Source organism: Granulicoccus phenolivorans DSM 17626 = NBRC 107789 = JCM 15570, assembly GCF_000423085.1.
GTDB classification, from domain to species: domain Bacteria; phylum Actinomycetota; class Actinomycetes; order Propionibacteriales; family Propionibacteriaceae; genus Granulicoccus; species Granulicoccus phenolivorans.
Genome location: NZ_AUHH01000016.1, coordinates 1 through 57,671 on the forward strand (window position 1 = coordinate 1; position 57,671 = coordinate 57,671).

The 57,671-nt window shown below is 69.2% G+C and carries 46 protein-coding genes (1 of these 46 running past the window's edge); 30 read left to right on the plus strand and 16 right to left on the minus strand.

The features are described 5' to 3' along the window. The first annotated feature begins 473 nt into the window (after positions 1-473). From rimO to G531_RS21300, 4 genes are all read left to right on the plus strand, one after another. Positions 474-1,904 carry a 30S ribosomal protein S12 methylthiotransferase RimO gene (gene rimO, locus G531_RS0107990; RefSeq protein ID WP_051215236.1) on the plus strand — a complete coding sequence of 477 codons (1,431 nt, stop codon included), beginning with the start codon at positions 474-476 and terminating at the stop codon, positions 1,902-1,904. Beyond that, positions 1,901-2,554 (plus strand): CDP-diacylglycerol--glycerol-3-phosphate 3-phosphatidyltransferase, encoded by a 654-nt coding sequence (gene pgsA, locus G531_RS0107995; RefSeq protein ID WP_026926848.1) that lies wholly within the window; start codon positions 1,901-1,903, stop codon positions 2,552-2,554. Before rimO ends, pgsA begins: the two co-directional genes overlap by 4 nt. Then, positions 2,551-3,060: a CinA family protein gene (locus tag G531_RS21295; protein ID WP_051215237.1), complete on the plus strand. Its 510-nt coding sequence runs from the start codon at positions 2,551-2,553 to the stop codon at positions 3,058-3,060. The genes pgsA and G531_RS21295 overlap by 4 nt, the downstream gene beginning before the upstream one ends. A 142-nt stretch (positions 3,061-3,202) precedes the next feature. Continuing rightward, entirely contained in the window at positions 3,203-3,499 is a 297-nt protein-coding gene (locus tag G531_RS21300; protein WP_081683957.1) for a helix-turn-helix domain-containing protein, read from the plus strand. A gap of 28 nt (positions 3,500-3,527) precedes the next feature. Here the strand turns inward: G531_RS21300 and G531_RS0108010 are convergent, their stop codons facing one another. Further along, entirely contained in the window at positions 3,528-7,895 is a 4,368-nt protein-coding gene (locus G531_RS0108010) for a DEAD/DEAH box helicase (RefSeq protein WP_026926849.1), read from the minus strand. Between the two features lie 79 nt (positions 7,896-7,974). Between G531_RS0108010 and G531_RS0108015 the strand changes: the two genes are divergently transcribed. The 4 genes from G531_RS0108015 (at position 7,975) to rny (ending at position 12,141) form a co-directional block, all read left to right on the plus strand. Further along, positions 7,975-8,169, plus strand: coding sequence for a DUF3046 domain-containing protein (locus G531_RS0108015; RefSeq protein WP_026926850.1), 195 nt, complete (start codon positions 7,975-7,977; stop codon positions 8,167-8,169). A gap of 264 nt (positions 8,170-8,433) precedes the next feature. After that, the gene (gene recA, locus G531_RS0108020) at positions 8,434-9,489 is read left to right on the plus strand and encodes a recombinase RecA (RefSeq protein ID WP_026926851.1); all 1,056 of its coding nucleotides are present in this window, start codon (positions 8,434-8,436) and stop codon (positions 9,487-9,489) included. Then, on the plus strand, positions 9,486-10,085 hold the full coding sequence (locus G531_RS21305; protein WP_035758323.1) for a regulatory protein RecX: 600 nt from the start codon (positions 9,486-9,488) through the stop codon (positions 10,083-10,085). The genes recA and G531_RS21305 overlap by 4 nt, the downstream gene beginning before the upstream one ends. 148 nt (positions 10,086-10,233) lie before the next feature. Next, positions 10,234-12,141 carry a ribonuclease Y gene (rny, locus tag G531_RS0108030; RefSeq protein WP_026926852.1) on the plus strand — a complete coding sequence of 636 codons (1,908 nt, stop codon included), beginning with the start codon at positions 10,234-10,236 and terminating at the stop codon, positions 12,139-12,141. Positions 12,142-12,178: 37 nt separating this feature from the next. On the opposite strand, the gene G531_RS21310 is transcribed toward rny, so the two are convergent. The 4 genes from G531_RS21310 to G531_RS0108050 all read right to left on the minus strand — a co-directional run bounded on the left by G531_RS21310 (position 12,179) and on the right by G531_RS0108050 (position 15,521). Further along, positions 12,179-13,036: an amino acid ABC transporter permease gene (locus tag G531_RS21310; protein WP_035758325.1), complete on the minus strand. Its 858-nt coding sequence runs from the start codon at positions 13,034-13,036 to the stop codon at positions 12,179-12,181. Continuing rightward, on the minus strand, positions 13,033-13,722 hold the full coding sequence (locus G531_RS0108040) for an amino acid ABC transporter permease (RefSeq protein WP_145978652.1): 690 nt from the start codon (positions 13,720-13,722) through the stop codon (positions 13,033-13,035). The genes G531_RS21310 and G531_RS0108040 overlap by 4 nt, the downstream gene beginning before the upstream one ends. 75 nt (positions 13,723-13,797) lie before the next feature. Then, positions 13,798-14,640: a glutamate ABC transporter substrate-binding protein gene (locus tag G531_RS0108045; protein ID WP_026926854.1), complete on the minus strand. Its 843-nt coding sequence runs from the start codon at positions 14,638-14,640 to the stop codon at positions 13,798-13,800. Between the two features lie 104 nt (positions 14,641-14,744). Then, entirely contained in the window at positions 14,745-15,521 is a 777-nt protein-coding gene (locus G531_RS0108050; protein WP_026926855.1) for an amino acid ABC transporter ATP-binding protein, read from the minus strand. A 98-nt stretch (positions 15,522-15,619) separates the two neighbouring features. Here G531_RS0108050 and miaB point away from each other — a divergent pair, with 98 nt between their 5' ends. Continuing rightward, positions 15,620-17,089, plus strand: coding sequence for a tRNA (N6-isopentenyl adenosine(37)-C2)-methylthiotransferase MiaB (gene miaB / locus G531_RS0108055; protein WP_026926856.1), 1,470 nt, complete (start codon positions 15,620-15,622; stop codon positions 17,087-17,089). 76 nt (positions 17,090-17,165) lie between these two features. Here miaB and G531_RS27090 read toward each other — a convergent pair whose 3' ends face one another. Next, positions 17,166-17,567: an antitoxin gene (locus G531_RS27090; protein ID WP_035758326.1), complete on the minus strand. Its 402-nt coding sequence runs from the start codon at positions 17,565-17,567 to the stop codon at positions 17,166-17,168. 71 nt (positions 17,568-17,638) lie between these two features. Here G531_RS27090 and miaA point away from each other — a divergent pair, with 71 nt between their 5' ends. The 6 genes from miaA to G531_RS0108095 all read left to right on the plus strand — a co-directional run bounded on the left by miaA (position 17,639) and on the right by G531_RS0108095 (position 25,272). After that, positions 17,639-18,556, plus strand: coding sequence for a tRNA (adenosine(37)-N6)-dimethylallyltransferase MiaA (miaA, locus tag G531_RS0108070; protein WP_035758342.1), 918 nt, complete (start codon positions 17,639-17,641; stop codon positions 18,554-18,556). A 4-nt stretch (positions 18,557-18,560) separates the two neighbouring features. After that, positions 18,561-19,361, plus strand: coding sequence for a diaminopimelate epimerase (gene dapF / locus G531_RS0108075; protein ID WP_026926858.1), 801 nt, complete (start codon positions 18,561-18,563; stop codon positions 19,359-19,361). Positions 19,362-19,415: 54 nt separating this feature from the next. Then, the gene (gene hflX, locus G531_RS21320) at positions 19,416-20,906 is read left to right on the plus strand and encodes a GTPase HflX (RefSeq protein WP_081683948.1); all 1,491 of its coding nucleotides are present in this window, start codon (positions 19,416-19,418) and stop codon (positions 20,904-20,906) included. Positions 20,907-21,017: 111 nt separating this feature from the next. Then, complete coding sequence (locus G531_RS24480; RefSeq protein ID WP_051215239.1) at positions 21,018-21,530, plus strand: MarR family winged helix-turn-helix transcriptional regulator; 513 nt, start codon at positions 21,018-21,020, stop codon at positions 21,528-21,530. Between the two features lie 29 nt (positions 21,531-21,559). Then, positions 21,560-23,224, plus strand: coding sequence for an MDR family MFS transporter (locus G531_RS21330; RefSeq protein WP_051215240.1), 1,665 nt, complete (start codon positions 21,560-21,562; stop codon positions 23,222-23,224). A gap of 101 nt (positions 23,225-23,325) precedes the next feature. Then, positions 23,326-25,272 carry an ATP-dependent DNA helicase gene (locus G531_RS0108095; RefSeq protein ID WP_081683959.1) on the plus strand — a complete coding sequence of 649 codons (1,947 nt, stop codon included), beginning with the start codon at positions 23,326-23,328 and terminating at the stop codon, positions 25,270-25,272. A gap of 57 nt (positions 25,273-25,329) precedes the next feature. Here G531_RS0108095 and lexA read toward each other — a convergent pair whose 3' ends face one another. After that, positions 25,330-26,184, minus strand: coding sequence for a transcriptional repressor LexA (gene lexA, locus G531_RS0108100; protein WP_081683949.1), 855 nt, complete (start codon positions 26,182-26,184; stop codon positions 25,330-25,332). 258 nt (positions 26,185-26,442) lie between these two features. On the opposite strand from lexA, the gene G531_RS0108105 reads away from it, so the two are divergent. The 4 genes from G531_RS0108105 (at position 26,443) to G531_RS0108120 (ending at position 31,217) form a co-directional block, all read left to right on the plus strand. Beyond that, positions 26,443-26,886, plus strand: a complete 444-nt coding sequence (locus tag G531_RS0108105; protein ID WP_026926861.1) for a hypothetical protein — start codon at positions 26,443-26,445, stop codon at positions 26,884-26,886. Further along, entirely contained in the window at positions 26,883-27,311 is a 429-nt protein-coding gene (locus tag G531_RS21335; protein ID WP_051215241.1) for a DUF2752 domain-containing protein, read from the plus strand. Before G531_RS0108105 ends, G531_RS21335 begins: the two co-directional genes overlap by 4 nt. A 392-nt stretch (positions 27,312-27,703) precedes the next feature. Continuing rightward, the gene (gene nrdR, locus G531_RS21340) at positions 27,704-28,249 is read left to right on the plus strand and encodes a transcriptional regulator NrdR (RefSeq protein ID WP_051215242.1); all 546 of its coding nucleotides are present in this window, start codon (positions 27,704-27,706) and stop codon (positions 28,247-28,249) included. Between the two features lie 58 nt (positions 28,250-28,307). Then, positions 28,308-31,217 carry a vitamin B12-dependent ribonucleotide reductase gene (locus tag G531_RS0108120; protein WP_026926862.1) on the plus strand — a complete coding sequence of 970 codons (2,910 nt, stop codon included), beginning with the start codon at positions 28,308-28,310 and terminating at the stop codon, positions 31,215-31,217. An 80-nt stretch (positions 31,218-31,297) separates the two neighbouring features. On the opposite strand, the gene G531_RS0108125 is transcribed toward G531_RS0108120, so the two are convergent. Next, positions 31,298-32,323: a hypothetical protein gene (locus G531_RS0108125; protein ID WP_026926863.1), complete on the minus strand. Its 1,026-nt coding sequence runs from the start codon at positions 32,321-32,323 to the stop codon at positions 31,298-31,300. Between the two features lie 487 nt (positions 32,324-32,810). Here G531_RS0108125 and G531_RS0108130 point away from each other — a divergent pair, with 487 nt between their 5' ends. The 6 genes from G531_RS0108130 (at position 32,811) to G531_RS0108155 (ending at position 41,195) form a co-directional block, all read left to right on the plus strand. Beyond that, on the plus strand, positions 32,811-33,731 hold the full coding sequence (locus tag G531_RS0108130; RefSeq protein WP_026926864.1) for a T3SS (YopN, CesT) and YbjN peptide-binding chaperone 1: 921 nt from the start codon (positions 32,811-32,813) through the stop codon (positions 33,729-33,731). A gap of 163 nt (positions 33,732-33,894) precedes the next feature. Next, positions 33,895-34,374, plus strand: coding sequence for a pyridoxamine 5'-phosphate oxidase family protein (locus G531_RS21345; RefSeq protein ID WP_051215243.1), 480 nt, complete (start codon positions 33,895-33,897; stop codon positions 34,372-34,374). 63 nt (positions 34,375-34,437) lie between these two features. Next, a complete protein-coding gene (locus G531_RS0108140) occupies positions 34,438-35,325 on the plus strand; it encodes a universal stress protein (protein WP_026926865.1) in 888 nt (295 codons plus the stop codon). Continuing rightward, entirely contained in the window at positions 35,322-39,182 is a 3,861-nt protein-coding gene (hrpA, locus tag G531_RS0108145; RefSeq protein ID WP_026926866.1) for an ATP-dependent RNA helicase HrpA, read from the plus strand. Before G531_RS0108140 ends, hrpA begins: the two co-directional genes overlap by 4 nt. A 66-nt stretch (positions 39,183-39,248) precedes the next feature. After that, positions 39,249-40,277 (plus strand): PAC2 family protein, encoded by a 1,029-nt coding sequence (locus G531_RS21350; protein ID WP_081683950.1) that lies wholly within the window; start codon positions 39,249-39,251, stop codon positions 40,275-40,277. 33 nt (positions 40,278-40,310) lie between these two features. Beyond that, a complete protein-coding gene (locus G531_RS0108155) occupies positions 40,311-41,195 on the plus strand; it encodes an acyl-CoA thioesterase (protein WP_026926867.1) in 885 nt (294 codons plus the stop codon). A gap of 53 nt (positions 41,196-41,248) precedes the next feature. Here the strand turns inward: G531_RS0108155 and G531_RS0108160 are convergent, their stop codons facing one another. Beyond that, on the minus strand, positions 41,249-42,217 hold the full coding sequence (locus G531_RS0108160; protein ID WP_026926868.1) for a sigma-70 family RNA polymerase sigma factor: 969 nt from the start codon (positions 42,215-42,217) through the stop codon (positions 41,249-41,251). A 178-nt stretch (positions 42,218-42,395) separates the two neighbouring features. Next, complete coding sequence (locus tag G531_RS0108165; protein ID WP_026926869.1) at positions 42,396-44,561, minus strand: S9 family peptidase; 2,166 nt, start codon at positions 44,559-44,561, stop codon at positions 42,396-42,398. Between the two features lie 140 nt (positions 44,562-44,701). On the opposite strand from G531_RS0108165, the gene G531_RS0108170 reads away from it, so the two are divergent. From G531_RS0108170 to G531_RS0108180, 3 genes are all read left to right on the plus strand, one after another. Continuing rightward, positions 44,702-45,067, plus strand: a complete 366-nt coding sequence (locus G531_RS0108170) for a universal stress protein (RefSeq protein WP_026926870.1) — start codon at positions 44,702-44,704, stop codon at positions 45,065-45,067. Positions 45,068-45,216: 149 nt separating this feature from the next. Beyond that, positions 45,217-46,617, plus strand: coding sequence for an RNA polymerase sigma factor (locus tag G531_RS21355; RefSeq protein WP_373277304.1), 1,401 nt, complete (start codon positions 45,217-45,219; stop codon positions 46,615-46,617). 7 nt (positions 46,618-46,624) lie between these two features. Next, positions 46,625-47,665: a glycoside hydrolase family 183 protein gene (locus tag G531_RS0108180; protein ID WP_035758329.1), complete on the plus strand. Its 1,041-nt coding sequence runs from the start codon at positions 46,625-46,627 to the stop codon at positions 47,663-47,665. A 67-nt stretch (positions 47,666-47,732) separates the two neighbouring features. Here the strand turns inward: G531_RS0108180 and G531_RS0108185 are convergent, their stop codons facing one another. Further along, a complete protein-coding gene (locus G531_RS0108185; protein WP_026926872.1) occupies positions 47,733-47,927 on the minus strand; it encodes a DUF7455 domain-containing protein in 195 nt (64 codons plus the stop codon). Between the two features lie 253 nt (positions 47,928-48,180). Here G531_RS0108185 and G531_RS0108190 point away from each other — a divergent pair, with 253 nt between their 5' ends. After that, a complete protein-coding gene (locus G531_RS0108190; RefSeq protein WP_026926873.1) occupies positions 48,181-50,271 on the plus strand; it encodes a DNA gyrase/topoisomerase IV subunit B in 2,091 nt (696 codons plus the stop codon). 27 nt (positions 50,272-50,298) lie between these two features. Here the strand turns inward: G531_RS0108190 and G531_RS0108195 are convergent, their stop codons facing one another. Next, positions 50,299-51,978: a PRC-barrel domain-containing protein gene (locus G531_RS0108195; RefSeq protein ID WP_026926874.1), complete on the minus strand. Its 1,680-nt coding sequence runs from the start codon at positions 51,976-51,978 to the stop codon at positions 50,299-50,301. A 109-nt stretch (positions 51,979-52,087) separates the two neighbouring features. Then, complete coding sequence (locus tag G531_RS0108200; RefSeq protein WP_026926875.1) at positions 52,088-52,915, minus strand: PhzF family phenazine biosynthesis protein; 828 nt, start codon at positions 52,913-52,915, stop codon at positions 52,088-52,090. A gap of 168 nt (positions 52,916-53,083) precedes the next feature. On the opposite strand from G531_RS0108200, the gene G531_RS21360 reads away from it, so the two are divergent. Beyond that, complete coding sequence (locus G531_RS21360; protein ID WP_145978651.1) at positions 53,084-54,382, plus strand: MFS transporter; 1,299 nt, start codon at positions 53,084-53,086, stop codon at positions 54,380-54,382. 25 nt (positions 54,383-54,407) lie between these two features. Here the strand turns inward: G531_RS21360 and G531_RS0108210 are convergent, their stop codons facing one another. The 3 genes from G531_RS0108210 to G531_RS0108220 all read right to left on the minus strand — a co-directional run. Beyond that, positions 54,408-54,899, minus strand: a complete 492-nt coding sequence (locus G531_RS0108210) for a beta-class carbonic anhydrase (protein ID WP_026926876.1) — start codon at positions 54,897-54,899, stop codon at positions 54,408-54,410. A gap of 52 nt (positions 54,900-54,951) precedes the next feature. After that, positions 54,952-57,372 (minus strand): DNA gyrase/topoisomerase IV subunit A, encoded by a 2,421-nt coding sequence (locus G531_RS0108215; protein ID WP_026926877.1) that lies wholly within the window; start codon positions 57,370-57,372, stop codon positions 54,952-54,954. Positions 57,373-57,483: 111 nt separating this feature from the next. Then, positions 57,484-57,671: the 3' portion of an App1 family protein phosphatidate phosphatase gene (locus G531_RS0108220; protein ID WP_035758354.1), read on the minus strand. It continues 817 nt past the right edge of the window; the window shows 188 of its 1,005 coding nt (coding positions 818-1,005); its start codon lies beyond the right edge, outside the window; its stop codon occupies positions 57,484-57,486.

The following is a 57,671-nucleotide window of genomic DNA, read 5'->3' on the forward strand; positions in this document are numbered from 1 at the left end:
CGCATGAACCGTCGCTCTACGGCCGAGAACCGGTGTTGTTCGGGACGCGTCCCTCGCCCGGCGGCACACCACCCTGATCCGGTAGGTCCCGGTCGGGGAGGAGCGAGGGTTCGTGGTGGGGAGCGAGCACTGGTGACCTCGCTCCCGGGGCTGAATCTTCGCTGTTTGGTGGGTCCTTCGCCGGGCAGCCACTGGGCGGCGCCGGCATCGCATGAACCGTCGCTGCTCGATCGGCCCCCGGCTGCCGCCCTTGGTTCCGGCTCGCACCCGGTGGTACCCGCAACTCCCTCGCCGCGCGGTCAGCGTACGTCTGGTAATGCAGCGTACGTCTGGGTAATGCAGCGTCCGGGCGCACCGAAGCTGGGTACCACCGGCGGACGCTGCCTGACCGGCGTGACGCCGGACGAACCGGTCCGGCTCGACCGGAACGCCGGTAGGGCATTTTGGGGCCCGTCAGGCGATACTGGAACCCTATGACTCCACAACAGATCACCGATACCAAACCCGGCCCCGCGGCGGATTCGCTGACCGCGGTGCACCTGGTCACCCTCGGCTGCGCCCGCAACGAGGTCGACTCCGAGGAACTGGCCGGCCGGCTCGCCGACGGCGGTTTCCGCCTGGTCGAGCAGCCCGAGGACGCCGACGCGGTGGTGGTGAACACCTGTGGATTCATTGAGGCCGCCAAGGCGGACTCGATCAACACCCTGCTCTCGGCCGCGGATCTCAAGGAGACCGGCAAGGCCCGGGCCGTCGTCGCGGTGGGTTGCCTGGCCGAGCGGTACGGCAGCGAACTGGCCGAGTCGCTGACCGAGACCGACGCGGTCCTCGGTTTCGACTCCTATGTCGACATCGCGAGCAAACTGCAGGGCATCCTGCACGGGGAGCGCCCCGCGGCGCACACCCCCGGCGACCGGCGCAAGCTGCTCCCGCTCAGCCCGGTCCAGCGCCAGGGCAGTGGGCTGATCCTGCCCGGGCATGCCGACACGATCCGCAAGCGGCTGGACTCCGGCCCGTACGCCCCGCTGAAACTCGCCTCCGGCTGCGATCGACGCTGCGCCTTCTGCGCCATTCCGACTTTCCGTGGCTCCTACCTGTCCCGGCGTCCGTCGGAGATCCTCGACGAGGCGCGATGGCTGGTCAGCCAGGGGGTCAAGGAGCTGTTCCTGGTCAGCGAGAACTCCTCCTCCTACGGCAAGGACCTCGGCGACATCCGGCTGCTGGAGACGCTGCTGACCGAGATGAACCAGATCGACGGCCTGGAGTGGATCCGGGTCTCCTACCTGCAGCCCGCGGAGATCCGCCCCGGCCTGATCGAGACCATGGTCGAGCTGGACAAGGTCGTGCCCTACTTCGATCTGTCCTTCCAGCACGCCTCCGGTTCGGTGCTGCGGCGGATGCGGCGCTTCGGGGATGCCGAACAGTTCCTGGGCCTGCTGGAGCAGATTCGAAACCTCAGCCCCCGGGCCGGCGTCCGGAGCAACTTCATCGTCGGCTTCCCCGGCGAGACCGACCAGGACCGGCAGATCCTGCGCGACTTCCTCACCGAGGCCCGGCTGGACGCCGTCGGCATCTTCGGCTACTCCGACGAGGAGGGCACCGAGGCCGTGCGGCTGCCCGATCACCTGACCGAGGAGGAGATCGAGGAACACCGCGCCGACCTCGCCGATCTGGTCGAGCAGTTGCTCAGCCAGCGCGCCGAGGAACGACTCGGCGAACAGGTCCGGGTGCTGATCGAGGAAATCGATGACGACGGCGTGATCACCGGACGCGCCGAACATCAGGGACCCGAAGTGGACGGCAGCTGTGAAGTGGTCGGCGGGGCCACGGTGCGCGAGGGCGACATCATCGATGCCGTCGTCACCGGCGCGTTCGGCGTCGACCTGGAAGTGGAGCAGGTGCGATGAGCGGAACCAACGAGGCCGGCGGGACGGAGGCCGCCCACCCGGACACTCAGCCGAAGCCGTCGAACTGGAACGTCCCGAACGTACTGACCGGGATCCGCATCCTGTTCGTCCCGCTGTACGGCTGGATGCTGCTGTCCCACCCCGACGACCCGACGTGGCGGATCTGGACCACCGTCGTGTTCATCATCGGGATTCTCACCGACACCGTCGACGGGTGGTGGGCGCGCCGGTACAACCTGGTCACCAGCTTCGGCAAGATCGCCGACCCGTTCGCGGACAAGGCGATCACCGGGATGGCGCTGGTCGGATTCAGCATCCTGGGCGAGCTTCCGTGGATCGTGACCATCCTGATCCTGATCCGCGAGTGGGGCATCACCCTGCTGCGCTTCCTGCTGTTGCGTCGCGGCATCGTGCTCGCCGCGAACAAGGGCGGCAAGGCGAAGACCCTGCTGCAGTCGGTGGCGATCGTGCTGTACACGCTGCCGCTGCCGGGCTATGTCTGGGGCGATCCGCTGTCCTGGTCGGTGATTCCGGAACTGTTCTCCTGGCTGGTGATGGCGGCGGCGTTCGTGATGACGATCGTCAGCGGAATCGACTACGTCGTCTCGACCGCGCGGATGAACCGGAAGCAGCCGGAAGCGCGGGCATGACCGCACCGGTGGAGGTGGGGACGCTCGGTGCGGACCTGATCGCCGCGGCGACCGCGCGCGGCCGCACCATCGCCACCGCCGAATCGCTGACCGGAGGACTGCTGGGCGCGACGATCACCGCGGTGCCGGGGGCCTCGCTGGTGTACCGCGGGGGACTGATCACCTACGCGACCGACCTCAAACACACCCTCGGCGGCGTCCCGGCAGCGACGCTGGACACGGCGGGGGCGGTCAGCGCGCCCACCGTGGAAGCCCTGGCCCGGCACACTGCCCAGGTCTGTGGGGCCACGATCGGCCTCAGTCTCTCCGGAGTCGCCGGACCGGATCCCCAGGAGGGCTATCCGGCCGGCACGGTCTGGCTCGGCTGGTCCGACGCCGCCGGGGCGGGCAGCGAATTGCTCACCCTGAGCGGGGACCGGGCCGCGATCCGGGCCGCAGCGGTCACGGCCGCGCTGCACCGGGCGTACGCCCTGGTGACGGCCCCGGGCCCGGGCGGGCGGGAATAGCGGAGCCTCCGCCGTGGTTGAGGCGGGCGGTGCGCCGGCAGCGTACGGTCCGATCAGGAAATTGCCTGTGACCACACTGTTATATGGGCTGTTTTGGACACCGCCTGTTGGGTAGAGTCAACCCATGATCGAGGGAGGGTCGGTGAAATCGGTGCTGATGCGTGAGGTGCTCGGTGAGACCCTGCGCGAGGAGCGCGCGGCCCAGGGGAAGACGTTGCGGCAAGTTTCGGCGTCGGCCCGGGTGTCGCTGGGCTACCTCTCCGAGGTCGAGCGTGGTCAGAAGGAAGCATCCAGCGAACTTCTTGCCGCCATTTGTGGCTCCCTGGACATGCCCCTGTCGGTGCTGCTCGGCACGGTCAGCACCAAGCTGGCCGAGCACGAAGAGGCCGTCGCTCCGGTGTCGCTGGCCGACGCCTTCGCCGTCACCGCCGCCGCCTGAGGCGACCCCGCGACGCAACGCACCCGGGTCACGCCCGCAGCCGATAACCCTGCGGCGTCATCGAGAATCCGGTCCCGGTCAGCAGTTCGCCGACCTCGGCTCCGGCCGGGCCGAGGATCGGTTCCCCGTTGCAGCGTTCGATGGTCAGGCCGGCCCCGAACCAGCCGCGCCGTACGCCGCCGGCCAGGGCTTCCAGCGCCCGGCGCAGCAGTGGTTGCTCGTCGGTGAAGGTCAACATGGTGTGCCCGCCGCGCTCCAGGTAGACCGCGAGGTCCCCGTCGGTCAGCACGACCAGGGCGCCGGGTTTACGGCCCGGACGGTGCCCCTCGCGGGGCGGCCAGCCCAGCGCCGCCCCGTAGGGATTGGCCGGATCGGTGGCGGCCAGCACGACGGTGCCGCCGCGCTCGACCGCGCGCAGTCGATCCACCGTGGCCGCGGTGGCGAACTGGGCTGCGCCCAGACCGTCGATGAAGTAGCCGCGCAGGCATTGACCCGCCTCCTCCAGCCGGCTCAAGGCTCGATAGGTGGCAGAAAAGGACTCATCGGGCCGTTCGCTCAGCACTGCGCCCCGGGTGAGCACCCCATGACGATCCAGTTGCACCAGGAGTCGCTCGGTGAAGGCCTGCTCCGGTGAGGTCGGCTCGATCAGTGACCAGCGCCCAGTGGTGGTGGCCGGAACTCGGTGCGGCACCCGGAGCATGCCACTGCGTCGCCTGGGTCGGGGGCGCCGCGGCGTACGCACGACCCCGGCGGTGACCCGGGACCGCACCGGAGCAAACGTGTCACTGCGGATCCGGCCGGCCCAGATCAACTCCCACAGCGCGGCCTCCCAGTCGGCGGTGCTGCGGGTGGTCTCGACCCGGGTGAGCAGATCACTGAGGAACCAGCCGCCCCCGGCGCCGAGCGCGGTGGCGAGTTCGGTCGCGGCGGGGGAGAGTTCCACCTCCGGATCCAGGTCGGGCACCAGGTCGCCGGGCCACAGCCGGACCCAGCCGTCGCCCTCGCCGAGGGCGCCGGCACCCGACCAGGTGACCTCCCCGGAGGCCAGCAGCTCATCGAGCAGCGTGGGAGCGTACGCGGCGACCCGACACGGCAGCACGATCGTTTCCAGCATGCTGGCCGGGATCGGATAGCCGGCGAGTTGCTCCACGGCGGTGAGCACCCCGTCGAACCCGACGAGTTCGGGTTCGGTGGCCGGGCCGGTTACCGACTGCCATTGGGTGAGGAAGGCGGCGTACTGGGCCTGATCGACCGGTTCCACCGCCCGGCGCAGCCGGGCCAAGGTGCGGCGTTTGATCAGGCTCAGCACGCGCGCGTCGACCTGGCGGGCGCCGGCACGCAGTTGGGTGAAGTCTCCGCGCACCAGGGTGCCGTCCTGGATCAGGTCGCCGAGGGTACGCTCCACCACCGCGACCCCGAGCCCGTAGCGCGCCGCCACATCGCGGGCCGCGAACGGGCCGTGACAGCGCCCCCAGCGCAGCACCAGATCGCGGATCGGTTCGGCGCTGCCGCTGGCCTCGGCCGCGAAGCCGGGCGGGACCGGTACGCCCAGGCCGTCCCGCAACCGGGCCAGATCCTCCACCACCGCGTAGCGCGGCGTACCGGCGATGCGGACCTCGGCGATCCGACGCTCGGCAATGAGCGCGGCAACGGTGGCGGCCGGATCGATCTCGGTGCACCGTTCGGCGACCTCCGCGGCACTCAGTGGTCCGATCGTCCGGATCAACTCGACCACCTGTTCCGGCGCCCGGGCCCGCCGATGCTCGGTGCGCGCCTGCAACTCCGCCTCGACCTCGGCGACCACGTCGGCATCCAGCAGTTGCGCGGCGCCATCGATGCCGAGCAGTTCGGCCAGCAGCCCGGAATCGAGGTTCAATCCCGCGGCACGCTGCTCGGCCAGGGGAGAGTCGGCGTTGTAGATGAACTCGCCGATGTAGCTGAACAGCAGCGACTTCGCGAACGGGGACGGGGTGGCCGTCTCCACCTCCACCAGTGCCGTCCGCCGCTGGGCCACCGCGTCCAGCACCCGGGTCAGCCCGGGCAGGTCGAACACATCATGGAGACATTCCCGGGTGGTCTCGAGCATGATCGGAAACTCCGGGAACCGGGCCGCGACCGCCAGCAGCTGCGCAGAGCGCATCCGTTGCTGCCACAGGGGCGCCCGGCGGCGCGGGTCCCGCTTGGGCAGCAGCAGCGCGCGGGCCGCACACTCGCGGAACCGGGCCGCGAACAGGGCCGAGCCGCCCAGTTCGGCCAGGATCTCGGTGGTGATCTCCTCGGCGGTGAACGAGATCAGTTCGACCCCCGGTGGCGCGGACTCGGTATCGGGGATCCGCAGAATGATGCCGTCGTTGGTGGCGGTGGCCTGGGCCTGGCTGCCGTACCGTTCCCGGGCGCGACGCTCGATCGCCAGTGCCCAGGCGGCGAGGACCGGGCTCCCGAGCGCGCTGTGCACGCAGACCCGCCAATCGCCCAACTCGTCGCGGAAGCGTTCCAGCACGATCGTGGTGTCGGTCGGCAGGACCCCGGTCGCCGCGCGCTGCTCGGCGAGGTAGGCGGTCAGGTTCGTCCGGGCCGAGGCGTCCAGCCCGGGCAACTCGGCGGCCGGATCGTAGGCGCGGACGAAGGCACCGAACGCCTCGCCGAGTTCGGCGGGTCGGCCCTGTTGGTCGCCGTGCCAGAACGGCAGCTTGGCCGGGACCCCGGGGGCCGGCGAGACCCGCACCTGGTCGTGGGTGATCTCCTCGATCCGCCAGGTGGAGGTGCCCAGGGCGAACACATCGCCGACCCGGGACTCATAGACCATCTCCTCATCGAGTTCACCGACCCGGCGGGCCGGCCCGTCTCCGGCCAGGAACACCCCGAACAGGCCGCGATCCGGAATGGTCCCCCCGGAGGTCACCGCGAGTCGGGCGGCACCCGGCCGCGCGCGGAGCACGCCGGTGGAGCGGTCCCAGACCAGCCGGGGGCGCAGCTCCCCGAAATCCTCGGCGGGATAGCGGCCGGCCAGCATGTCCACGACCGCCTCGAACAGGGCTCTGGTCAGCGTCGCGAACTGGGCGCTGCGCCGTACCAGGGCGTACGCCCGGTCGACCTCCCAGTCCTCCATGGCGACCATGGCGACCAGTTGTTGGGCCAGCACATCCAGCGGATTGTGCAACTCGGCGATCTCCTCGATCCGCCCGGCCCGCATCCGGTCGGCGACCACCACGGTCTCGATCAGGTCGCCGCGGTGCGTCGGCAGGAACACCCCCGTCGAGACCGCCCCGACCTGGTGCCCGGCCCGCCCGATCCGCTGCAGGCCACTGGCCACCGAGGGCGGACTGGCCACCTGGACCACCACATCGACCGCGCCCATATCGATGCCCAGCTCCAGACTCGAGGTGGCCACCACGCACGGCAACCGGCCGGCTTTCAGCTCCGCCTCGGTGTGTGCCCGCTGCTCCTTGGCCACCGAACCGTGATGGGCCCGGGCCAGCACCGGGACCGGATCCTCGGGGGACAGCCCGAGGCGCTCGGCATGCTGCTCGTTGAGGTGGGCGGTGAGGCGTTCGGCGACCCGGCGGGAGTTGGCGAACACGATGGTGGAGCGGTGCGCTTGGACAATGTCAAGAATCTCGCCCTCCAGCGCCGGCCAGACGGTGTCCTCGCCGTACTCCTCGACCGGGACCCGGATGCCCAGATCCCATTGCTTGGCCGACTCGGGTGTGACGATCCGCACCGGGGCATCTCCGGCCAGGAAACGCGCCACCCGGTCCGGCGGCCGAACCGTTGCCGACAGCCCGATGCGTTGTGGTGCCGAACCGGTCAGTTCCTGCAGTCGTTCCAGGGACAACGACAGGTGGGCCCCGCGTTTGCTGCCGGCCAGGACGTGGATCTCATCGAGGATCACCACCTCGACGGTGCGCAGCGTTTCGCGCGCCTGGGAGGTGAGCATGAGGAACAGGGACTCCGGGGTGGTGATCAGGATGTCGGGCGGCCGGCTGATCAGGCGTCGGCGCTCGGAGGCGGCCGTGTCGCCGGAGCGGATGGCGGTCCGTACGCTCACCGCCGGTTCTCCCAGGCGTTCGGCGGCCCGGGTGATGCCCTGCAGCGGGGCCCGGAGATTGCGCTCCACATCCACCCCGAGGGCCTTGAGAGGGGAGACGTACAGCACCCGGGTGCCCTGCCCCGGCGTACTGATGAGTCGATCCAGCGCCGAGAGGAAGGCCGCCAGGGTTTTGCCGGACCCGGTCGGGGCGATGACCAGCGCGTGTTCGCCGGCGCCGATCGCCGCCCAGGCCAACCGTTGGGCCCGGGTGGGCTCGGCGAAGGAGTCCTCGAACCAGGCCCGGGTGGCCGCGGAGAAACCCGCCAGGGGATCATCGGTCGGGGCGGGCGGGCGCGATCGGGGCATGTCCATCATTGTGCTCGCTGCCACTGACAGTTTTTGTCCGCCGGTCTCGCCGATTGCTCAGCTGACCTACCATTCCTGCGTGCGTGAGACTGAACTGTGGGCCCGGCTGGACCGGCATCTGGGATCCGGGTACGCCCGGGTGTGGGCCGATCAGCAGGTGCTCGCGGACCTGTCCGGACGGACCGTGCTGGAGGCGCTCGCGGCCGGCGTCCCGGCGAAACTGGTCTGGCGTGCGGTCTGGTCGGCGCTCGAATTGCCCGCCTCCGAACGATAAGGCGTGTCGGCTTCATTCGAACACGCGTTCGCGTAGTCTGGGCTGCATGAGTCGTTCGTACCTGCCCACCGGGCACCGGTGCCGGGGCGCCGGATCCGTCTGCACGGTCGCCGTCGATATCCACAGCCCGCGGTCCACCCGAAGTTCTGTCCACACCCGTGCGATTGCGTTGAAGAATTGTCGTTGCGCACGTCTATGTTTCCGGTGATGACTTCCACAGGTAACCGACGCCGCCAGACTTCCACCCCCGCGAAAGGACCCACGATGGCCGTAGCAGACCGCGAGAAGGCTCTCCAGGCAGCTCTCGCCCAAATCGAAAAGCAGCATGGCAAGGGCTCGATCATGCGGTTGGGGGATGAGACCCGCCAACCTATCGCCGCGATCCCGACCGGATCGGTGGCCCTCGACATCGCCCTCGGCATCGGCGGGTTGCCCCGTGGCCGGGTGGTGGAGATCTACGGGCCGGAATCCAGCGGTAAGACCACCGTCGCGCTGCATGCGATCGCCAACGCCCAGGCCGCCGGCGGCATCTGCGCCTTCATCGATGCCGAGCACGCGCTGGATCCGGAGTACGCCAAGGCCCTCGGCGTCGACACCGACTCCCTCCTGGTCTCCCAGCCCGACAACGGCGAACAGGCGCTGGAGATCGCCGACATGCTGGTCCGCTCCGGCGCCCTGGCGATGATCGTGATCGACTCGGTGGCGGCGCTGACCCCGCGCGCGGAGATCGAGGGCGAGATGGGCGACTCCCATGTGGGTCTGCAGGCCCGGCTGATGAGCCAGGCCCTGCGCAAGATGACCGGCGCGCTGAGCAACGCGGGCACGACGGCAATCTTCATCAACCAGCTGCGCGAGAAGATCGGCGTCATGTTCGGCAACCCGGAGACCACCACCGGTGGGCGGGCGCTGAAGTTCTACTCCTCGGTCCGGCTCGATGTGCGCCGCATCGAGACGCTCAAGGACGGCACCGACATGGTCGGCAACCGCACCCGGGTCAAGGTCGTCAAGAACAAGGTGGCCCCGCCGTTCAAGCAGGCCGAGTTCGACATCCTGTACGGCGAGGGCATCTCCCGGGAAGGCTCCCTGATCGACATGGGGGTCGACTCGGCCATCATTCGCAAGGCCGGCGCCTGGTACACCTACGAGGGTGACCAGTTGGGTCAGGGCAAGGAGAACGCCCGCAACTACCTCAAGGCCCACCCGGACATTGCCGACGAGATCGAGCTCAAGATCAAGGCGAAGCTCGGAATCGGCGCCAAGCCGGCCGGCGAGGAGGTGCCGGCCGGAGTCAATCCGGAGACCGGGGAGATCGACTTTTGAGTTCCCGATCCGACCGGGGCGAGTCCGCGCAGGCCGACTCCGGCCCGACCGACTTCGAGGAGCTGGAGCGGGCCCGTGAGGTGGTCCTGCAGCAGTTGAGCCTGCGCGCACGCACCCGCAGCGAACTGGCGGCCGTGCTGCAACGCAAAGGCATCACCCCCGAGGTGGCCGCGCAGCTGCTGGATCGGTTCGAGGAGGTCGGGCTGGTCGATGACGCCGACTTCGCTGCCGGGTGGGTGACCTCCCGGCAGCAGCGACGCAATCTGTCCCGCCGGGCGCTGACCCAGGAACTGCGCCGCAAAGGGGTCGAGACCGAGGTGATCGACAGCGCGGTCGCGGCGGTGTCGACCGACGATGAGTACGCCGCGGCGCTCGATCTCGCCCGGCGCAAGCTTCGCTCCATGCATGCCCTGGCGGAGCCGGTGATCCAGCGCCGACTGGCCGGAGCCCTGGCCCGCCGGGGATTCAGCGCCGAGACGACGCGTCGCGCGGTGGCCGAAGCAATGGCTGAGGCCGGCCCGGTCGCCGGGAGCGAGCCGACCGAGGCCGGGCCAAGCGATGCCGAGGAGGCGGACTGGGCCGACGACCTGCCCTGAGGATGCTCCCCTCGGCCTGCGCCGGCTGCGGTCGCCCGAACCGATCCGACCCGGACCGTCAGCACGCCCGGTGCGGTAGGTTCGATAACTGCGGAGAGTTCGCGGGCCCGCGTACACCCCAGTGGCCGCGGAAGATGCGGGAGATCTGATGAACGTCACCGAGGCGCTGTTGCTCACGGTTCTGGTGGTCCTGGTTCTCGGGATCACCGGGCTCGCCGTGCTGCTGCGCCGTCGTCCTCGCACCGAGTCAGCGAACTCGGCGGCCGGCGCGATCGCGACGGCGGAGGAATCCGCCCGGGCCGAAGCGGTGGTCCAGCGGATCCGCACCGATCTCGACGCCGAGTGGGAGCGACTGCGCGCCGAGGAAGCAACCCTGCAGCGACTGCGGGGAGAGTTGGACGCCGACCGGGCCCGGCTGACCGACACGCAGCGCGAGCTGGCCGGTCGGGATACGGAGTTGACGGCCCGGGATGCCGAGCTGGCTGGTCGGGACACGGAACTCGCCACCCGGGACGCCGACCTGACGGCCCGGGACGCCGAGCTCGCCACCCGGGACGCCGACCTGACGGCCCGGACCGACCGGTTGGCAACCCGCGCCCGGGAACTGGACGACCGTGGACGCCAGCTGGATGCCCGCCACGAGGAGGTGCAGTCGCAGGAGGCGGTACTGCGCTCCCGGGCCGATGAGTTCGCAGTCACCCAGGAGCGGCTGCGGGCCGAGATCGACGCCGAGCGGGCCGAACTGCGCCGGATCCGCCAGGATCAGGACCGACGCGACGACCGGCTGACCGGTCGCGAGGACCGGCTCGAGGCCGAGCAGCTCCGGGTCACCGGGCTGCTGGGCGAACTCGACCGCCGCGGCCGGGACCTGTCGCTCCACGAAGCCGAGATCGGCCGGGCCACCGACCACCACCGGGCGGAACTGGAACGGATCGGGGGGCTGTCGGTGGACGAGGCCCGCACCGAGCTGATCGATGCCGCCCGCGACGAAGCCGACCGGCACTCGGTGGTGATCACCCGGGAGATCGAGACCACCGCCCGCCGCGAAGGGGAGTCCCGGGCCCGCAAGATCATCGTCGAGGCGATCCAGCGCCTGGCCAGCGAGCAGACCGCCGAGTCGGTGGTCAGCACCGTCGAACTTCCCAGCGACGACATGAAGGGCCGCATCATTGGTCGGGAGGGTCGCAATATCCGGGCGTTCGAACAGATCACCGGGGTCAACGTGATGATCGACGACACCCCCGGCACCGTGCTCATCTCCTGCTTCGACCCGGTACGCCGGGAGACCGCCCGCCTCGCGCTGACCGATCTGATCAACGACGGCCGGATCCAGCCCGTCCGGATCGAGGAGGCGTACGAGCGAGCGGTACGACGGATCGAGGAACGCTGCCTGGAAGCCGCCGAGGATGCCTGTGCCACCGCCGGGATCGTCCCGCTGGCTCCGGATCTGATGCCGATCCTGGGCTCCCTGCAATATCGGACCTCCTACGGCCAGAACGTGCTGCGCCACCTGGTCGAGTGCGCCCACCTGGCCGGCCTGATGGCCGGGGAGCTCGGCCTCGATGTCGACCAGTGCAAACGCGCCGCGTTCCTGCACGACATCGGCAAGGCGCTGACCCACAAGGTGCCCGGTACCCATGCCATCGTCGGAGCGAACCTGCTGCGCAAGTACGGGGAGGACCCCGACATCGTGCACGCGGTGGAGGCGCACCACAACGAGGTCGAGCCGCACACCGTGGAGGCCATCCTCACCCAGGCGTGCGACGCGATCTCCGGCAGCCGACCGGGAGCCCGCCGGGAGTCCCTGGAGAGCTACGTGGAGCGCCTGGAGCGGATCGAGGAGATCGCCACCGACCACCGGGGGGTGGAGAAGGCATTCGCGATGCAGGCCGGCCGCGAGGTCCGGGTGATGGTGGCCCCCGAGGACGTCGACGAGATCGGCGCGCAAGTGATCGCCCGCGACATCGCCAAGCAGATCGAACAGGAACTCACCTATCCCGGACAGATCCGGGTGACGGTGATCCGGGAGTCCCGGGCCACCGAGATCGCGCACTGAGGATTGCGTCCCGCGCGTCCGGGCGGGGCGGGAGCGATCAGGCCTTGCGCGCCACCCGGGCTATCCGTCCGGCCGTCCGCCGCGACGCCTTCTTCTCCACGAAGCCGGCGAAGTTGGTCAGGCCGAAGTTGATGATGATGTAGAGCAACGCACCCAGCGTCAGCGCGGCCACGGTGTTGCCGTTGTTGGAGGCCAGGGTGTTCATCGAGCGCAGCAACTCCGGGTAGAGCACGATCGAACCGAGGGCGGAGTCCTTCAGCACGACCACCAACTGGCTCACCAACGACGGCAGCATCGCGGTGATCGCCTGGGGCAACAGGATCGCCCACCGGGTCTGGCTGCTGCTCAGCCCGATCGCCAGGCCCGCTTCCCGCTGACCCTTCGGCAGAGCATGCATCCCCGAGCGCAGCAGTTCGGCGATCACGGCCGCGTTGTACAGCGTCAGCCCGACCACCACCGAGGTCAGCGAGATCACCGCACTGTCGATCACCAGACCCAACGGCAGGAGCACCTGAATGATCAGCTGGTAGGTGAAGATCATCATCACCAGCACCGGTACCGCCCGGAAGAACTCGACGATCAGCGAGCACAGCCAGCGCACCGGAGCAAGGTCCGACAGCCGGCCCACGCCGAGCAGGATGCCGAGCACCAGAGCGGTCACGATCGAGATCTCCGCCGCCTGCAGGGTATTGATCAGGCCCGGAATGATCGACGAGGTCCAGGTGATCGGCTGGAACAGGATCGCCACCTTGTCCACGGTGAACTGGCCCCGCAACCCCCAGAACAGCAGGCCGATCAGGACCAGCAGGATCGTCACCGCGATGACACCGATGATCCGGTTGCGGACCAGAGTCTTCGGCCCGGGGGCGTCGAAGAGGACGTTCGCCTGGCTCATCGCTGCACCGTCAGCTTCCGCGAGTAGTGCGTGAACACCAACCCCGGCGGCAGGGTCAGGATGACGAAGCCGATCGCCACGATCGCGAAGATCGCGAAGATGTAGTTCGGGTTGAACTCGATCATGTTCCGCATCATGAAGCTCGCCTCGGCGATGCCGATGGCCGCACACACCGTGGTGTTCTTCGTCAGCGCGATCAGGGTGTTGCCCAGCGGTGCGATCGCCCCGCGAAACGCCTGGGGCAGCACCACCTGCCCCAGCGTCTGCCCGAAGTTCAGCCCGATCGCCCGGGCGGCCTCGGCCTGGCCGACCGGAACGGTGTTGATCCCGCTGCGGATCGCCTCAGCCACGAAGGTCGCGTGGTACACCGACAGGGCCACCACCGCCCAGGCGATGTTCTGCCACGCCAGGGGAGCCGAGGCGGGCAGCAGGCGTACGCCCATCAGGTTCAACAGACCGAACCCGCACAGCACCACGATCAGCGTGAGCGGCGTGTTGCGGATGAGGGTGACGTAGAGCCCGCCGAACATGCGCAGAATCCCGACCGGGCTGACCCGGAGCACGGCCACGATCAGACCGAGGATGAGGGCTCCGATCGCCGACAGGATCGTCAGCACCAGCGTCATCCCGAACGCAGCCAGGACGTTGTACTGGGGGTTCTGGAGGAGTTCCAGGAATCCTTCCACGGTGGTCCTTCCGAAAGGGGGGACCGGCCGGCGCCGGCGCCGACCGGTCCCCTGGAGTGAATCGGATCCGACGAATCAGGAGCAGGTGTCCGGCTTCGGCGGGTTGGTCTCCTTGTTGTAGGAGAACCCGGAGGCGCCCACGGTCTGGGTCAGCGCCTTCTCCCAGGAACCGTCGTCGATCATCTTGGTGATCGCGGCGTTCACCTTCTGGCACAGCGCGGTGTCGCCCTTCTTCAGGCCCACGCCGTACTTCTCGGTGGTGAACGGGGCCCCGACGACCTTCAGCTTGCCCTGGTAGTTGGGCTGCGCCGCATAGCCGGCCAGGATCACGTCATCGGTGCTGACCGCGTCGATCGTCTTCGAGGCCAGCGCCTCCACACACTTGGAGTAGGTGTCGTACTCCTGCAGCTGGGCGCCCTGGGCGTACTGGTCCTTCAGCTTCTGCGCCGAGGTCGAGCCGACCACCGAGCACAGCTTCTTCCCGTTCAGGGTCTCCGGTCCGGTGATCGAGCTGTCGTCGGAACGGATCAGCAGGTCCTGGCCGGCCACGAAGTACGGCCCACCGAAGGACACCTTCTCCTTGCGGGTGTCGGTGATGGAGTAGGTGGCGAAGATCAGCTGCACCTGGCCACCCTGAATCGCGGTCTCCCGGGTCGCCGACGGGGTCTCGACCCATTCGATGTTGGTGTAGCCCAGGTCCTTGGCGACGTACTTGGCGACCTCGACGTCGAAGCCCTGGTAGTCGTTGCCGACCTTCTGGCCCAGGCCCGGCTGGTCGAACTTGATCCCGATCTTGATCGAGCCACCCCCCTGGCTGCTCTGGCCGGACGAGGTACCCGACTGGCCGGCGACACACCCGGAGGCGGCCATGACCAGCGCCAGCGACGCCGTGAGAGCCGCGACTGACTTGATCTTCATTGATTTTCCTTCCCTAGGCGGCCGGTCGGCCGTGAGTGGTGCATCCAGTCTTGGTGATGCCTGTGAAGTTGTGTGCCGGGGCAGGCTCGCCGCCGGCGTCGGAGTCAGTGATGCAGGATCTTGCTGAGGAAGTCCTTGGCGCGGGCGCTCTGCGGGGCATCGAAGAAGGAGTCCGGATCGTTCTCCTCCACGATCTGCCCATCGGCCATGAAGACCACCCGATCGGCCGCCTTGCGGGCGAACCCCATCTCGTGGGTGACCACGACCATCGTCATGCCGCCGCGGGCAAGGTCCACCATGACGTCGAGGACCTCGTTGACCATTTCCGGGTCCAGCGCGGAGGTCGGCTCGTCGAACAGCATGACCTTCGGGTCCATGGCCAGCGCCCGGGCGATCGCGACGCGCTGCTGCTGGCCACCGGACAACTGAGCCGGGTACTTGTCGGCCTGATTGCCGACCCCGACCCGGTCGAGCAGCTTTTCCGCCTTTTCCTTCGCTGCCGCGGCGGAGAGTTTGCGTACCTTTCGGGGGCCGAGGGTGACATTGTCGCGGACCGATTTGTGGGCGAACAGGTTGAATGACTGGAACACCATCCCGACGTCGGCACGAAGCTTCGCCAGGGCCGCCCCCTCGCTGGGCAGCACCTTGCCGTCGATCCGGATCTCGCCGGAGTCGATCGTCTCCAGCCGGTTGATCGTGCGGCAGAGCGTGGATTTGCCCGAACCCGAGGGTCCGACGACGACAATCACCTCGCCCCGCCCGATCGACAGGTTGATGTTCTGCAGTACATGCAACGGGCCGAAGTGCTTGTTCACATCCTTGAGAACTACCAGGTCCTTCGCCTTGGGCGCCGTCGCGGTCTCTTGATCGCCGAGGGTCATATACCGAACAGTAAACGATCCTGTGCTACCGGGATATGACATTCGATGGAGATTGTGTTACTTCCCGCTGGGAGACCCTCAGGTACCCTTGATCCGCTATGGTCCAGACCCCCACCAGCGGCGAGATGCCGCGCAGCTTCGAAGTACGCACCTACGGCTGCCAGATGAATGTCCACGACTCCGAACGCATCGGCGGCGTCCTCGAGGAGGCCGGATATGTCCCGGTCGCCGCGGGGGAGACCGCCGACGTCGTTGTCTTCAACACCTGCGCGGTCCGCGAGAACGCCGACAACCGGCTCTACGGCAACCTGGGCCACCTGGCCTCGGTGAAGGCGGAGCGCCCCGGCATGCAGATCGCGGTGGGCGGGTGCATGGCCCAGAAGGACCGGGACACGGTGGTACGCCGGGCGCCCTGGGTGGATGCGGTGTTCGGGACCAACAATCTCGGGTCGTTGCCGGTGCTGCTGGAACGGGCCCGGATCGCCGAGCAGGCCCAGATCGAGATCAAGGAAACCCTGGAGAAGTTCCCGTCGAACCTGCCCACCCGGCGGGATTCCGCATACTCGGCCTGGGTGTCGATCTCGGTCGGCTGCAACAACACCTGCACCTTCTGTATCGTCCCGTCGCTGCGGGGCAAGGAGACCGACCGGCGCCCCGGGGACATCCTGCGGGAGATCCGGACCCTGGTCGACCAGGGCGTGCAGGAGATCACCCTGCTCGGCCAGAACGTCAACTCCTACGGGGTCGAGTTCGGCGATCGACAGGCCTTCGGCAAACTGCTGCGGGCCTGTGGCGAGATCGACGGGCTGGAGCGGGTCCGTTTCACCTCCCCGCATCCGGCCGCCTTCACCGACGACGTGATCGAGGCGATGGCGCAGACCCCGAACGTGATGCCGAACCTGCACATGCCGCTGCAGTCGGGCTCGGATCGGATCCTGCGCGAGATGCGCCGCTCCTATCGCAGCGAGAAGTTCCTCGGCATCCTCGACCGGGTCCGGGCCGCGATGCCCCGGGCAGCCATCACCACCGACATCATCGTCGGTTTTCCCGGGGAGACCGAGGAGGATTTCGCCGCGACCATGGACGTCGTGCGCGCCGCCCGGTTCAGCGGGGCGTTCACCTTCCAGTACTCGATCCGACCCGGGACGCCGGCCGCCACCATGCCGGATCAGGTGCCGCACGAGGTTGTCACCGAGCGCTATCAGCGGCTGGTGCCCTTGGTCGATGAGATCGCCTGGGCGGAGAACCGATCCCTGGTCGGCCAGCAGGTCGAAGTGCTGTTCGCCGAGTCGGAGGGGCGCAAGGACGCCGCCACCGCCCGGATGTCCGGCCGGGCCCGGGACAACCGGCTGGTGCACGTGCGGGTCCCCGAGGACCCCGCCGACCGCCCCCGGCCCGGTGACATCGCCTTCGCGCTGGTCGATCACGCCGCCCCGCACCACCTGACCGCCGACGGTGGCATCACCGGGCTGCGGCGTACCCGCGGTGGGGACGCCTGGCAGGCCCGCACCGAAGCGCCGCCGGCCCCGGCGGGGGTGTCCCTGGGCCTGCCGGCCGTGCGCGGCTGACCCGCGCCCCGGCTCACCCGGAAAACAACGAACCACCGGTCCCACGGGCCGGTGGTTCGTCAGGCTTGCGCGCGGATCAGGCCTGCTGCTCGCCCTCAGGCTGCTGCCACTGCTGCTCCTGGCCCTGCTGCTGGCCTTCCTGCTGCCACTGCTGCTCCTGGCCCTGCTGCTGGCCCTCCTGCTGCCACTGCTCCTGCGGCTGGCCCTCCTGCTGCTGACCTTCCTGCTGCCACTGCTCCTGCGGCTGCTCGGCCTGCTGCTGCTCGACCGGGGCCTCCTGGGCCGGAGCCTCGGCCTGCGGCTGGTTGCGGCTCTGATCGCCGTACTGACCCTTCAGCATGTCCTGGCCCTGGTTCACCTGACCGGCGAACTTGCCACCGGTCTTCTCATCCAGCATGTCGCCGGCCTTGTCCACGAGGCCGTCAGCCTGCTCAGCGTGCTGACCGGCCAGGTCCTTCGCCTTGTCGAAAATGCCCATGTCTGATCATTCCTTTCGGATCGGGGGTGATCGGACACCTCAATTCATATCGAACCCGGCACACTGGGTCCATGACCCCCCGGACCCTTGTTTTCGTCGGCCCCACCGCGAGCGGCAAGACCGCGCTGGCGATCCAGGTCGCCGAGGCGCTGGCCGAAACGGGGCAGCCGGCCGAGATCGTGAACGCCGATTCGATGCTGGTCTACCGGGGGATGGATATCGGTACCGCCAAGCCGAGTCCGGCCGAGCGGGCCCGCGTACGCCACCACCTGATCGACATCCTCGAGATCACCGAGACGGCCACGGTCGCTCACTTCCAGGACCTGGCGCGAGCGGCGATCGCGGACTGCCACCGGCGGGGAGTGCTGCCGATCCTGGTCGGCGGGTCGGCGCTGTACACCCGGGCCATCGTCGACCGGTTCGAGTTTCCCGGCACCGATCCCCAGGTCCGGGCGTACTGGGAGGCGGAACTGGAGCGCCGGGGCAGCGCCGAGCTGTATCGCGAACTCCAGCGGCAATCGCCGGCGGCGGCCGCGGAGATGCTGCCGGCCAACGGCCGCCGGATCGTGCGCGCCCTGGAGGTGATCCAGCTGACCGGACGCTGGGTGCCCACCCTGCCGTCGTGGGAGTACGCCCTCCCCGGCGTGGTGCAGATCGGACTGGCGCTGGACCGGGAACTGATGGACCGGCGGATCGCCGAGCGGGTGGACCGGATGTGGGCGGCGGGCCTGGTCGAGGAGGTCCGGGGCCTGGTCGCGCGGGGGTTGCGCGAGGGGCGGACCGCCTCCCGGGCCCTGGGCTACCGGCAGGTACTGGACTTCCTGGACGGCGGCTGCACCGAGGAGCAGGCCCGGGAGGCGACGGTGGCCGGGACCCGGCGCTTCGCCCGCAAGCAACTCGGCTGGTACCGCCGCGACGACCGGATCCACTGGCTCACCGCCGGACACCCGGACAATTGCGCCCGGGTGTTGCGTCTGCTGGGAGAATGACCCCATGCGCAGATGGTCGTTCGCCAAGGGACACGGCACCGAGAATGATTTCGTCATCCTGCTGGATCGCGACAACCTGGTGAATCCCACCGCCGAGGAAGTGCGCTTTCTGTGTGATCGGCGTGCCGGAATCGGCGGGGACGGTCTGCTGCGGGTGGCCTACGACACCCCCGAGTTCCCCGGTCAGTGGTTCATGGACTACCGCAACGCCGACGGCTCGATCGCCGAGATGTGCGGCAACGGGGTCCGGGTGTTCACCCTGTTCCTGCACGAGGAGGGCCTGGTCGACCGGTCGGAGTTCGCCATCGGCACCCGGGCCGGACAGCGTACGGTCACCCTGCTGCCCGACGGTCGGATCCGGGTCGGCATGGGCGTACCGACCGTCGACTCCGAACCGACCCCGGTGCGGCTGGGGGAGCGGTCCTGGGCCGCGGTCGGCGTCGACGTCGGCAACCCGCATGCGGTCTGCAACGTGGCCTCGGTCGCCGAGCTGAACCTCGTGCAGGGTCCCGAATACTCCGCCGAGCGCTTCCCCGAGGGGGTCAACGTGGAGTTCATCGAACGCGTCGGGGAGCACCATTTGCGGATGCGGGTGTTCGAGCGCGGCGTGGGGGAGACCCGGTCCTGCGGTACCGGCACCGTGGCCGCCGCTGCCGTGGCCGCGCACCAGGCCGGCGGGACCGACGAGCGGCCCTGGCGCATCGATGTGCCCGGGGGCACCGTCGAGATCGAGTTCGGCGCCGATCAGGCGTACCTGACCGGTCCGGCCGTGATCGTGGCGCGCGGCGAGGTGCTGGTGCCCTGAACAGTTCGGAAATCGCTCGCCGCCCTCGGGCCGTCGTGGAATGCTTGAGGGATCATGAGTGTTGCTGATCGATTTCCCGACTTCCCCGACGATGTCGAGGACCCGGCCGATTCCGCCGACCCGACGCAGGAGCCCGACGTCTCCCTCGAGGACCCCGAGGTGCTCGACTTCGACGGGGACCAGCAGGATCTGGCCGACCGGCTCTCCCTGCGTCGCGTCGCGGGCATGTCGACCCAGCTGGCCGACATCTCCGAGGTGGAGTACCGCGACCTGCAACTGGAGCGCGTCGTGCTGGTCGGGGTCTGGACCAGTGGGTCCCAGGCCGACGCCGACAACTCGATGACGGAGTTGAAGCAACTCGCCGAGACCGCCGGCTCGGAGGTCCTCGACGGTCTGGTCCAGCGCCGGACCCATCCGGATCCGGCCACCTTCATCGGTCGCGGCAAGGTGGATGAGGTACGCGAGGTGGTGGTGGCCACCGGCGCCGACACCGTGATCTGCGACGGTGAGTTGACCGCCGCCCAGTTGCGCAACCTGGAGGACCGGATCAAGGTCAAGGTCATCGACCGGACCATGCTGATCCTGGACATCTTCGCGCAGCACGCCAAGAGCGTGGAGGGCAAGGCCCAGGTCGAACTCGCCCAGTTGAACTACCTGAAGCAGCGCCTGCGTGGCTGGGGCGGAAACCTGTCCCGGCAGGCCGGTGGCCGGGCCGCCGGGGGCGCGGGGATCGGCGGGCGTGGTCCCGGCGAGACCAAGATCGAGACCGATCGCCGCCGGATCAATCACCGGATCTCCCAACTGCGCAGCCGGATCCGGGACATGGAATCCACCCGGTTGACCAAGCGCACCGAGCGACTGCGGCACCGGATCCCCTCGATCGCGATCGTCGGGTACACCAACGCCGGCAAATCCTCCCTGCTGAACCGCCTCACCGGAGCCGGGGTGCTGGTGGAGGACGCCCTGTTCGCCACCCTGGATCCGACCACCCGGCGCACCGAAACCGCCGACGGGCGGATCTTCACCCTCACCGACACCGTGGGCTTCGTCCGGCACCTCCCGCACGATCTGGTGGCAGCCTTCGCCTCCACGCTCGAGGAGTCCGCGGACGCCGACCTGCTGCTGCATGTGGTGGACGCCGCCGACCCGGATCCGGTCGGGCAGATCCGGGCGGTCCGCGACGTGCTCAACGACATCGACGCCGGCGGCGTACCGGAGCAGTTGGTGTTCAACAAGATCGACCGGCTGGATCCGGCACACGCCGGGGAGATCCTGCAGACCCTGCGGACCAACTATCCCGAGGCGCTGTTCGTCTCCGCGCGCACCGGCGAGGGGATCGCGCAGCTGCGCGCCCGGCTGGAGGAGCGGCTCCCGCGACCGGAGGTCGAGATCCGGGCCCTGGTCCCGTACGCCCGCGGCGACCTGCTCGACGCGATCCACCGCGCCGGGGAGTTCATCACCCAGGAGCACACCGCCGACGGGACCCGGGTCGTTGCCCGGGTGTATCCCGAGCTTGCGGCCGAATTCGAACCGTACGCCGAATAGCCCCGCGCGGCCCCAATTCTGGGGGCAGCCATCCGCGAATAGTTGTTTGTGTCACGCAATTAGTTGCGCGTAGCATTTAGTTGCACTCAGCAACCAATTCGGAGGTGATCCATGAACCAGGCCAGCGGCGCCGACCCAGCGGCGGATCCGTACGCCGGAGATCGGTTCCGGTCGCTGCATCAGGAACTGATCCGGTTCCAGCGCTCGGTGCATCTGGCCAAGCAGAGCTTCGGCACGGCCCTGCCCGACAACGGGGTCGCGGTGCTGGCCCAGCTGACCAAGCGGGGCCCGATGCGCTCCTCCGACCTGGCCGGGTGTACCGCGCTGGACCCGTCCACCGTCTCGCGGCAGGTCGACAGCCTGGTGCGGACCGGCGCGATCGTGCGTACCGCCGACCCCAGCGACGGTCGGGCGACCCTGTTGGAGATCACCCCGGCCGGCCGGGAGAAGTTCGCCGCCCACACCGGTCAGATCGCCGCGCTGCTCACCGAACTGCTCGGGGGCTGGACCTCAGAGCAGGTCGAGGCCCTCATCACATCCCTCAGTCATCTCAACGACGACCTGACCCGACTTCCCGATCTGCTGCAGGAATTGCGCGATTCGGGCACCATCACTCACCGCTGACCCCGGCCAGCTCGTCCCAGGAGATTCTTGTGTCCGCATCCGCCACCGGCTCGACCGTCGAGGACGAGCGCGAATATCCGCCGCACGATCAGGTGCTCAAGATCCTGATCGGCCTGCTGCTGGGCATGTTCCTGGCCGCCCTGGACCAGAACATCGTCGCCACCGCGATCCGCACGATCGCCGACGACCTCGGCGGCCTGTCCCAGCAGGCCTGGGTGACCACGGCGTACCTGATCACCTCGACCATCGCCACCCCGCTGTACGGGAAGCTGTCCGACATCTACGGGCGCCGCCGCTTCTTCATCGCCGCGATCACCATCTTCGTGATCGGCTCGATGCTGTGCACGCTGTCCCAGTCGATGTACATGCTGGCCGCGTTCCGGGCGATCCAGGGGATCGGCGCCGGCGGCCTGATGTCGCTGGCGATGGCGATCATCGGGGACATCGTCGCACCCCGGGACCGGGCCCGGTACCAGGGCTTCTTCCTGGCCGTCTTCGGCACCTCCAGTGTGCTGGGCCCGCTGATCGGCGGATTCTTCGCCCAGACCGACTCCATCCTCGGGGTGACGGGCTGGCGCTGGGTCTTCCTGATCAACGTGCCGATCGGCATCGTCGCCCTGCTCGTGGTGTGGCGCAACCTGCACGTGAACCAGGAGCGGGTCAACCACCGCATCGACTGGGCCGGTGCGGTGACGCTGATGATCACCCTGGTCCCGCTGCTGATCGTGGCCGAACAGGGCCGGGAGTGGGGCTGGGCCTCCGCGCCGGCGGTGCTCTGCTACGTCATCGGCGCCCTCGGACTGGCCGCCTTCCTGGTCGCCGAACGGCGGGCCGGGGTGGAGGCGCTGCTGCCGATGCGGCTGTTCACCAACTCCGCGATCCGCATCCCGCTGGTCCTCGGCTTCCTGGTCGGCGTGGGCATGTTCGGCGCCATCGTGGTGCTGCCGCTGTGGATGCAGATCGTGCACGGGGCCACCCCGATCGAATCCGGCCTGCTGATGCTGCCGCTCACCCTCGGCATCATGATCTTCTCGATCGTGTCCGGCCAGCTGATTTCGCGGACCGGGCACTACAAGATCTACCCGATCATCGGTACCGGGCTGATGACCCTGGGTGCGTTCTGGCTGTCCCGGATGGAGGTGAACACCAGTCAGCTGTGGCTGTCGCTGGCCATGTTCGTGTTCGGCCTGGGCCTGGGCGGCTGCATGCAGCCGCTGACCCTGGCGGTGCAGAATGCCGCCGATCGCGGCGACATGGGCATCGCGACCTCCGCGGCGACCTTCTTCCGCCAGATGGGCGGCACCATCGGGGTGGCAGTCTTCCTCTCGGTGCTGTTCTCCAGCCTGCCGGACAAGATCGCGGGCGCCTTCACCGCGGCGGTGGGGACGCCGGAGTTCCAGGCGGCGCTGCACGATCCGGCGGTGCTGGCCAATCCGGCGAACCGGACGCTCATCCAGTCGCTGAGCTCCGGCTCCGGGGTCGGCAGCAACGTGCTGAACGACTCGGCGTTCCTGTCGCAGCTGGATCCGCGGCTGGCCCACCCCTTCCTGGTCGGCTTCGCCGATTCGATGAGCCTGGTCCTCACCGTTGCCACCGTGATCCTCGCGATCACCTTCGTGCTGATGTGGTTCATGCCGGAACGGGTACTGAAGACCGGACGCACCCGCGGTGAGGCCGTGGAAATCCAGGGGTGAGCGGCTAAGGTGTGCCGGTGACCAGCCTGCCCAGCCATCGTGACGTCCTTGCGGCAGCGATCGCCGAGATCGGCGGGAGTCCGCGCGAGGGGCAGCAGCAGATGGCCGACGCCGTGGCCACCGCGATGGACACCGGTCAGCACCAGCTGATCCAGGCCGGCACCGGCACCGGCAAGTCCCTGGGCTACCTGGCCCCGGCGCTGATCCGGGCGGTCCAGCACCCGCAGGAGCGCATCGTGGTCGCCACCGCGACCCTGGCGCTGCAGGCCCAGCTGGCGCACAAGGACATCCCGGCGGCCCTGGATGCGGTCGAGGAGGTCACCGGGCAGCGGCCCCGGGCCGAGATCCTCAAGGGTCGCAGCAACTACGCCTGTCTGCTCCGGATCCGCGACCAGGTGGCCGAGCAGGAGACGTTGTGGGGGCCGGCGCCGGCGCAGCCGGCCGCACCCGCTGCCGCGACCGGGGCGGGGGAGGCGGATTCGGCCCTCGGAGCGGAGGTACTGGCGCTGCGCACGTGGGCGGAGAGCCAGGCGAGCGAGGGCGGCCTCGCCGACCGGGACGACGCCCCGCCGCACGGGCAACGGGCCTGGAGCCAGGTCTCGGTCCCGGTCCGCGAATGCCTGGGGGCCCAGCGGTGCCCCTACGGGCAGGAATGCTTCGTGGAGGCGTCGCGGGACCGGGCGCGGCTGGCGGATCTGGTGGTCACCAATCATGCGCTGCTCGCGATCGACGCGATGCACGGTCACACCGCGCTGCCCGAGCACGACACCGTGATCATCGACGAGGCCCATGAGCTGATCTCGCGGGTCACCGGAGCCGCCTCGGCCGAGTTGTCGCCGATGATGGTGGAGCGGGTCGCCCGGCGGGCGATGGGCTGGCTCGAGGACGATGTCGCGCTGGACTTTCTCGAGGCCGGCGACGTGCTCCGGGTGGCCCTGGACAACGCGCCGCTGGCCCGGGTCACCGAGCACGATTCCGAGCCGGTACGCGCCTTCGAACAGCTCCGCGACATCGCCCGGCGCGCGGTGACGGGACTCAGCGACAAGGTGCACAAGGACGAGGACCCCGAACGGCGGCAGGCCGGGGCCGCGGTCCAGGAGATCTTCGATGTCGCCGAACGCCTCGCCGGGCTGGCGGACCTGGACGTGGTCTACATCGCCGAACGCGAACGCGCCGGGCGTGAGGTGCGGGTCTCGCCGTTGAGCGTGGCCGGCCTGATGCGCGAACACGTGCTCGGCAACGCGACCACCGTGCTCACCTCCGCCACGTTGCAGTTGGGTGGGGACTTCGGCGCGGTGGCCGGCTCGGTCGGGCTGCGCCGCGACGAGCAGGCCGACCGGGCGCCGCAGGAACGGGTCGAGCCGGGCGCGGTGAGCTGGCGGGGTCTGGATGTCGGTTCCCCGTTCGACTACGGCAAGCAGGGCATCTGCTATGTCGCCCGGCACCTGCCGCCGCCGGGTCGCGACGGCATCGCGGCGGCCACCCTGGCCGAGATCACCGAGCTCGTCTCGGCCGCGGGCGGGCGTACGCTCGGCCTGTTCGCCTCCCAGCGCTCGGCCCAGGCGGCTGCCGAGCACGTCCGCGCGGAACTGCCGGAGCTCAGCGTGCTGTGCCAGGGCGAGGCCCAACTTCCCGAACTGACCAAGCGCTTCATCGCCGAGCCGAGCACCAGCCTGTTCGGGACGCTATCGCTGTGGCAGGGCGTGGACGTGCCGGGGGAGACCTGCCAACTGGTGATCATCGACAAGATTCCCTTCCCGCGTCCCGACGACCCGCTGCTGCAGGCCCGGCAGCAGGCGGTGGCCGAAGCCGGCGGCAACGGCTTCATGAGCGTCGCGGCGACCCATGCCGCGCTGCTGCTGGCCCAGGGAGCCGGCCGGCTGATCCGCCGGCACACCGACCGGGGCGTGGTCGCAGTGCTGGATCCGCGCCTGGTCACCGCCCGGTACGGCGGATTCCTGCGGGCCTCGATGCCCGCCATGTGGATGACCACCGACCATGCGGTGGCGATCTCGGCGTTGCGCCGGCTGATCGGCGCGGTCGGCTGACCCACTCGGGCGTCCCCGCGGGGCGTGCCCAGCTCATGGACCGGGCCGCCGACCCGTTCAGATCCGCCGCAGAACCGTGACGACCTTGCCCAGGATGCGGGCGTCGTTGCCGTCGATCGGGTCGTAGTTCGGGTTGTGCGGGAGCAACCACACCTGCCCCGCGGTGCGCTTGAAGGTCTTGACCGTCGCTTCGTCGTCCAACAGGGCGGCCACGATGTCGCCGTTCTCGGCATCGGGCTGCTGGCGGACCACGACCCAGTCGCCGTCGCAGATGGCTGCCTCGATCATCGAGTCGCCGCGCACCTCGAGCAGGAACAGGGTCCCCTCGCCGACCAACTGCTTGGGCAGCGCGAAGACGTCCTCCACCTGCTGCTCGGCCAGAATCGGCCCACCGGCGGCGATCCGACCCAGCACCGGGACATGCACCGGCGCGGGCAACCGCTCCGCGTCGTCGCTGGGCAACGGGCTGTCCGCAGCGGTCGCGGTATGGGTGCTGTCGGGCAGCAGGACCTCCAGGGCGCGCGGACGGTTCGGATCCCGTCGCAGGAATCCCTTCTGCTCGAGGACCCGGAGCTGGTGCGCCACCGACGAGGAGGACGCCAGCCCCACGGCCTGGCCCATCTCGCGGATGCTGGGCGGGTAGCCCCGGCCCTCGACGCTCTCCCGAACCACCTCCAGAATCCTTCGTTGCCGCGGGGTCAGGCCGCTCGGGTCGGGCGGACCGTCGGGCAGGGACAGCACCGTGGCCTCTCCGCGGGCGTGCTCGCTGGCCGCGGAGGCGGCCGCCAACTGGGCCGCCACATCTTCCTTGCGGGGTCGACCGCGGCGGCGGGCAGGTCGGGTCGGGGAATCCTCGGGGGCGGGGTCGCTGGTCGCGGAGGAGGGGGGTGGGGTACCGATCTCATCTGCCATGGCAACACCCTAGAGCCTGCCTCCGACAGATTCAAACATCTGTTCGACGTGTCGGTCGAGAATTCAGGGGCGGGACGGCGACGTGCAAAAAGTGTCAGTGGCGTGCTGTTGGCTCACGGGTGTCGGCAATCCGTCCGGCGACGGACTTGCGATTCGGTCTTGCGTTCGATTCGGAAGTTCGGTAGACATGTCGTATCGAACACGCGTTCGATCCGGCGGTGGCTCCGGTCACGGTCCACGAACACCCAGGAGGATTCCATGAGCGCAGTACTGACCAGCAGGCCGATCGTCCGCACCGACGTGGCTGTTGTGGGGTCGTGCACCGGGCGGGACCGGCGGTCCCGGGAGCTGCGTCCGGTCCGAGACGCACGGGTGACCCGGGAGCTGCGGGCGACCCGCGCCTCCGCCGACCCGGTCCGCCGGAGCTCGGCTCCGCGGGTGGCCACGGCCGCGGCCGGGTGTCGGGTGCAGCGCCCGGTGCGTCCGGTGGCCGTGGCGGCGGAGGCCGCCGGCCCCTCGGAGTTGTCGCTGAAGCTGATCCTGGGCACCTTCGCGCTGCTGGTGATCGTCGGGGTCTTCTGTGTGGTCTCGACCGCGCTGCAGGTGACTGCCGACCCGGGGGAGCAGGGTGCCCCCGCGCTCGGTGCGGGGACTGCGCCCGTGGCCGGCGTGATTGCCGGCGCGGGCACAATGGCAGGGTGACCCCTGCGCCCGATCCCACCGCGGTGGCCCTGACCCGCGGACTGGCGCGGCTGGGGTGGTTGAGCCTGTTCGGGGGCACCTGTGTGCTGGCAGGCGGGGTCTATGCGGTGACCGGCCACGGGATTCCGTGCCCGGTGCTGCATCTGACCGGGCTGTTGTGCCCGGTCTGCGGTTCGTCCCGGATGGGGGTTGCGCTGCTCCACGGTGATGTGGCGGCGGCCTGGGCGTGGAACCCCTTCATGCTGCTGCTCGCCGCGGCGTTGGCGGCGCTGTACGGGTGGACCCTGATCCGCGTGCTGCAGCGGCGCCCCGCGAATCTCCCCGGAGTGCTGGGAGAGCTCGATCGTCGGCCGACCTGGCAGGTCCTCCTCGGCGTGGTCCTGATCGGTGTCGTGTTCGCCGTCGGGCGCAACCTGCTGCGCTGAGTGGGCGCCACCGCGGCGGACCCGGTTCGGCCGCCCCCGGCCGCGGTGAATCCCTGCGGTAGTCGGGCCGCGCCCCTGGATGGCCCGGGGGGCCTGCTGTGCCCGAGTGAACGCCGGCGGCGCCGGCGAACTGCTGCCCCGGTCCCGGCGGGTCGGGCCGTGGTCCCCGCAAAGTCAGGGCAGGGGTCGGTTCGGCCGCGCCCGGTGTGCCTCTTGATCTTGTGGTTGCAGAGTCCTAAGCTACCCATATCTAGTAGTTACACCTATGTGTTTCATCCACAGGTTGTGGTCACTCATCAACAGGATGTGCACAGGCCGATCACAGGGTTATCCCCAGAATTGCCCACACTCGCCGGGCGGATCGGCCTCGGACAGGCTCGAAGGAGGGGTTTATGCACTGCCCGTACTGCCGTCACGCCGACTCCCGGGTCCTCGACTCCCGCGCGGTGGAGGACGGCTGCGCGATCCGTCGGCGGCGGCAATGCCTCGCCTGCGAGCGCCGGTTCACCACCGTCGAGCAGATCCAGTTGATGGTCGTCAAGCGTTCCGGAGTGGCCGAGCCGTTCAATCGCGACAAGGTGATCAACGGCGTACGCAAGGCCTGCAAGGGTCGCCCGGTCACCGAGGAGCAGTTGGCTCGGCTCGGGCAGATCGTGGAAGCCGACCTGCGTGCCTCCGGGATGTCCGAGATCCCCGCCGACGAGATCGGGGTGGTCATCCTCGGGCCGCTGCGGGAACTCGACCAGGTGGCGTACCTGCGCTTCGCCAGTGTCTATCGCCAGTTCGAGTCGGTCGAGGACTTCGAATCCGAGATTCGCACCCTGCGGGAGAATCCGCACCACCTCAGTGAACAAGCTCCGCTGATCACGCTGCCGCGGCCACGTCCGGCCGGTCGGAACGCAGCGAAGAACCCCAGAGCCACCACGTCGCAGGCCTGACCGCCGGGCGCATCACCCCATTCACCCGCCAACTATCAGCAGATCGGAAGGCCCCGTCATGACTGAAACTGCCCGTTCATCCGCGCGCAAGCCCCGTGCCAAGGGGCTGAAGATCGACCGCGTGTTCACCACCGCCGGCGTCCACCCCTACGACGAGGTCACCTGGGAGCGGCGCGATGTCGTCCAGACCAACTGGAAGACCGGCGAGACCGTCTTCGAACAGCGCGGGGTGGAGTTTCCCGAGGACTGGTCGCTGAACGCGACCACCATCGTGACCAGCAAGTACTTCCGCGGTGCGCTGGGCACCGATGCCCGGGAATCCAGCCTGCGCCAGCTGATCGACCGGGTCGTCGGCAAGTACCGCGACGCCGGTGAGGAGTACGGCTACTTCGCGACCACCGCCGACGCCGACATCTTCGCCGCCGAGCTCACCTGGATGCTGCTGCACCAGGTCTTCTCCTTCAACTCCCCGGTCTGGTTCAACGTCGGCACCCCGTCGCCGCAGCAGGTCAGCGCCTGCTTCATCCTGTCGGTCGACGACTCGATGGAGTCGATCCTGAACTGGTACCGCGAAGAGGGCTTCATCTTCAAGGGCGGCTCGGGCGCCGGGCTGAACCTGTCCCGGATCCGGTCGTCGAAGGAACTGCTGTCCTCCGGCGGCACCGCGTCCGGCCCGGTGTCGTTCATGCGTGGCGCCGACGCCTCGGCGGGCACGATCAAGTCCGGTGGGGCCACCCGCCGGGCCGCCAAGATGGTCGTGCTGGATGTGGATCACCCCGACATCGAGGAGTTCATCGAGACCAAGGCGCGCGAGGAGGACAAGATCCGCGCCCTGCGGGACGCAGGCTTCGACATGGACCTGGGCGGCAAGGACATCACCTCGGTGCAGTACCAGAACGCCAACAACTCCGTGCGGGTCACCGATGAGTTCATGAACGCCGTCGAGGACGGCACCGACTTCGCGCTGCGTTCGCGCACCGACAACTCGGTGATCGAGCGGATCGATGCCGCCGACCTGTTCACCAAGATGGCGAAGGCCGCCTGGGAGTGCGCCGATCCCGGCATCCAGTACGACGACACGATCAACGACTGGCACACCAACCCCGAGTCCGGACGGATCACCGCGTCCAACCCGTGCTCGGAGTACATGTCGCTGGACAACTCCTCGTGCAACCTGGCCAGCCTCAACCTGCTGAAGTTCCTCAACGACGACGGCTCCTTCGATGTCGAGACCTTCGCCAAGGCCGTGGAGTTCATCATCACCGCGATGGACATCTCCATCTGCTTCGCCGATTTCCCGACCGAGGCCATCGGCCGGACCACCCGCGACTACCGGCAGCTCGGCATCGGGTACGCCAACCTGGGGGCGCTGCTGATGGCCACCGGGCACGGCTACGACTCCGAGGGAGGCCGGGCCGTGGCCGCGGCGATCACCTCGCTGATGACCGCAACGGCGTACCGTCGCTCGGCCGAGCTGGCCGCCGTGGTGGGTCCGTACGCCGGGTACGCCCGTAACGCCGACGCGCACAAGCGGGTGATGCGCAAGCATCAGGCGGCCAACGACGCCCTGCGGCCGCTGTCGGCGATGGACACCCCGATCCGCGACGCGGCGACCAAGGAATGGGACCAGGTCATCGCACTGGGCGGCAGCAACGGCTTCCGCAACGCCCAGGCCTCGCTGCTCGCCCCGACCGGCACCATCGGCTTCATGATGGACTGCGACACCACCGGCATCGAGCCGGACTTCTCGCTGGTCAAGTTCAAGAAGCTGGTCGGCGGCGGCTCGATGCAGATCGTCAACCAGACCATTCCGCGCGCGCTGGCCCGGCTCGGGTACGCCGCGGAGACCGTCGAGGCGATCGTGGAATACATCGCCGAGCACGGTCACGTGATCGATGCGCCCGGGCTGAAGTCCGAGCACTACGAGGTCTTCGACACCGCGATGGGCGAGCGCGCGATCAAGCCGATGGGGCACGTCCGGATGATGGCCGCGGTCCAGCCGTTCCTGTCCGGCGCGATCTCCAAGACCGTCAACCTGCCCGAGAGCGCCACCGTGGAGGACATCGCCGATGTCTACCTGCAGGGCTGGAAGCTCGGGCTGAAGGCGCTGGCGGTCTACCGCGACAACTGCAAGGTCGGTCAGCCGCTGTCGGACGGCAAGAAGAAGAAGGAGGAGGTCAAGGCCGCGGCGCCGGCTCCGGTGGTGGAGTACAAGCCGCGCCGCAAGCGGCTGCCGAAGTCGCGTCCCTCGCAGACCACCTCCTTCACCGTGGGCGGAGCCGAGGGCTACCTGACCGCCGGCTCCTACAACGACGGCGGGCTGGGCGAGGTCTTCATCAAGCTCGGCAAGCAGGGCTCGACCCTGGCCGGGGTGATGGATGCGTTCTCCATCGCTCTGTCGATCGCGCTGCAGTACGGGGTGCCGCTGGAGACCTACGTCCAGAAGTTCACCAACATGAAGTTCGAGCCGGCCGGGATGACCGACGATCCGGACATCCGGATGGCTCAGTCGCTGATCGACTACATCTTCCGCCGCCTGGCGCTGGACTACCTGTCCTTCGACGAGCGGGCCGATCTGGGGATCTACACCGCCACCGAGCGGGCGCACTACGTCCAGACCGGGTCCTACCGGCCGGAGGAGGAGGAACCGCTGCCGCTGGAGGGTGACTTCGCCGATCCGGAAGCCGCCGATCCGGAGCAGGAGGCGCTGCCGACTCCCCGGGTGGTCCGGACCGAGACCGCGACGCCGGCCCAGTCCGCCGGGAGCAAGCCGGTCACCGACCGGCCGGTTGCCGGCAAGGTGGGCGCCCGCCCGGTCGGGGAGGCCCACACCACCGCCGAACTGCTCGAATCGCTGACCGGGGGCACGGTCGATGCCCCGCTGTGCCTCACCTGCGGCACCAAGATGCGGCCCTCGGGCTCGTGCTACGTCTGCGAGGGCTGTGGCTCGACCAGCGGCTGCAGCTGAGCCGTACCGGAACCGAAACGCCGAGGGGGCGGAGCAGCAGCTCCGCCCCCTCGGCGTTCGGGCAGGTGGATCAGGATCGCTCAGCTGAACGAGATCTGGATCTGCTCCTTCGAGATATCCCCGGTCGCCACCAGGTACTTGGTCGTCGAGCTCAGGGTCAGCGGGGCGCCCGTCGAGGACTGCGCGGTGCCGGTGAACTGAACGCTCATCCCGATGCGAGCCTGAGTGCCGGTCGACAGACGTGCCGTGGCGCCGTCCAGCGGGTTGTTGTTCAGCTTGAGCCGGACCGATCCCGGCTTGATCGTGCCGCCGGAGTAGTTGAGGCTGATCCACGGGCAGTCGGCCGGCTTCGGGTCGTTGGTGGCCAGGCACTTGTCCACCGCTGCCTTCGCCGCGTCGGTGAAGTCCTTGGCACCCTGATCGGTCAGCTTGGCCCGCGCGTAGAACGAATCGCTGCGTCCCGGACCCTCGATGGTGATCTTGGTCTCCTCGTAGGTCATCCGGTTGTTCGGCGGGCTCACCTCATACACGCCGGGCAGGGCCTGGGTGGTGTCGGTGACGTCCACCCCAAAGATCTTCACCGGGCCGTTGGAGACGGCGACGGTTCCGGTGGTCTCATCGAGCTTCCACTGGCCGTTCACGTTGATCACCGAGAAGTACACATTCTGCGGGGTCCCGGCGATGGTGTAGGAGGCCTGGATGTTGGTCTTGGTGTAGCCGCCGGACGCATCGGCGGTCACATAGGTCGGCTCGGCCACGTACGGCTGGGTGATGGTGCCCTGCTTGGCGGCCTGCTGGTACACCTCGGGGGTCAGCAGCGGGCCCTCCAGCTTCTGCCGGCTGTAGCTGAGCGCCTTGGTGGCGTCCCCGGCCACCAGCGCATCGAGATAGCCCTTGACCGCGGCGGTCGAGTCGGTGATGGCCGCCCGCTCGGCGTTCTTCTTCTCCTCCTCGGCCCGACGCTCGGCAGCGATCCTGCCGTTGACCTGCACCACCACGACGATCACCGCGATGATGACCAGCGCCACGACCCCGCCCAGGACACCCAGGATGATCTTGGTGGTGTTGTTCTTCTTCTTCGGCTGACCCGGGCCACCGGGCCCCATCCGGGGGCCGCCGGGGCCGCCGGCCAGGCCGCTGGGCTCGAGGTATCCCGAGTTCGGCCCCGACGGCCGTCCGCCCTGCGGTCCGACCGGACCCGGGCCGGGGAATTGGCCGCCGGATGATCCCTGCGGTCCGAAGCTCCCGGGTGATCCCTGCGGTCCGAAACTCCCGGGGCCCTGAGGTCCCTGGGGTCCCTGGGGTCCCTGGGGTCCCTGCGCTCCGAGCGGCCCCTGCGGCCCCTGCGGCCCGGGAGGTCCCTGCTGGTAGCCGCCGTTGGGTGGCTGGGACATATCGATCACCTTCCATGTGCCTGTGGTCCTGCTGCGCCTCCGGGACTGGCGGAGACATAAATCGACCCGGCCATTGTCCAACGCAGCAGGGCAATTTGCCGACTCTGCCGCGAGGAGGATCTCGCTGAGGCGGTACGCCGGGCGAAATTCCGCGCCGGGCGCGCTAGGTTTCAGGAGGAACCAACCACAAGGAGTGGGAATGCCGGAGTACGAGGACTTCGACCTGGATCGGAGCACCGCCGAAGCCTGGGACAGCTTCCAGGGGCGCCTGGCCGAGGTCCTGTCGGTCATGGACGACACCGCCGATCTGACCATCGGGTCGGTGGCCAGCAGCAGTGAGACCGTCCCGTTCGTCCGGTTCAGCTCGATCTCCCGCGACATGCTCCGGGCCGAGGCGGCCTCCAACGGCGTCCTGGCCGACGCCTACCAGCTGACCGCCGCCCAGTTGGCGGCCCTGGAGGCGGCCGGGTGGCAACCGCCCACCGCGGAAGGGCCCCGAGCCACGCCCAACTTCAGCCTGGAGTGCTCCCAGGAGAACACCGCCGAACTGGCGCGGCAGGCCGTCACGGTGCTGCGCGACATCTACGGCATCCAACATCCGATCTTTTTGGCCCCGGACCAGTTGGCGGAGATTCTGCAGCCGCGCGAGGTTCCCCTGACCGGGACCACCGAGTTCGATCCCGAGGATGTGGTCGCCACCATTCCGGTGAATCGGGAGCATCTGGACGACATGATCACCGCCGAGCTCACCGAGATGTTCGGCCATGAGCCGATGCGCGATGCCGAGGGCGACTTCGCCATCCGGGTCGGCTCGACCATGCTGTTCCTGCGGACCTCCGCCGATCATCGGGAGATCGTGGTGTTCTCCTCCCTGGTCCACGACATCGACGGACGCTCCCGAGCCATGGAGGTGCTGTCGGACCTGAATGCCGAAGTCCGGCTGGTCAAGTTCCAGCTGATCCGCGACCGGGTCTTCGTGACCACCTCGGTGTTCGCTCATCCGTTCGTTCCGGCCCACCTGCATCAGGCCGTTCGGCTCCTCAGCGAGGTCGCCGACGGGATCGACGACGATCTCGCCGCGAAGTTGCGAGGGCGCACCACATTTGAGGGCAACCTGTAACTCCAGTGCCGTTCCACAAGCAGGAACACCATTCTGGTATGTGGACGATCAGCGGCTAGAGTTTTCTCAGTGAACACTGGTTCACCTACGCCGGGTCGGTACCGGCGCAGAGAGCTTGCAAGGACGCAGACACGGCTTGCAACGACGCGAGACAGGGGGAGCGATGGAACTACCCGAGACCGCCCTTGCCGGCGCACTTCCCGCCGGTGTACTTCCGGCCGACGACCCGTTGGCCGGCGATCCCGCCTTCGCCGAACTCAGCGTGGCCGAGTGCTATCGCCTGTTGGACACCCATCAGATCGGCCGGGTCGCCTGGGCCAGCCGACGCGGGCAACTGATCCTGCCGGTGGCCTACATCGTGTGCGACGGCACCATCGTGTTCCGGACCACTGCCACCACCATTCTCGCCGAGCTGACCCACGGCGCCCGCGTTGCCTTCGAGGTGGACTCGATGGACCTGGCGGGCCACACCGGCTGGAGCGTCCTGGTGCGCGGCCAGGCCCATGCCCCGCGTACGCCCGATCGGCTCGTCGAACTGTGGTCGAAGAACCTGCCGCAGCCCTGGGCGCCGGGCCCCCGCAGCGTGGTCATCGAGATCGAGCCCGCCGAGATCACCGGGCGATTCGTCAGCGAACTCGCCTGATCCGCCGCATTCTCGCGCAGGCCAGGGAATAAGCTGGGGATATCAGCAAGGTGAGGAGCAGACATGAGTGGGGACGGATCCCTTCCGGTACTAGTAGGTGTTGACGGCTCCGAGGACGGGCTGCGCGCGGTGGCGTACGGCGCCCGGATGGCGATGGCCGTGGGTGCAGACCTGCAGCTGGTCCACGCGGTGGACGATGCGGTGCTGGCCGGTGCCTGGGGCATCGTCTATGACCCGGTGCTGCTGCAGGAGTCCGGCAAGGAGGCCATCGACGAGGCACGCGCCCACGCCCTCAAGATCGGGATCGATCCGGACCGGGTGAGCACCAGCATCGAGATGGGGAATCCGCAGGCGGTGCTGACCAAGCTGTCCGAGCGGGCGCAGGCCCTGGTCGTCGGGCGACGTGCCCTGAGCGGGCTGGAGCGGTTGTTCGTCGGTTCCACCAGCTTCGGCCTGGCCAACACTTCGTACTGCCCGGTGATCATGGTCTCCGCGGCGACCCACCCGGCCCACACCGGTGACAAGGGCCTGATCGGGGTCGGAGTCGACTTCAACGAGCGCTCCATCCCTGCCCTGGAGTACGGCTTCCAGACGGCCAAGCAGCGCAGTTCCCGGCTGCTGGTCGTGCATGCCTTCGAACTGCAGTCCAACCGGCCCGACCGCGCCGCGCGGGAAAAGGCCGTGCACGAGGCGGCGGAGAAGTTCCTGCAGCCGCACCTGGAGGAACTGCGCGCGAAGTACCCCGAAGTCGAGGTGCAGGTCGAGATCGTGCCCAACCACCCGGTGCCCGAGCTGACCGCGCGTACCAGCACCGTCGATCTGCTGGTGCTCGGCGTGCATGGTGGCCTGCCGGGCTTCGGTCCCGGGGGCACGGTCCGCGCCGTGATGGCGCACAGTGACTCGCCGGTGGCCCTGGTCCGGCTGAAGAAGCATCACGAGGGCGACCGCTGAGCCGTTCCACCCGACCGGCCGCGAAACCCCCGCGGCTGGAGTTTCCCCCCGAATTGCCGATCTCGGCCTGGGTCGATGAGATCCGGGCCGAGATCGCCGCCCACCAGGTGATCGTGGTCGCCGGCGAGACCGGCTCGGGCAAGACGACCCAATTGCCGAAGATCTGCCTGACCGCCGGCCTGCAGCGGATCGGCCACACCCAGCCGCGGCGGCTGGCCGCGCGCAGCGTGGCCGAGCGGATCGCCGAGGAACTGGACACCCCGCTCGGGGAGTTGGTCGGTTTCCAGGTCCGCTTCACCCGGAAGGCGTCCGCCCAGACCCGGCTGAAGCTGATGACCGACGGCGTCCTGCTGGCCGAACTCACCCACGACCCGGACCTGCGCCGCTACGACTGCATCATCATCGACGAGGCCCACGAGCGTTCGCTCAACATCGATTTCCTGCTCGGCTACCTGAAGCAGTTGCTGCCGCGGCGCCCCGATCTCAAGGTGATCGTCACCTCGGCCACCATCGATACCGCTCGCTTCGCCGAACACTTCGCCGATGCCGCGGGCACACCCGCGCCGATCATCGAGGTGTCGGGGCGTACGTTCCCGGTGGAGGTGCGCTATCGCCCGCTCGAGCCCGCCGAGGTCCCGGACGCGCCGACGGCCGCGCGGGCCGATCCGCGGGACCAGATCGACGGCATCTGTGACGCGGTCAGCGAACTGCGCCGGGAGGGCAGCGGCGACATTCTGGTCTTCCTGTCCGGCGAGCGAGAGATCCGCGACACCGCCGACGCGCTCACCGCGATGGACCTGCGGTTCACCGAGATCGTCCCCCTGTACGCCCGACTGTCGGCCGCCGAACAGCACCGGGTGTTCAGCCCGCACACCGGGACCCGGATCGTGCTGGCCACCAACGTCGCCGAGACCTCGATCACCGTCCCCGGAATCCGGTATGTGATCGACCCGGGGACCGCTCGGATCTCGCGCTACTCGACCCGCACGAAGGTCCAGCGGCTGCCGATCGAGCCGATCTCCCAGGCCAGCGCGAACCAGCGCGCCGGTCGCTGCGGGCGTGTGGCCCCGGGCATCTGCATCCGGTTGTACGCCGAGGACGACTTCACCACCCGGCCCGAGTTCACCGAACCGGAGATCCTGCGCACCAACCTCGCCTCGGTGATCCTGCAGATGACCGATATCGGGCTCGGGGACATCGCCGCCTTCCCGTTCGTCGAGCCCCCGGACTCGACCCAGGTCACCGACGGGATCCGGCTGCTCACCGAACTCGGCGCCCTGCAGCCGGATCGCCCGCGGACCGAACCGGCGCTGACCCGGATCGGGCACCGCCTCTCCCGGATCCCGCTGGATCCGCGGCTGGGCCGGATGCTGCTGGAGGCCGAAACCCAGGGCTGCCTCGCCGAGGTCAGCGTGATCGTCGCCGGGATGACGGTGCAGGATCCGCGGGAGCGCCCGACCGAACATCGCGAAGCGGCCGATGCGGCCCACCGGCGGTTCTGGGCGGCGTTGCCGGAGTCGCCCGACGCCGAACCCGCGCCCCCGGACCGCTCGGACTTCCTGGCCTATCTGCGGATGTGGCAGTACCTGAAGCAGCAACGCGCCGCCCTGTCGGGCAACGCGTTCCGGCGGCTGTGCCGGGCGGAGTACCTCAACTTCCTGCGGATCCGGGAATGGCAGGACCTGAACCAGCAACTGCGGGAGATCTGTGCGGATCTGAAGCTGACCCGCAACCAGCAGCCGGCACCGGCCGATCGGGTCCATGTGGCGATCCTGTCCGGCCTGCTCTCCCAGATCGGGCTGGGCGAGGTGACCGAGCCCAAGAAGCAGGGGGCCGGCACCCGTCGCCGGGCCCGGCCCGGCCCGCGGGAGTATCTGGGAGCCCGGGGTGCGAAGTTCGCGATCAACCCCGGTTCCTCGATCGCCAAGAAGTCCCCGGATCTGGTGATGGCCGCCGAACTGGTCGAAACGACCCGGTTGTGGGCGCGGACCGCCGCGGGGATCGAGGCCGGCTGGGTCGAGGAGGTCGGCGGCCACCTGATCAAACGCACCTACTCCGAGCCGCATTGGTCCCAGCGCAGCGGCACCGTCCAGGCGTACGAGCGGCTGACCCTGCTGGGCGTCCCGATCGTGGCGAACCGGGCGGTCGACTACGCCCGGATCAACCCGGTCGAGGCCCGGGAGATCTTCCTGCGCTCGGCGCTGGTGGAGGGGCAGTGGCACACCCGGCACCACTTCTTCGCCCGCAACCAGCGGACCAGGGCCGAGGCGGAGGAACTGGCCGACCGGTCCCGGCGCCGCGACCTGATGGTCGACGACGAGACCATCTACGCCTTCTACGACGCCCGGGTGCCCGGCGACATCACCTCCCAGCGCCAGTTCGACACCTGGTGGCGCAAGAAGCGCCAGGAGGCCGATGACTACCTCGATCTGAAACTCAGCGATCTGGTCAGCGAGGACGGCGCGATCGCCGATGAGTTCCCCGACACCTGGACCGTCGCCGGCCATGACCTCCCGGTGAACTACATCTTCGATCCCGGCTCGGGCCACGACGGCGCCACAGTGTCGATCCGGATCGGGATCCTGAACCAGATCCCGGCCGAGCCGTTCACCTGGCAGGTCCCCGGGCTGCGTACCGATCTGGCGACCGAACTGATCCGCGGCCTGCCGAAAGCGATCCGGACAAACTTCGTGCCGGCGCCCGACCATGCCCGCAAGGCGCTGGCCCGGTTGGCCGAGCATCCGGTCGACCCGGAACGGACCGCCTTCCCGGCGGCGCTCGGGGCCGCGCTGACCGATCTCACCGGGGTCGTGATCCCCGCCGACGCCTGGCACCCGGAGACCCTCGATCCGCATCTGCGGGTTCGCTTCGAGATCCTCGACGGGGACCGGCCGGCCCGGATCGGGGAGGACCTGGCCGAGTTGAAGACCGAGCTGGCCACGCAGGTGTCGGCCACCCTGACCAGGGCGGCCGGGGGCCACACCCGTCGGGGCGCCACTGACTGGGAATTCGGCGAGATCCCCGAGCAGCTCACGCTCACCCGGCCCGGCCGCAGCGGCGGCCCCAGTGGGATCGGTTACCCGGGGCTGGTCGACGAGGGCACCTCGGTCGCCCTGATCGTGCACGACACTCCCGAGCGCCGGGCGTACGCCCACCGGCGCGGGCTGCGGCGGCTGGTCCGGCTGAACACCCCGGACCCGACCAAGTGGGTGGTGGCCCATCTGTCGAACACCGACAAGCTGGCCCTGGGCAACAGTCCGTACGCCTCGGTCCCGGCCCTGCTCGCCGACGCCCGGCTGGCCGCGGTGGGGGAGTTGATCGCCGCCGCCGTCGATCCGGCGCAGGTGCGGACCGAGGCTGCCTTCCGCACCCTGTGCGATACCGTCCGCGCCGATCAGGCCGACCGGATGCGGGCGGTGGTGGCGACCGCCGCCGAAGTGCTGCGGCGGGCCCAGCAGGTGCAGCTCGGCCTGGCCGCACTCCCGGCGGGGGACGCCCGGACCGATCTGACCGAGCAACTGGGGAACCTGGTCTTCGACGGTTTCCTGAGCGCGACCGAGCAGCCGCACCTGGATCAGCTGCCGCGCTATCTGCACGCCATGGAGATTCGGCTGCAGGGGTTGCGGACCAACCCGGCCGCCGACGAGCGCGGCCTCGATGCGATCTGGCCGGTGGAGGACGCCTACGCCGAGCTGTGCGCGAAACAGCCGCCCGGACCGCTGCCCGAGGAGGTGCGCGACATCGGCTGGGCGATCGAGGAACTGCGGGTCAGCCTGTTCGCGCAGGGCCTGGGGACGCGCTACACGGTCTCACCGAAGCGGATCCTGAACCGGATCGCGGCCGCCCCCCGAGCCTGACCCGCAACATCGGCGCGCCCCGGCGTCCGCGGCCCGGGTTCGGCCCGGTCACATAGAGTGGTCGGCATGCTCGATCCACGCCTGCTGTATTCCTTCAGTCCCGCGCTGTGGGAAACCATGCGGGGCACGCGGCCGGTCCTGCTGCACCTGTGGGACGGCTACATCGATGCCGGTCTGGTCTCCCAGGCCCTCGCGGAGCATCTGCTGTCGACCTGCCGGCACGAGCTGCTGGTCGAATTCGATCACGATCAGTTGCACGACTATCGCGGCCGCCGCCCCCGGATGATTTTCGACACCGACCATTTCGTCTCGGCCACCCAATTCTCGCTGCGGCTGCTGAAGATGTGGGATGCCACCGGCAAGGTCTTCCTGCTGTTGACCGGCCGCGAACCGGATCTGCAGTGGGAGCGGGCCTCGACCGCGATCACCGAGCTCATTCAACGCCTCGACGTGCGCCTGGTGGTGAGCGCGTACGGCATCCCGATGGGCGTACCCCATTCCCGGCCGACGATGATCACGTACCACGCCACCCGTTCCGACCTGCTGCCGCGGCCGAATCCGATGTGGATCGGGCGGATGGAGGTGCCCGGCGGCTTCGGTTCCTTCCTCGAGCTGAACCTCGGCAAGGCCGGCATCGATGCGCTCAGCGTCGGGGCGAATGTCCCGCACTACCTGGCCGAGAGCCGGTTCTACCAGGCGGTCCTGGCGGCCCTGGAATCGATCACCACGGTGACCGGGCTCACCCTGCCGGCCGGTGGCCTGTACGAGGCCGAGACCGCCAACAACGCCGAGATCGCCGCCGAGGTGGCGGACTCCACCGAGGTGCAACAAGTGGTCTCGATGCTGGAGTCCCAGTACGACCAGCAGGCCGACGGGGATCTGCCCAGCGCCGATGAGATCGGCGCCGAACTCGAACGCTTCCTGCACGATGAGAGCAGCAAGCAGGAGTACCGCGGGCCGGCCTCGGCCACCTCCGCCGATGACGTGGACCGGACCGACCCGGGCGGTGCCGATCATCCCGACGCGGGCGGGGACGCCGATCCGGGCGAACCCGACACCGGAGATGAGCCGCCGGGCCCGGAATCGGGCCGCTAGGCTGGCGCCACCATCAGCCAGAAGGACCACTCCATGCCGCAGACGATCCAGGAACTGCTCGACGTGTTCAACCTCGAGCAGATCGAACCCAATCTGTTCCGGGGCAGTTCTCCGCACACCGATCGACAGCGGGTGTTCGGGGGACAGGTGCTCGGGCAGTCGCTGTGGGCAGCCAGCCGGAGTGTCCCCGAAGATCGGGCGGCGCACTCGCTGCATGCCTACTTCGTCCATCCCGGACGTACCGATCTGCCGATCGTCTACGACATCGACGATGTGAAGGACGGCCGCGCCTTCACCACTCGGCGGGTCCTGGCCCGCCAGGGCGGGCGGGTCATCTTCATGATGACCGCCTCCTTCCAGATCGCCGAGGAGGGGCTGGATCACGCCGATCCGATGCCCGCCGACGTGCCCAGGCCCGAGGACTGCCCGCCGATGGAGAGCTACCTGGCCGGAGCCACCGGGGAGGCGAAGGATTTCTATGAGCGGGAGTGGGGCGCCCTGGAGTTGCGGTTCGCCGGGGATTCCTCGCCGCGCGGGTCGATTCCCCGGGGCAGCCACTCCGGACACATGCGGGGCTGGTGTCGGGTCCGGGGCGAACTGCCCGCCGATCCCGCCCTGCATCAGGCCGCCCTGGCGTACGCCTCGGATCTGGGTCTGCTGGCGGCCTCGGTGGTGCCGCACGGAGTCTCGATGCATGCGCAACAGCTCCAGGCGGCCTCGCTGGATCACACGATGTGGTTCCATCGCCCGGTGCGGGCCGATCAGTGGATGCTGCTGGACCAGATCTCCCCGTCCGCGTCCGGCGCTCGCGGGTTCTCGCTGGCCCGGGTGTTCCAGAACGGTCAGCTGGTCACCACCGCGGCCCAGGAAGGACTGATCCGGCCGGTGCCCTCCGGATCGGATCAGTCCGCGCGCTGAGTCGCCGCCGTGGATCGGTCGCCCCGGGGCACCTGCCCCGGGGCGGGCCGGCCTCAGGCCGCCAGTTCCTGATCGCGCAGCTTGGCCAGGGCATGCCGCTCGATCTGGCGCACCCGTTCGGCGGTGATGCCCCAGACCTGACCGATGTCGGCCAGCTTCGCCTGGCGACCGTCGAGCAGGCCGTAACGGCGGCGCACCACGTCGGCGGAGCGCTCGTCGAGACCGGACAGCATCGACTCGAGGCGTTCGCGCTCCTGGGCGTCGATGACGACCTCGTCGGGGCCGGGGGTGGGTTCGCGGGCGATCAGGTCACCCAGGGAGGTGTCACCCTCCTCCTCGACGGGGGCGTCCAGCGAGATGTGGTCGCGGCCGTAGCGGATCAGTTCGACCACCCGCTCGGGATCCAGCTCGAGCTCGGCGGCGATCTCCTCGATCTCCGGTTCCCGGCCGAGCTGACGCTCCAGGTTGCGGCGTACCGCACTGATCTGGTTGACCTGCTCGGCGACATGGACCGGCAGCCGGACGATGCGGCCCTGCTGGGCGATCCCGCGCGAGATCGACTGCCGGACCCACCAGGTGGCGTAGGTGGAGAACTTGAATCCCTTGGTGTAGTCGAACTTCTCCACCGCCCGGATCAGGCCGGTGTTGCCCTCCTGGACCAGGTCGAGCAGGGGCATCTGGGCGCGACCGTACTTCCGGGCGACCGACACGACCAGCCGGAGGTTGGCGTTGATGAAGTGCTGCTGGGCCCGCTGCCCGGCCTCGACCAGCTCGGCGAGTTCTTCCTTGTTCACGCGCTTGGCCCGCTTGCCGACGCTGTTCGCGGCCTCGGACCGTTCGGCGCGGGTCACCGTGCCGTTGAGAATCTGCTCGGCATACAACCCGACCTCGATGGCGCGGGCAAGCTCGACTTCCTCCGCCGCGCTGAGCAGTGGGGTCTTGGCGATTCCGTCAAGGTACAGACCTACTGCGTCCTTGCCGTCGATGCCATCCTGGACTCGGGCTCGGTGGGTGGTGCTCATCTGGAGGCTCCCTTCGTTGCCGACAACAAGCACAACGAATCGATGCACCCGAAAGATTCCCCTCAGTAGCCTCGGGGCCGGGTTGAGTCCCGGAGTACGATGGTTGTCCGACCGTGGTCGTACGCCGACCCCGAGATTGACCCCGGCCCGGCGTGTCGGCCGGGGGAATGATCCCGATTCATGCCTCGGTGACGGGGTGCCGGGAGCGGGTGGCGGCGTCGATCAGCCAGGCGTACTCGAAGGCGGCCTCGCGCCACCCGGCATGACGGCCGGTGACCCCGCCGTGTCCGGCCACCATCTCGGTGCGCAGCAGCAACCGGCTCGGATCGACCCGGGCACTGTGCCGCAGCGCGGCGATCCACTTGGCCGGCTCGACGTAGAGCACCCGGGTGTCGTTCAGGCTGGTGGTGGCCAGGATCGCCGGGTAGCGCTGCTCGGTCACGTTCTCGTAGGGGGAGTAGCCCCGCATGTACGCGTACACCTCGGGATCGTGCAGCGGATCGCCCCACTCCTCCCACTCGGTGACCGTCAGCGGCAGGCTCGGATCCAGGATCGTGGTCAGCGCATCGACGAAGGGCACCGAGGCGTGGATCCCGGCGAACGCCTCGGGGGCCAGGTTCGCCACCGCACCCATCAACAGGCCGCCGGCCGAGCCGCCCTCGGCCACCAGGCGATCCGGGGCGGTGTAGCCCTCGGCGACCAGGTGGTGGGCGCAGGCGATGAAGTCGGTGAAGGAGTTCCGCTTGTGCAGCCGGTTGCCCTGCTCGTACCAGGCCCGGCCGAGTTCGCCGCCGCCGCGAACATGGGCGATGGCGTAGACGAAGCCGCGATCCAGCAGCGACAGGCGCATCGTGGAGAACGTCGGATCGATTGAGATCTCGTAGGAGCCGTAGCCGTACAGCAGCGCGGGCGCGGATCCGTCCAGCGGTACCTCGCGGCGGTGCACCAGCGAGATCGGTACCCGCGTCCCGTCCTCGGCGGTGGCCCAGGTGCGGGTCTGCACGTAGTCCTCGCTGCGATAGGGGCCGTGCACCGGGTGATCGAGCACCGGGCGGCGCTTCAGCACGCGCCGGGCGCCGGTGCGCAGATCGTGCTCCAGCAGCGTCGGCGGGGTCACCAGGGAGGTGAAGTCGAGCCGGATGGTGTCGGTGTCCCAGTCCCACTCGCCGCGGGCGGAGACGGCGTACAGCGGTTCGTCGAAGGTCAGGTCGGTGCCGGTGCCCAGATCGCCGGCGCTGTCACGCGGGATCAGATGGATCCCGGTCAGCCCGTCGCGGCGCAGTTGCACCACGACCTGGCCGGCGTACGCGTCCACACCGGTCAGCCGCACCCCGGGCCGGTGGGGCAGCACCGGAGTCCACTCGGCGTCCCCGGTCGCCTCGAGCGGCGCCTGGGCGAGGGCGAAGTCGGCGCCGTCGCGGTTGTGCAGGATCAGCAGCCGGTCCCCGGCGACCTCGACGGAGTACTCCACCCCGTCGCGGCGCGGCGCCACCAACCGGAACTCCCCGGTCGGGTCGGCGCAATCGAGCAGGTGGCACTCGCCGGTCAGCTTCGAGGCGCTGCTGAGCACGACGAAGCGGTCGTCACGGGAGTTGTCGAGGTAGAGCCAGAACCGCTCGTCGGGCTCGGTGAAGATCACCGGGTCGGCGTCGGCGGCGGTGCCCAGCCGGTGCCGCAGCACCTGGTGGGGCCGCCAGGACTCGTCGGCCCGGGCGTACAGCAGATGCTCGTTGCCGGCCCAGGCGATGCCGTAGGTGATGTCGTCCACCGACTCCGGCAGCAGCGCCCCGGTGGTCAGGTCGCGGAAGTACAGGGTGAACCGTTCACCGCCGGTGAGGTCCACCGCGTACGCCAGCAGGCGGCCGTTCGGCGACACCGCGAAGGCGCCGAGGGAGAAGAACTCCTGCCCCTCGGCCAGGACATTCTCATCGAGCATGATCTCCTCGCCGGGCACCGGGGTGCCGGCGGTCACCTCGGGCATCCGGTCGGCCGGAGCCTGGACCCGACAGTGGATCTCGTACTCCTGGCCCGTCACGGTCCGGGTGTAGTACCACCAGGAGGTCGCGGAGCCGGAACTGCTCGGATGCGTGGTGTGCGAGGGGACGCTCAGGTCGGTTTCCTGGGTGCGCGCCTGCATATCGGCGAACAGTTCCTCGGTCAGCGGGGCCAGTCCGGCGGTCTGCTGCTCGGTCCACGCGTTCTCGGCCCGCAGGTACGCCAGTGTCTCCGGGGCCGCCTGGTCGCGCAGCCACTCGTACGCGTCGAGGAAGGTATCCCCGTGGTGGGTGCGGGGGCTCGGGCGGCGGGCCGCGATCGGGGGCTGGGAGAGAGGCTGCTCGGACATGCGCTCGAGCCTAGTCGGGGATGCCGAGCATCCGCGCCGGGCCTGCGGAGTGGATCGACCGGTACCTCGGGTGTTCGATTCAGCCGGACCGCCCCCGGCATGGCAGACTTCACCCAGTCTGCGGGGGAGAAAGGTGCCGGATGACCATCGTGGTGGGCTTCTCGAGTCGAGCTGAGGGGCACGCGGCCCTGGATTGGGCCGCCGCGGAGGCGGCACTGCGTCAGTGCTCGCTGGTTGTGGTGCCGAACGCCGACGCCGACGAGCAACTCGCGCTGCAGCATGAACTGCCCACCAGCGTGCCGGTCCGGGTGGAGGCGCCGGGTCGGGAGGGGCAGATGGCCGAACGGATCCTCGACGTCGCTGCCGACCTGGCCGCCGAACTGGTGGTGATCGGGGTGAAGCGTCGCACCCCGACCGGGAAACTGCTGCTGGGCGTCCATGCCCAGAAGGTCATGCTGGACGCCGGCTGCCCGGTCGTCGTGGTCCGCGCTCCGGGCCAGGCCTGAACCCCGGCGCGGCCCGGGCGCCATTCGACAATCGGGCCCCGATTGGTCGGACTTGATCCGACGTGACAGAATGGCGGAGTTGCAGATGTTGACAGCACCGTCACCGTTTGCGCCCAAATACCGGGTCAGCACGACCGGTATGGAACTTCATCACTACGTCTACCGGCGAGAGGTTCTCTGTGACGCCCTCCTCTGAAGAACAGACCCAGGCCAAGGTGGCTGCCGCCGCCGTTCGCACCGGCCCGGTGACCGCGACTGCCGGAGCAACTGCTACCGCGTCCAGTTCTGCAGCAAAGAAGACCACCCGGAAGGCACCGGCCAAGAAGACCGCGGCCAAGAAGGCTCCGGCGAAGAAGGCGCCGGCCCGCAAGACCGCGGCCAAGAAGGCCGCTGCGGGGGCGCCGGGCCAGACCCGGGCCGATGTGATCGAGGGCCTGGCGAACGGGTCGGCCGAGGCCACCCTGGATGGCGACGAGATCGTGATCAAGAAGAAGCGCAGCCTCGACGACGTCGATGACACCAACTTCAAGCCCGAGGAGGCGGCGAAGGAGGAGAAGGAGCTCACCGAGGAGGAGCAGGGCTTCTCGCTGTCCGACGCCGATGACGGGGACGAGCCCGAGCAGCAGGTCATGGTGGCCGGCGCCACCGCCGACCCGGTCAAGGACTACCTGAAGCAGATCGGCAAGGTCGCGCTGCTGAACGCCGAGCAGGAGGTCGAGCTCGCCAAGCGCATCGAGGCCGGCCTGTTCGCCGAGGAACAGTTGCACGAGGTCACCCTGGTGAAGACCGCCGATGTCGGCGACTACGAGTGGATCATGGAGGACGGGCGACGCGCCAAGAACCATCTGCTCGAAGCCAACCTGCGCCTGGTGGTGTCGCTGGCCAAGCGCTACACCGGTCGCGGCATGCTCTTCCTGGACCTGATCCAGGAGGGCAACCTGGGCCTGATCCGCGCGGTGGAGAAGTTCGACTACACCAAGGGCTACAAGTTCTCCACCTACGCGACCTGGTGGATCAAGCAGGCGATCACCCGCGCGATGGCCGACCAGGCCCGCACCATCCGGATCCCGGTGCACATGGTCGAGGTCATCAACAAGCTGGCCCGCGTGCAGCGGCAGATGCTGCAGGATCTGGGCCGCGAACCCACGCCGGAGGAGCTGGCCAAGGAACTCGACATGACCCCGGAGAAGGTCGTCGAGGTGCAGAAGTACGGCCGCGAGCCGATCTCGCTGCACACCCCGCTCGGGGAGGACGGCGACTCCGAGTTCGGTGACCTGATCGAGGACTCCGAGGCGGTCGTTCCGGCGGATGCGGTGAGCTTCACCCTGCTGCAGGAGCAACTGCACGACGTGCTGGATACGCTGTCCGAACGCGAAGCGGGCGTGGTGTCGATGCGCTTCGGGCTCACCGACGGTCAGCCCAAGACGCTGGACGAGATCGGCAAGGTCTACGGCGTGACCCGGGAACGGATCCGGCAGATCGAGTCCAAGACCATGTCGAAGCTGCGGCACCCGTCGCGCTCGCAGGTGTTGCGCGACTACCTCGACTGAGCCGGCGATGACGGACGCGCCCCAGGTGCGGGTGCGGTCGACCGAACTGCTGTCCCAGGTGACCGGTCCCATCGGGATCAACCGCACCCAGGAGCGCTTCGGCTTCACCGCGACCGATCTCGGCACGATGTGGGACGCCGGTCCCGGCCCGGACGGGCGGGACCGGATCTTCGTGCTGTTCGGTGACACCTATGGGGAGGGCTGGGGCGGGCACGGTGCCGGCCCGGCCGATGCGGACTGGCGGACCAACGTCCTGCTGTCCTCGAGCACCCTCGACCTCGACCGCGACGGACTGGTGCTGGAAGCCGCGGTGAGTCGGGCCGGCGGCGGGGCCGCGCAACTGATCCGGCGCAGCCGGCTCAATCTGCTGCCGCGGGTGCCGTTTCCCGAGCACACCCTGATCCCGAATGCGGGGATCACCGTCGCCGGGGTGCACTACGTGCACTGGATGTCGATCCTGAAGTGGGGGTCCGGGGGGCGGTGGCGTACGTTTCAGGCGGGGATAGCGGCCTCCGCCGACGACGCGCAGACCTGGCGCAAACCGTTGCACGGCCGCTGGCCCAATCCGTTGGGCCGCAACCGCTTCCAGGTCGGTGCGTTCACCCGGACCGAGGAGCACGTCTACCTGTTCGGGACGACCAACGGCCGCTTCGGCCCGGCCTATCTGGCTCGCGTGGCCCCCGAGCGGGTCGAGTGGGTGGCCGACTACGAGTACTTCGACGGCGCGGGCTGGAGTCGGTCGCAGGCCGCGGCGGCACCGGTGATCGACGGTCCGGTGGGGGAGTTGTCGGTGGCCTTCCATCGCGGCCTCGGGTGCTGGCTGGCGGTCACGCTGGATGAGCCACGCGCCGCGATCGTGCTGCGCAGCGCGGCGCGGATCACCGGGCCGTGGAGTGAGCCGGAGGTGCTTGCCGCCGGGACCGACTACCCGGGGTTGTACGGCGGATTCATCCACCCGTGGCAGTTGGACGGCGATTCGCTGTACTGGTTGCTGTCGCAGTGGGGACCGTACAACGTCTTTCTGATGCGCAGCCGCCTGGGCCGCTGAGCCCGGATACGGATCGACCCCGTTCGCCGCAGCGAACGGGGTCGAATATCCGTACGGTCGGTTACCTTCAGCTGATCTTGGCTGTCTCGTCCTGGATCTTCAGGGCAACCTGCTTGATCTTGTCGCTGTGCTGGCGGCTGTGGTGAGCGCAGAACAGAAGCTCGCCACCCCCATCGAGGGTGACGCGTACATAGGCCTGGGCCCCACAACGATCGCAACGATCGGCAGTGGTCAGGCCATTTTCGATGACGGAAGTAGTCACGGCGCCCTCTTTCTTCGAATCGGTTCGTGCCCAGTCAACGCACCGGATCGGGGTTTTGTTCCGTCATCTGTGACGAATTCGGAAGCGCCCCGGGTTCCACTGCATCTCCTGTGCTCCACAGGCTACCCGGCCCGGACCAGGAAGCCAGGGCATTTTCGTCCGCTTTTCGGTGGGCGGCACGCACCGGGCCCGCCGGTGCCCGCGCCGCGTGGCCTGAGCGGAAGTGTCGGTGCCGCCGGATAACCTGCACGATGTGACTGATACCGCCCGCGCGCACACCGCCAAGAAGTCCGGCGGCCAGGACTACGAAGCCCGCCACCTGCTGGTGCTCGAGGGGCTCGAGGCCGTCCGCAAGCGTCCGGCGATGTACATCGGTTCCACCGACACCCGGGGGCTGATGCACTGCCTGTGGGAGATCATCGACAACTCCGTCGATGAGGCCCTGTCCGGGTTCGGCGACACCATCGAGGTAGTGCTCGGCGGGGACGGTTCGGTCACCGTACGCGACCACGGCCGGGGCATTCCGGTCGACATCGAGCCGCGGACCGGGCTCAGCGGGGTCGAGGTGGTGTTCACCAAACTGCATGCCGGCGGCAAGTTCGGGGCCGGTTCGTACAACGCCACCGGCGGCCTGCACGGCGTGGGCGCCTCGGTGGTGAACGCACTGTCGACCCGGCTCGATGTCGAGGTCGACCGGAACTCGGCGGTGTGGGGAATGTCGTTCAAACACGGCATCCCGGGAGTCTTCGACGGGCCCGGCCCGGATGCCGGCTTCACCCCCGGTGGACAGTTGACCAAGCTCCGCAAGGCGCAGCGCGGCTGGTCCGGTACGCGGGTGCGCTACTGGCCCGACCGGCAGATCTTCCTGCCCGATGCCGAGCTGAGCATGGATGCGCTGACCGCCCGGGCCCGGCAGACCAGTTTCCTGGTGCCGGGGCTGGGCATCGAGATCCGCGACGAACGCGGCGCCGAACCGGTGGTCGAGGAGCACCGGCACCTGGGGGGAATTTCCGAGTTCTGCGAGTTCCTGGCCCCCGACGAGGCGATCACCGAGGTGATCCGGCTGCAGGGCAGCGATTCGTTCACCGAAACGGTGCCGATGCTGGACGAGTCCGGCTCGTTGACGCCGACCGATGTCGAGCGCGAGCTCGGGGTCGACATTGCGCTGCGCTGGGGCAAGGGCTACGACACGGTGACCAAGTCGTTCGTGAACATCATCGCCACGCCCAAGGGCGGAACGCACGTCCAGGGGTACGACCGGGGCCTGACCCGGGCGATGGCCAAGGCGTTGGAGGGCACCCGGCTGCTCAAGTCGGGGGAGGAGGTCGTCAAGGACGACATTCTCGAAGGCCTGACCACCGTGGTCACCGTCCGGCTCGCCGAGCCCCAGTTCGAGGGGCAGACCAAGGAGGTCCTCGGGACGCCGGCGGCGCGCAACCTGGTCGGCCGGGTGGTCGAGCGGGAACTCGGCACCTTCTTGTCCAGCACCAAACAGGAGACCCGCAGCCAGGCCCGAACGGTGATGGAGAAGGTCGTCGAGGCCTCCCGGACGCGGGTGGCGGCCCGCCAGCACAAGGAGAATCAGCGGCGCAAGACCGCGCTGGAATCCTCGTCGATGCCGCCCAAGCTGAAGGACTGTCGCTCCAACGACGTCGAGAAGTGCGAACTGTTCATCGTGGAGGGTGACTCCGCTCTCGGCACCGCCGCCCGGGCGCGGAACTCGGAGTTCCAGGCACTGCTGCCGATCCGCGGCAAGATTCTCAATGTGCAGAAGGCCTCGGTCGCCGACATGTTGAAGAACGCCGAGTGCGCCTCGATCATCCAAGTGGTGGGGGCCGGGTCGGGGCGTACCTGTGAGGTGGACGCGGCACGCTACGGCAAGATCATTTTCATGGCCGACGCCGACTCCGACGGGGCGCACATCCGCTGTCTGCTGGCCACCCTGTTCTTCCGGTACATGCGGCCGCTGGTCGAGGCCGGCCGGATCTACACCGCGGTGCCGCCGCTGCATCGCTTCGAGTTGACCAACCCCAGGAAGGGGATGGAGAAGTACCTCTACACCTATTCCGACGCTGAATACCAGCGCAAGCTCGCCGAGCTGACCAAGCGCGGGATCAACTTCAAGGAGCCCCAGCGCTACAAGGGCCTGGGGGAGATGGACGCCGACCAGCTCGCCGAGACCACCATGGATCCGCGGCGTCGCTCGTTGCGCCGACTCACCGTCGATGAGTCGGTGGCGGCGGAGAAGACCTTCGAGATGCTGATGGGCAACGAGGTCGCCCCGCGCAAGGAGTTCATCATCGAGGGCGCGTATCAGATCGATCAGGAGCAGATCGACGTCTGATCCGCGCCCCCGAGGCCGGGCGGCCGCTCAGGCGGGGTGATAGCCCGCGTTGGTGGCGGCGTTGGCGTCGGCGAACCACACGTCGGGTTCGCGTTCCCAGTCGGCGTACGCGCCCTCCCGGAAGGACATCGTGTCCCACCAGCCGCGGACCGGGTGGCCCAGCGGCTGGGCCCGGTCGTGGATCGGGGCGGCGGAACCGACCCCGTACCCACCGTCGACGACCTCCGCCAGGGCGCTGATCCGCCGCCCCGGTGCGCTGTGGGTGGGCGTGGAGGAGTCGGTGCCGGCCTGGGCGGGAGTGTCGACTGCCGTCGGGGCGGGGGAGTCGACCGCCGTCGGTGCGGGGGAGTCGACCGCCGTCGGGGCGGGAGATTCGGTCGTCTCCGGGGTGCTGCGCGGGCCGCTGGGCGCCGAGGCGTTGTCGGCGAGGGCCGGCTGCGTCTGCTCCCGGGGCGCGGTCGGCTGTGCGGCTGACGGCGTGGTGGGCTGCGCGGACGCGGTGGGCTGTGCGGCTGCCGGCGTGATGGGCTGCGCGGACGCGGTGGGCTGTGCGGCCGGGGTGGAAGTGGTGGGCTGCGCGGCCGGGGTGGATGCGGTGGGCTGCGCGGCTGCGGTGGGCTGGGCGGGGTCGGTCGGCTGCGCCGATTCGCGGGCTGCCGCGGCGGCGGACGGGATGCTGACCGGTTCGGACGGTGAGGCGGCGCCGACCATGGCGTCGCTGGGTCCGGCGGCTGCGCCGCGGGCAGCATGCGTCGCGGGCTCGGTACCGGTTTCGGTGTCCGGACCCGACAGCTTGGCGTGGTGGGGGACCGGTTCGGTCTCCGCGCGGGCGTCGCCGATGACCGAGTCGCTGGTGGGACGCGCGCCACTGGCCGGCACAGTCGGGGCGGCAGCGGGCACGGTCGTGGTCGTATCCGCGGCACGTGCCTCGGTCGGGGTGCTGGTCGCGGCAGCCCGGTCCGCGGTGGGCGCGGTGGTGCTGTCGGCCGTGGACGCGTCGGTGCTGGTGGCCGGGGTCACCTTGTCGGCAGCGGGGACCTCGGTCTTACCGGCGGGCGCTGCCGCGTCCGCGGTGGTCGTCGGGGCAGCCGCGTCCGCGGTGGTGGTGCCGGCCGCAGCGGCCCGGCCTGCGGGGGCCGCGACGGGGGCCTCGGTGGTGGCGCTGCTCGCGGTGTCGACAGCGGGTTCCTCGGTCGTCCCGGCGGAAACCGCCTCGGGCGTACTGGCCGCAGCTGCTTCGGGGGTGGTGCCGGCGGTGGTCGCCGTCTCGCTCTCGGAGGTGGTGGTGGCCTGCTCGGCGGCGGCCTGCTCGGCGGCGGCCTGCTCGGCGGCAGCCTGCTCGGCGACCCCGGCCCGGGTGTGTCCGCGATAGTACTCGCGCAGTTGGTCTTCCTCGGCGGCCGAGATGTGCTCGCTGGCGCCGATGTCCGGGGCGTCCTTGACCACGTCCTTGGTCACCGTCAGGCGCAGCTCGGAGCCGGACAGGTCGATCCCGTCCAGCGGCACCAGCGCCTCCCGGCGGTGCCACAGACCGAACTTGACCGAGATCATCGAGGGTTGGCCGGAGGCGTCGTCGAGGTACAGTGTCCCGACCGGGCCGACTTTCTCCCCGTTCACGTCGAAGACCAGCGCCTTGGACAAACGGTCCAGATCGGCGGCGGTGGGTGTTGCGGAAACTGACTCTTCAGGGGTGGGTCGTTCGGTCATTACGTCTCCTCGATCGCAGGATCATGGCCAGGCGTGCCACGGTGCCTGCGCCACCCCGATCATGGCACCAAACCCTGCGCAAGCTCACTTCGGGGGCCCGCGCGGCGCCTCAGACTTTCGTCTCGACCTCGATCGAGCCGGTCAGGTACGTCACCGCCGACCCGGAGATCTCCACCCGGTCGGCATGCAGGACGCACCGCAGCGTGCCCGGACGCGCCGACAACTGCTGGGCGGTGAGGTCGGTGCGATCCAACCGCTCGGCCCAGTAGGGCGTCAACGTGGTGTGCGCGGACCCGGTGACCGGATCCTCGGGGACCCCCAGAGTGGGCGCGAAGAAGCGCGACACAAAGTCGGTGTTCCCCTCGCCCGGGGCGGTCACGATCACCGGCCGGCCCACCTGACGCAGCGCAGTCAGATCGGGGGTGAGCGACTGCAGGGTGGCCGAATCCGACACCACGCACAGCAGGTCCCGACGGCCCTGCCAGGTCTCCAGGACCGCGGTGCCCAAGGCGTCGGCCAGCCCCTCGGGAACCGGGAGCGGACGGATGCTGTCGGTGGGGAATTCCATCGTGTACGCGCCCTCGTGCCCGCGGACCAGCAGCCAGCCGCTCAGCGTCCAGAACTTCACCAGATCTGCCCCGGCGTGCTCCCCCGACAACAGCAGGTGCGCGGCAGCCAGCGTGGCGTGACCGCACAACTCCACCTCCTCGGCCGGGGTGAACCAGCGCAGGTGGTACGCCGGGCCGATATCGATCGAGTCGTCGACGTCGGCGGGGACCTCCCGGACCAGAAAGGCAGTCTCGGACAGGTTGTTCTCCGCGGCGATCGCCTGCAGGATCGAATCCGGGAGCCACTGCGGCAACTCCACCACCGCGGCCGGGTTTCCGGTGAACGTTCGGTCGGCGAAGGCATCGATCTGGTGGATCGGCAACTGCATGGCTCACTCCTGTGGGTGCGGCGCCCACTCTAGTGGCCCGTGCGACATCGAGTGGGCCGTGCGACCGCGGCAGCGGGGTGGTGAATATCTGGTGAACATTGCCGGCGCGGGCCGGGATCGGCGTCCGCGAAGGTGCCCGACCCGGGGCGGCGCGGATAGTTTGAGCCGGTGAGCGCAGCAGTGGAACAACGGCCCACCGGCCGGGCGACGAAATCGACGGTGGCGGCCTGGGCGATCTGGGACTGGGCCGGGCAGCCCTTCAACTCGGTGATGCTGACCTTCGTCTTCGGCCCCTACATCGCCGGTGCCGTCGCCGCGGACAAGGAGACCGGCCAGGCCGCGCTGTCCGGGGCCCAGACCATCGCCGGCATCATCGTCGCGATCCTGGCCCCGATGGTGGGCGTGTGGGCCGACCGGGTCCGGGACCGCCGGCTGGTGCTGTGGCTGTCCAATCTGGTGGTCATCGCTGCGGTCGCGGCCTGCTGGTTCGTCGAGCCGCAGCAGCGCTACCTGGCGCTGGGCGCCGGCCTGCTCGCGCTGGGGACGGTGTTCCAGGAGATCGGGTCGGTCTTCTACTTCGGCATGCTGCCGGGGCTCACCACCAAGCAGACGATCGGCCGGCTGTCCGGACTGGGGTGGGGTCTGGGCTACCTCTCCGGCGTGGTCTGCCTGGTCGTGGTCGTCTTCGGCTTCGTCGGCGAGGACAACCTGCTCGGGCTGTCGACCGCCAACGGGCTGAACTTCCGGGCCATCGCGCTGTTCTGCGCGGCCTGGATGCTCGTGTTCTCCATCCCGATGCTGCTGTGGGGGCCGGTGGCCGAGCCGTCCCGGCACACCGACCGGTTCAATCCGCTCACCGCCTACGTCGAGGTGGGCCGACAGATTCTGGACCTGTGGCGCCGGGCCCGGTCCACCCTGCAGTTCCTGATCGCCTCCGCGGTCTATCGGGACGGGCTGGCGGCGGTGTTCTCCCTGGCCGGGGTGCTGGCGACCACGGCGTACGGGTTCTCCGCCGACGAGGTCATCTACTTCGGGCTGGCGGCCAATGTCATCGCCGGGATCGGCGCCTGGGTCCTGGGGCAGGCCGATGACCGGCTGGGGCCCAAGCCGGTCATCGTCGGGTCGTTGGTGATCATGCTGATCGCCGGCACCGTGATCGTGCTGGTCCCCAGCAAACTCGTCTTCTGGGTCGGGGGCCTGGTCATCTCGTCCCTGGTCGGGGCGGTGCAGTCGGCCTCCCGCAGCCTGCTGGGCCGGGTGGCCCCGCCCGAGCATGTGAACACGATCTTCGGGCTCTACCAGACCATCGGCCGCGCCGCGAGCTTCATCGCGCCGGGCCTGATCTGGATCTTCACCGTCACGCTGGGCGTCCGCCTGGGGATCGTCGGCATCCTGCTGACCCTGGCCCTGGGGTTGGTCCTGGTGCTGTTCGTGCGGATCCCCGGCGTCACGACGCGGTCGCGGTGAGGCGTACCCGCCTGCGCCGGGGCGCTCAGATGATCTGCTTGAGCAGCCCCGAGTCGACGTCGTAGAGGAAGCCGCCCACCTCGGCGCGCCCGGCCAGCAGCGGGTGGGTCTTCAGCAACTGGACGTCGTAGTGCAGCCCGGCGGCCTGGTCCGGGGTGGAGCCGAGCACCATCCCGGAGATGTCGGTGCCGGTGGAGCGGAGCACGTTCTCCGCGATGCTCGCGTCGTCGCCCGAACCCATCGCGCAGCGGGTGTGCGGGATCACCATGATCCGCTGCACGTTCAGCAGATGTACGCCGAGCACCATACCGATCAGTACGTCCTGGGTGACCCGGCCGCCGGGGGAGCGCAGCATCTTGGCGTCGCCGAGCCGGAGCCCCAGCATGGCCAGCGGTTCGATCCGGGAGTCCATGCAGGTCACCAGCCCGATGCCCGCCCTGGCCACGCCGTCGAAGCCGGAGTCGGTGAAACCGTCGGCATAGCGCTGGTTGTTCTCGAGGATGTCCGCAAAGCTCATGTTCGGCAGTGTAGGACCCCCGCCGGGGGTCGAAAGTCCCGTTCCGAAGCCGTCAGTGCCCCAGCCCGGCGATCGCGCCGGGCACCGGAGCACCTGAACCGTCGCGGCGCGGATCCGGCTCCGGCAGCGCCAGCGGCTTCCCGTCCGCCGCGCAGGCGTACGCCGGGGCCGGCCCGACCCAGGCCCGGATCAGCGCCACCTCACCCTTCAGGAAGCGATGGCACCGCACCCCCGCGGTCGCCCGGCCCTTGCCCGGGTACTCGGCCAACCCGGTCACCTTGACCGAGCCGGCCTCGGTACCGGGCAGCGACGCATCGCCACCGGTCACCGTCACCACCACCGAATCCGCCGGTACGCCGGCCCCGAAGGCGACCACCCGCTGCGCGGCGGCCAGTTTGATCCCGGCCACCCCACCACCGGTACGCCCCTGCGGGCGGACCGCCGAGGCGGGGAAGTGCAGCAGCTGCGCATCGGAGGTGACGAAGCACAACTCGACCTCCTCGGACCGCAACTCCACGCAGCCGACCACCCGGTCCCCGTCGGCCAGCGTGATCACCGGCCAGGATTCCTTGCCCAGGATCTCCGGCTTCACCCGCTTCACCACCCCCTGCTCGGTACCGATCGCCAGCCCCGGGGTGTCCTCGTCGAAGGTGGTCAGGCACACCACTGTCTCGCCGCGGTCCAGGTCCAGCAGGGATTCCAGCTTCGTGCCGCCGTTCAGATTCGGGGCGTTCGCGGTCAGCGGGACCGTCGGCAGCTCCAGGGCATTGGTCCGGATCACCCGACCGGCGCTGGTGATCACCCCGAAATCGGCTCGCGCGGTGGTGGCGATCGCGGAGTTGACCACATCGTGTTTCGCCCGGGCGGTCCGCTCGGGCAGGTCCTCACCGGTGTCCACCCGCGCGATCAGGCCGGTCGCCGACAGCAGCACATGGCACGGGTCGTCGGCGATCTCCAGCGGTGCCGCACTGGCCACCGCGCCCGAGGACGCCAGCAGCACGGTCCGCCGCGGCGTCCCGAACTCCTTGGCGACCGCGGCCAGCTCGCTGTCGACGACCGCGCGCAGCTTCTCCTCCGACCCGATGATCTCGTCCAGTTCGGCGATGGTGCGGGCCAGTTCGTCGCGCTCGGATTCCAGTTCCAGCCGGGAGAACTTGGTCAGCCGCCGCAACTGCATGTCGAGGATGTAGTTGGCCTGGGTCTCGGTCAGCTCATAGATCTCCATCAACTGCCCTCGGGCCTCGGCGGCATCCTCCGAGCGCCGGATGATCGCGATCACCGCGTCGATGTCGAGGATGGCGATCAACAGGCCCTCGACCAGATGCAGCCGGGTCGCGGCCTTCTCCCGCCGGAACCGGGTCCGCCGCAGCACCACCTCGAGCCGGTGGGCCAGGAAGACCTCCAGCATTTCCTTCAGCGGCATCGTCCGCGGCTGCCCCTCGACCAGCGCGACCGCGTTGATCGAGAACGAGTCCTCCAACTTGGTGTGCTTGTACAACGCCTGCAGCACGGCCTCGGGATTGAACCCGTTCTTGATCTCGATCACCAGCCGGGTGCCGTGGGTCAGGTCCCCCAGGTCCTTCACGTCGGCGATCCCGGTGAGCTTCTTCGACTGCACCCCGGCCTTGATCTGATCGATGATCTTCTCCGGCCCGACCGCGTACGGCAGCTCGCTGACCACGATGCCCTTGCGGCGCGCGGAGACCTGTTCGATCTTGCTGGTCGCCCGGATCCGGAACGAGCCGCGGCCGGTGGCGTACGCGTCGGTGATCCCGTCCAGCCCGACGATCGTGCCGCCGGTGGGCAGATCCGGACCCGGGATGAACCGCATCAGCGCCGGCAGGTCCGCGGCGGGATGCTTCAGCAGATGCCGCAGCGCCTGGACCACCTCGCCGAGGTTGTGCGGGGCGATGTTGGTCGCCATCCCGACCGCGATCCCGGTCGCCCCGTTGACCAGCAGGTTCGGGAACGCGGCCGGCAGCACCGACGGTTCGGTCTCGTGGCCGTCGTAGTTGGGGCGGAAGTCAACGGTGTCCTCGTCGAGTTCGGCGGTCATCGCCAGCGCGGCCGGCGCCATCCGGCACTCGGTGTAGCGCATCGCCGCGGGCCCGGCGTCGGGGGAGCCGAAGTTGCCGTGCCCGTCGATCACCGGCAGCCGCATGCTCCACGACTGAGCCATCCGGACCAGGGCGTCATAGATCGCGGTATCGCCGTGCGGGTGATACAGACCCATCACCTGACCGACCACCCGGGCGCACTTCACGTACGCCCGGTCCGGCCGCAGGTTCATCTCGTCCATCCCGAACAGGATCCGCCGCTGCACCGGCTTCAATCCGTCCCGGGCGTCCGGCAGCGCCCGGGCATAGATCACCGAGTAGGCGTACTCCAGGAAGGACGTCTCCATCTCCGAGGAGACATCAATGTCGATGATGTTCTCGGTGAAGTCGTCGTCAACAGGAGTGGTGGGCGCCATGGGGATCTTCCGGGTCGTGGTTCTGCCGGGGGGTCGGGGGACGGCTCATCTTGGCACCTTCGACCCCGGGATGCCGATTGCGGGCTCCGGCGCGCCCGCGAAAACAACGGCTCAGCGGCGGCCCAGGGCCGCGCGGAGCTTGGGCAGCAGCCGGTACCCGTTGGGGGCCCGGACGACCGGCACCGCGGTCTCCACCGCCTCGATCTCGGCGAGGGTCTGGGTGGTGCCGTGGGCGAGCACCGACTCGGTGGCGCTCAGCTGGCGCAGTCCGATCACCCGGACCCGGTCCGGATGGGCCT

Bases quoted from the DNA above. Each gene is read 5' to 3' on its own strand.
- rny (WP_026926852.1), top strand. From the start codon at position 10,234: ATGAACGTCACCGAGGCGCTGTTGCTCACGGTTCTGGTGGTCCTGGTT.
- G531_RS0108215 (WP_026926877.1), bottom strand. From the start codon at position 57,372: ATGGCGCCCACCACTCCTGTTGACGACGACTTCACCGAGAACATCATC.
- G531_RS0108105 (WP_026926861.1), top strand. From the start codon at position 26,443: ATGAGCGCAGTACTGACCAGCAGGCCGATCGTCCGCACCGACGTGGCT.
- G531_RS0108120 (WP_026926862.1), top strand. From the start codon at position 28,308: ATGACTGAAACTGCCCGTTCATCCGCGCGCAAGCCCCGTGCCAAGGGG.
- dapF (WP_026926858.1), top strand. From the start codon at position 18,561: ATGCGCAGATGGTCGTTCGCCAAGGGACACGGCACCGAGAATGATTTC.
- G531_RS0108200 (WP_026926875.1), bottom strand. From the start codon at position 52,915: ATGCAGTTGCCGATCCACCAGATCGATGCCTTCGCCGACCGAACGTTC.
- G531_RS0108095 (WP_081683959.1), top strand. From the start codon at position 23,326: ATGGCCGACGCCGTGGCCACCGCGATGGACACCGGTCAGCACCAGCTG.
- G531_RS0108170 (WP_026926870.1), top strand. From the start codon at position 44,702: ATGACCATCGTGGTGGGCTTCTCGAGTCGAGCTGAGGGGCACGCGGCC.
- G531_RS0108010 (WP_026926849.1), bottom strand. From the start codon at position 7,895: ATGCCCCGATCGCGCCCGCCCGCCCCGACCGATGATCCCCTGGCGGGT.
- G531_RS0108125 (WP_026926863.1), bottom strand. From the start codon at position 32,323: ATGGGGCCCGGTGGCCCGGGTCAGCCGAAGAAGAAGAACAACACCACC.
- miaA (WP_035758342.1), top strand. From the start codon at position 17,639: ATGACCCCCCGGACCCTTGTTTTCGTCGGCCCCACCGCGAGCGGCAAG.
- G531_RS0108045 (WP_026926854.1), bottom strand. From the start codon at position 14,640: ATGAAGATCAAGTCAGTCGCGGCTCTCACGGCGTCGCTGGCGCTGGTC.
- G531_RS0108165 (WP_026926869.1), bottom strand. From the start codon at position 44,561: ATGTCCGAGCAGCCTCTCTCCCAGCCCCCGATCGCGGCCCGCCGCCCG.
- rimO (WP_051215236.1), top strand. From the start codon at position 474: ATGACTCCACAACAGATCACCGATACCAAACCCGGCCCCGCGGCGGAT.
- G531_RS21310 (WP_035758325.1), bottom strand. From the start codon at position 13,036: ATGAGCCAGGCGAACGTCCTCTTCGACGCCCCCGGGCCGAAGACTCTG.
- G531_RS21345 (WP_051215243.1), top strand. From the start codon at position 33,895: ATGGAACTACCCGAGACCGCCCTTGCCGGCGCACTTCCCGCCGGTGTA.
- G531_RS0108210 (WP_026926876.1), bottom strand. From the start codon at position 54,899: ATGAGCTTTGCGGACATCCTCGAGAACAACCAGCGCTATGCCGACGGT.
- G531_RS24480 (WP_051215239.1), top strand. From the start codon at position 21,018: ATGAACCAGGCCAGCGGCGCCGACCCAGCGGCGGATCCGTACGCCGGA.
- hflX (WP_081683948.1), top strand. From the start codon at position 19,416: ATGAGTGTTGCTGATCGATTTCCCGACTTCCCCGACGATGTCGAGGAC.
- nrdR (WP_051215242.1), top strand. From the start codon at position 27,704: ATGCACTGCCCGTACTGCCGTCACGCCGACTCCCGGGTCCTCGACTCC.
- miaB (WP_026926856.1), top strand. From the start codon at position 15,620: ATGGTCCAGACCCCCACCAGCGGCGAGATGCCGCGCAGCTTCGAAGTA.
- G531_RS0108050 (WP_026926855.1), bottom strand. From the start codon at position 15,521: ATGACCCTCGGCGATCAAGAGACCGCGACGGCGCCCAAGGCGAAGGAC.
- G531_RS0108160 (WP_026926868.1), bottom strand. From the start codon at position 42,217: ATGAGCACCACCCACCGAGCCCGAGTCCAGGATGGCATCGACGGCAAG.
- G531_RS0108140 (WP_026926865.1), top strand. From the start codon at position 34,438: ATGAGTGGGGACGGATCCCTTCCGGTACTAGTAGGTGTTGACGGCTCC.
- G531_RS0108130 (WP_026926864.1), top strand. From the start codon at position 32,811: ATGCCGGAGTACGAGGACTTCGACCTGGATCGGAGCACCGCCGAAGCC.
- recA (WP_026926851.1), top strand. From the start codon at position 8,434: ATGGCCGTAGCAGACCGCGAGAAGGCTCTCCAGGCAGCTCTCGCCCAA.
- G531_RS0108180 (WP_035758329.1), top strand. From the start codon at position 46,625: ATGACGGACGCGCCCCAGGTGCGGGTGCGGTCGACCGAACTGCTGTCC.
- G531_RS0108195 (WP_026926874.1), bottom strand. From the start codon at position 51,978: ATGACCGAACGACCCACCCCTGAAGAGTCAGTTTCCGCAACACCCACC.
- G531_RS21295 (WP_051215237.1), top strand. From the start codon at position 2,551: ATGACCGCACCGGTGGAGGTGGGGACGCTCGGTGCGGACCTGATCGCC.
- G531_RS0108155 (WP_026926867.1), top strand. From the start codon at position 40,311: ATGCCGCAGACGATCCAGGAACTGCTCGACGTGTTCAACCTCGAGCAG.
- pgsA (WP_026926848.1), top strand. From the start codon at position 1,901: ATGAGCGGAACCAACGAGGCCGGCGGGACGGAGGCCGCCCACCCGGAC.
- lexA (WP_081683949.1), bottom strand. From the start codon at position 26,184: ATGGCAGATGAGATCGGTACCCCACCCCCCTCCTCCGCGACCAGCGAC.
- G531_RS27090 (WP_035758326.1), bottom strand. From the start codon at position 17,567: ATGGGCATTTTCGACAAGGCGAAGGACCTGGCCGGTCAGCACGCTGAG.
- G531_RS21350 (WP_081683950.1), top strand. From the start codon at position 39,249: ATGCTCGATCCACGCCTGCTGTATTCCTTCAGTCCCGCGCTGTGGGAA.